This is a genomic window from Glaciecola sp. MF2-115 (genome assembly GCF_047250385.1).
Classification (GTDB): Bacteria; Pseudomonadota; Gammaproteobacteria; order Enterobacterales; family Alteromonadaceae; genus Glaciecola.
The window spans coordinates 57672-115342 of the sequence record NZ_JBLBVM010000045.1; the positions used below are offsets into that span (position 1 = coordinate 57672).

Annotated in this window: 46 protein-coding genes (2 of these 46 cut by a window edge); 21 read left to right on the forward strand and 25 right to left on the reverse strand. The window is 41.9% G+C overall.

Annotated elements, in window-relative coordinates:
* The 7 genes from ACKLNX_RS06255 to ACKLNX_RS06285 form a co-directional block, all read right to left on the reverse strand.
* Positions 1 to 2652: the 5' portion of an efflux RND transporter permease subunit gene (locus ACKLNX_RS06255; RefSeq protein WP_412971673.1), read on the reverse strand. The gene continues 477 nt to the left of window position 1, outside the view; only the first 2652 of its 3129 coding nucleotides appear in the window; it begins with the start codon at positions 2650 to 2652; the stop codon falls past the left edge of the window.
* Entirely contained in the window at positions 2649 to 5963 is a 3315-nt protein-coding gene (locus tag ACKLNX_RS06260) for an efflux RND transporter permease subunit (RefSeq protein ID WP_412971674.1), read from the reverse strand. The genes ACKLNX_RS06255 and ACKLNX_RS06260 overlap by 4 nt, the downstream gene beginning before the upstream one ends.
* A gap of 3 nt (positions 5964 to 5966) precedes the next feature.
* Positions 5967 to 7157, reverse strand: a complete 1191-nt coding sequence (locus ACKLNX_RS06265; RefSeq protein WP_412971675.1) for an efflux RND transporter periplasmic adaptor subunit — start codon at positions 7155 to 7157, stop codon at positions 5967 to 5969.
* 213 nt (positions 7158 to 7370) lie between these two features.
* A complete protein-coding gene (locus ACKLNX_RS06270) occupies positions 7371 to 7682 on the reverse strand; it encodes a DUF3240 family protein (RefSeq protein ID WP_412971676.1) in 312 nt (103 codons plus the stop codon).
* Positions 7663 to 10740, reverse strand: coding sequence for an efflux RND transporter permease subunit (locus ACKLNX_RS06275; RefSeq protein ID WP_412971677.1), 3078 nt, complete (start codon positions 10738 to 10740; stop codon positions 7663 to 7665). Before ACKLNX_RS06275 ends, ACKLNX_RS06270 begins: the two co-directional genes overlap by 20 nt.
* Positions 10741 to 10744: 4 nt before the next feature.
* On the reverse strand, positions 10745 to 11767 hold the full coding sequence (locus ACKLNX_RS06280; protein WP_412971678.1) for a hypothetical protein: 1023 nt from the start codon (positions 11765 to 11767) through the stop codon (positions 10745 to 10747).
* Complete coding sequence (locus tag ACKLNX_RS06285; RefSeq protein ID WP_412971679.1) at positions 11764 to 12954, reverse strand: hypothetical protein; 1191 nt, start codon at positions 12952 to 12954, stop codon at positions 11764 to 11766. Before ACKLNX_RS06285 ends, ACKLNX_RS06280 begins: the two co-directional genes overlap by 4 nt.
* Before the next feature lie 157 nt (positions 12955 to 13111).
* Between ACKLNX_RS06285 and ACKLNX_RS06290 the strand changes: the two genes are divergently transcribed.
* Positions 13112 to 13603, forward strand: a complete 492-nt coding sequence (locus ACKLNX_RS06290; RefSeq protein ID WP_412971680.1) for a helix-turn-helix transcriptional regulator — start codon at positions 13112 to 13114, stop codon at positions 13601 to 13603.
* A gap of 141 nt (positions 13604 to 13744) precedes the next feature.
* Here the strand turns inward: ACKLNX_RS06290 and ACKLNX_RS06295 are convergent, their stop codons facing one another.
* The 5 genes from ACKLNX_RS06295 to ACKLNX_RS06315 form a co-directional block, all read right to left on the reverse strand.
* Positions 13745 to 14869, reverse strand: coding sequence for a MalY/PatB family protein (locus ACKLNX_RS06295; RefSeq protein ID WP_412971681.1), 1125 nt, complete (start codon positions 14867 to 14869; stop codon positions 13745 to 13747).
* Between the two features lie 140 nt (positions 14870 to 15009).
* Positions 15010 to 18111, reverse strand: a complete 3102-nt coding sequence (locus tag ACKLNX_RS06300; RefSeq protein WP_412971682.1) for an efflux RND transporter permease subunit — start codon at positions 18109 to 18111, stop codon at positions 15010 to 15012.
* Complete coding sequence (locus tag ACKLNX_RS06305; RefSeq protein ID WP_412971683.1) at positions 18108 to 19160, reverse strand: efflux RND transporter periplasmic adaptor subunit; 1053 nt, start codon at positions 19158 to 19160, stop codon at positions 18108 to 18110. The genes ACKLNX_RS06300 and ACKLNX_RS06305 overlap by 4 nt, the downstream gene beginning before the upstream one ends.
* A 177-nt stretch (positions 19161 to 19337) precedes the next feature.
* Positions 19338 to 21167, reverse strand: a complete 1830-nt coding sequence (gene typA, locus ACKLNX_RS06310) for a translational GTPase TypA (protein WP_412971684.1) — start codon at positions 21165 to 21167, stop codon at positions 19338 to 19340.
* 263 nt (positions 21168 to 21430) lie between these two features.
* Entirely contained in the window at positions 21431 to 22063 is a 633-nt protein-coding gene (locus tag ACKLNX_RS06315; protein ID WP_412971685.1) for a YceI family protein, read from the reverse strand.
* Positions 22064 to 22557: 494 nt separating this feature from the next.
* Between ACKLNX_RS06315 and glnA the strand changes: the two genes are divergently transcribed.
* From glnA to ACKLNX_RS06340, 5 genes are all read left to right on the forward strand, one after another.
* Positions 22558 to 23967, forward strand: a complete 1410-nt coding sequence (gene glnA / locus ACKLNX_RS06320) for a glutamate--ammonia ligase (protein ID WP_412971686.1) — start codon at positions 22558 to 22560, stop codon at positions 23965 to 23967.
* Between the two features lie 152 nt (positions 23968 to 24119).
* On the forward strand, positions 24120 to 24671 hold the full coding sequence (locus tag ACKLNX_RS06325; RefSeq protein ID WP_412971687.1) for a DUF4124 domain-containing protein: 552 nt from the start codon (positions 24120 to 24122) through the stop codon (positions 24669 to 24671).
* A 144-nt stretch (positions 24672 to 24815) separates the two neighbouring features.
* On the forward strand, positions 24816 to 25904 hold the full coding sequence (gene glnL, locus ACKLNX_RS06330) for a nitrogen regulation protein NR(II) (protein ID WP_412971688.1): 1089 nt from the start codon (positions 24816 to 24818) through the stop codon (positions 25902 to 25904).
* Between the two features lie 2 nt (positions 25905 to 25906).
* Positions 25907 to 27322 (forward strand): nitrogen regulation protein NR(I), encoded by a 1416-nt coding sequence (glnG, locus tag ACKLNX_RS06335; protein ID WP_412971689.1) that lies wholly within the window; start codon positions 25907 to 25909, stop codon positions 27320 to 27322.
* 225 nt (positions 27323 to 27547) lie between these two features.
* The gene (locus ACKLNX_RS06340) at positions 27548 to 28429 is read left to right on the forward strand and encodes a hypothetical protein (protein WP_412971690.1); all 882 of its coding nucleotides are present in this window, start codon (positions 27548 to 27550) and stop codon (positions 28427 to 28429) included.
* 167 nt (positions 28430 to 28596) lie between these two features.
* Here ACKLNX_RS06340 and ACKLNX_RS06345 read toward each other — a convergent pair whose 3' ends face one another.
* Together ACKLNX_RS06345 and ACKLNX_RS06350 are read right to left on the reverse strand one after the other, a co-directional pair.
* On the reverse strand, positions 28597 to 29142 hold the full coding sequence (locus ACKLNX_RS06345; RefSeq protein WP_412971691.1) for a DUF6942 family protein: 546 nt from the start codon (positions 29140 to 29142) through the stop codon (positions 28597 to 28599).
* A 37-nt stretch (positions 29143 to 29179) separates the two neighbouring features.
* Positions 29180 to 29782: a LysE/ArgO family amino acid transporter gene (locus ACKLNX_RS06350; protein ID WP_412971692.1), complete on the reverse strand. Its 603-nt coding sequence runs from the start codon at positions 29780 to 29782 to the stop codon at positions 29180 to 29182.
* A gap of 154 nt (positions 29783 to 29936) precedes the next feature.
* On the opposite strand from ACKLNX_RS06350, the gene ACKLNX_RS06355 reads away from it, so the two are divergent.
* Positions 29937 to 31106: a XylR family transcriptional regulator gene (locus tag ACKLNX_RS06355; RefSeq protein ID WP_412971693.1), complete on the forward strand. Its 1170-nt coding sequence runs from the start codon at positions 29937 to 29939 to the stop codon at positions 31104 to 31106.
* Here ACKLNX_RS06355 and ACKLNX_RS06360 read toward each other — a convergent pair whose 3' ends face one another.
* The 3 genes from ACKLNX_RS06360 to ACKLNX_RS06370 all read right to left on the reverse strand — a co-directional run bounded on the left by ACKLNX_RS06360 (position 31107) and on the right by ACKLNX_RS06370 (position 34447).
* A complete protein-coding gene (locus ACKLNX_RS06360; protein ID WP_412971694.1) occupies positions 31107 to 32561 on the reverse strand; it encodes an RDD family protein in 1455 nt (484 codons plus the stop codon).
* A gap of 63 nt (positions 32562 to 32624) precedes the next feature.
* Complete coding sequence (gene rlmF, locus ACKLNX_RS06365; RefSeq protein ID WP_412971695.1) at positions 32625 to 33602, reverse strand: 23S rRNA (adenine(1618)-N(6))-methyltransferase RlmF; 978 nt, start codon at positions 33600 to 33602, stop codon at positions 32625 to 32627.
* Positions 33603 to 33739: 137 nt separating this feature from the next.
* Entirely contained in the window at positions 33740 to 34447 is a 708-nt protein-coding gene (locus ACKLNX_RS06370; RefSeq protein ID WP_412971696.1) for an SOS response-associated peptidase family protein, read from the reverse strand.
* A 140-nt stretch (positions 34448 to 34587) separates the two neighbouring features.
* Between ACKLNX_RS06370 and ACKLNX_RS06375 the strand changes: the two genes are divergently transcribed.
* The 4 genes from ACKLNX_RS06375 to ACKLNX_RS06390 all read left to right on the forward strand — a co-directional run bounded on the left by ACKLNX_RS06375 (position 34588) and on the right by ACKLNX_RS06390 (position 38207).
* Positions 34588 to 35220, forward strand: a complete 633-nt coding sequence (locus ACKLNX_RS06375; RefSeq protein WP_411692805.1) for a paraquat-inducible protein A — start codon at positions 34588 to 34590, stop codon at positions 35218 to 35220.
* Between the two features lie 130 nt (positions 35221 to 35350).
* A complete protein-coding gene (locus tag ACKLNX_RS06380; RefSeq protein WP_412971697.1) occupies positions 35351 to 35833 on the forward strand; it encodes a paraquat-inducible protein A in 483 nt (160 codons plus the stop codon).
* Positions 35830 to 37650, forward strand: coding sequence for an intermembrane transport protein PqiB (pqiB, locus tag ACKLNX_RS06385; RefSeq protein WP_412971698.1), 1821 nt, complete (start codon positions 35830 to 35832; stop codon positions 37648 to 37650). Before ACKLNX_RS06380 ends, pqiB begins: the two co-directional genes overlap by 4 nt.
* A gap of 2 nt (positions 37651 to 37652) precedes the next feature.
* Complete coding sequence (locus tag ACKLNX_RS06390) at positions 37653 to 38207, forward strand: membrane integrity-associated transporter subunit PqiC (protein ID WP_412971699.1); 555 nt, start codon at positions 37653 to 37655, stop codon at positions 38205 to 38207.
* A gap of 192 nt (positions 38208 to 38399) precedes the next feature.
* Here the strand turns inward: ACKLNX_RS06390 and ACKLNX_RS06395 are convergent, their stop codons facing one another.
* From ACKLNX_RS06395 to gorA, 5 genes are all read right to left on the reverse strand, one after another.
* Entirely contained in the window at positions 38400 to 38936 is a 537-nt protein-coding gene (locus ACKLNX_RS06395; RefSeq protein WP_412971700.1) for a PEP-CTERM sorting domain-containing protein, read from the reverse strand.
* Positions 38937 to 39317, reverse strand: coding sequence for a hypothetical protein (locus ACKLNX_RS06400; RefSeq protein WP_412971701.1), 381 nt, complete (start codon positions 39315 to 39317; stop codon positions 38937 to 38939).
* Between the two features lie 515 nt (positions 39318 to 39832).
* Complete coding sequence (locus ACKLNX_RS06405; protein ID WP_412971702.1) at positions 39833 to 41173, reverse strand: magnesium transporter; 1341 nt, start codon at positions 41171 to 41173, stop codon at positions 39833 to 39835.
* 151 nt (positions 41174 to 41324) lie between these two features.
* The gene (locus ACKLNX_RS06410; RefSeq protein ID WP_412971703.1) at positions 41325 to 42284 is read right to left on the reverse strand and encodes a D-2-hydroxyacid dehydrogenase; all 960 of its coding nucleotides are present in this window, start codon (positions 42282 to 42284) and stop codon (positions 41325 to 41327) included.
* Between the two features lie 141 nt (positions 42285 to 42425).
* Positions 42426 to 43805: a glutathione-disulfide reductase gene (gorA, locus tag ACKLNX_RS06415; protein ID WP_412971704.1), complete on the reverse strand. Its 1380-nt coding sequence runs from the start codon at positions 43803 to 43805 to the stop codon at positions 42426 to 42428.
* A gap of 186 nt (positions 43806 to 43991) precedes the next feature.
* Here gorA and prlC point away from each other — a divergent pair, with 186 nt between their 5' ends.
* The 9 genes from prlC to ACKLNX_RS06460 all read left to right on the forward strand — a co-directional run bounded on the left by prlC (position 43992) and on the right by ACKLNX_RS06460 (position 53639).
* On the forward strand, positions 43992 to 46034 hold the full coding sequence (gene prlC / locus ACKLNX_RS06420; protein WP_412971705.1) for an oligopeptidase A: 2043 nt from the start codon (positions 43992 to 43994) through the stop codon (positions 46032 to 46034).
* Complete coding sequence (locus ACKLNX_RS06425) at positions 46031 to 46759, forward strand: DNA-3-methyladenine glycosylase I (protein WP_412971706.1); 729 nt, start codon at positions 46031 to 46033, stop codon at positions 46757 to 46759. The genes prlC and ACKLNX_RS06425 overlap by 4 nt, the downstream gene beginning before the upstream one ends.
* A 171-nt stretch (positions 46760 to 46930) precedes the next feature.
* On the forward strand, positions 46931 to 47764 hold the full coding sequence (gene ubiE, locus ACKLNX_RS06430) for a bifunctional demethylmenaquinone methyltransferase/2-methoxy-6-polyprenyl-1,4-benzoquinol methylase UbiE (protein ID WP_411692816.1): 834 nt from the start codon (positions 46931 to 46933) through the stop codon (positions 47762 to 47764).
* Positions 47765 to 48448, forward strand: a complete 684-nt coding sequence (locus ACKLNX_RS06435) for an SCP2 domain-containing protein (protein ID WP_412971707.1) — start codon at positions 47765 to 47767, stop codon at positions 48446 to 48448. It abuts the gene before it with no gap.
* Positions 48449 to 48553: 105 nt separating this feature from the next.
* Complete coding sequence (gene ubiB / locus ACKLNX_RS06440) at positions 48554 to 50182, forward strand: ubiquinone biosynthesis regulatory protein kinase UbiB (RefSeq protein WP_412971708.1); 1629 nt, start codon at positions 48554 to 48556, stop codon at positions 50180 to 50182.
* 44 nt (positions 50183 to 50226) lie between these two features.
* On the forward strand, positions 50227 to 51222 hold the full coding sequence (locus ACKLNX_RS06445) for a catalase family peroxidase (protein ID WP_411692819.1): 996 nt from the start codon (positions 50227 to 50229) through the stop codon (positions 51220 to 51222).
* A 28-nt stretch (positions 51223 to 51250) separates the two neighbouring features.
* The gene (locus ACKLNX_RS06450) at positions 51251 to 51805 is read left to right on the forward strand and encodes a DUF1439 domain-containing protein (protein ID WP_411692820.1); all 555 of its coding nucleotides are present in this window, start codon (positions 51251 to 51253) and stop codon (positions 51803 to 51805) included.
* A gap of 136 nt (positions 51806 to 51941) precedes the next feature.
* A complete protein-coding gene (locus ACKLNX_RS06455; RefSeq protein WP_411692899.1) occupies positions 51942 to 52862 on the forward strand; it encodes a cation diffusion facilitator family transporter in 921 nt (306 codons plus the stop codon).
* Positions 52863 to 53042: 180 nt separating this feature from the next.
* A complete protein-coding gene (locus ACKLNX_RS06460; protein ID WP_412971709.1) occupies positions 53043 to 53639 on the forward strand; it encodes a PEP-CTERM sorting domain-containing protein in 597 nt (198 codons plus the stop codon).
* A 133-nt stretch (positions 53640 to 53772) separates the two neighbouring features.
* Here ACKLNX_RS06460 and ACKLNX_RS06465 read toward each other — a convergent pair whose 3' ends face one another.
* Genes ACKLNX_RS06465 through ACKLNX_RS06475 form a run of 3 tightly spaced genes read right to left on the reverse strand, consistent with a single transcriptional unit; the run spans position 53773 to position 56967 of the window.
* The gene (locus ACKLNX_RS06465; RefSeq protein ID WP_412971710.1) at positions 53773 to 54099 is read right to left on the reverse strand and encodes a YdbL family protein; all 327 of its coding nucleotides are present in this window, start codon (positions 54097 to 54099) and stop codon (positions 53773 to 53775) included.
* A 16-nt stretch (positions 54100 to 54115) separates the two neighbouring features.
* On the reverse strand, positions 54116 to 54295 hold the full coding sequence (locus tag ACKLNX_RS06470) for a YnbE family lipoprotein (RefSeq protein ID WP_411692823.1): 180 nt from the start codon (positions 54293 to 54295) through the stop codon (positions 54116 to 54118).
* Positions 54292 to 56967: a YdbH domain-containing protein gene (locus ACKLNX_RS06475; protein WP_412971711.1), complete on the reverse strand. Its 2676-nt coding sequence runs from the start codon at positions 56965 to 56967 to the stop codon at positions 54292 to 54294. The genes ACKLNX_RS06470 and ACKLNX_RS06475 overlap by 4 nt, the downstream gene beginning before the upstream one ends.
* Before the next feature lie 663 nt (positions 56968 to 57630).
* On the opposite strand from ACKLNX_RS06475, the gene ACKLNX_RS06480 reads away from it, so the two are divergent.
* Positions 57631 to 57671 carry the start of a lysophospholipase gene (locus ACKLNX_RS06480; RefSeq protein WP_411692825.1) on the forward strand. The gene runs 817 nt beyond the window's last position, so only the first 41 of its 858 coding nucleotides appear in the window; it begins with the start codon at positions 57631 to 57633; its stop codon lies beyond the right edge, outside the window.

Sequence of the window (57671 nt, forward strand, 5' to 3'; positions counted from 1 at the left end):
AAACAAGGCTGCCATGACAATAAATATCAGAGCAAGGGCAAGGAGCATATTAATCAGCATGTCTCTTTGCGCTTCTTGGTCTTGCACGAACTGTCGGCCATATTGCCAACCATATCCACTAGGTAATTGAATGTTATCCATTACCTGCTTAATTTTTTCGATCGCTTCGGCGCGGCTAATATCTTCTAAATTGATGGAAATTTCTAAACTTGTGCGACGTTGGGAGCGTTGAATTTGCTGCATAATGGGCTGGGTTTCAAAACTCACCAACTGCTGAAGGGTAATTATACGGCCATTGCCTTCGTATATCGGTAGACCTTTTATACGTTCCATCGGAATGGCTTGTTCAGGGTGATAAACAAGGCGGATATTAATTTCGCCCAACGTGGCATCACGAAACGACCTTAAATTGCTGCCGCGCAGTGCATTTGAAATGCGCATGGCAATATCTTGGGTATTCAGACCGAGTCTGGAAACTTTATCTCGGTCTATGCGCAGCAAAAGCTCCATATCTTGGTTGCTTTCGTCTACGCCTACTTGTGAAAAGCCTTCAACATTGCTCAGTTGCAAAATCACTGATTCGCTTAATTCAGTCAGGCGCTGAGTGGAATTACCAGTTAAGCTTATTTTTACTAATTTTTGTTTCTGTTCTGACCATTCAAAAGACGGTTTCGCAATAGCTGTTGCAGGGAAGCCTTCTTTAATTTGTGATTTCAGATCCTTATATTCTCTGCTAAAGCCTTCGTTAAGTTTAACTCTCGACATAGCAAAGCCGGGAAAGATACGGCTATTCACTTGTTCAAACTCAAGTGCTTCTTGATTCTCGTATAAATATGCTTCCATCTGGTCAACAAGGGCACTCACATCAGCAAGCTTTTGCTGACCTTGAATGTGATACACAATTATAATTTCGCTTTCGCCTTGTCCCTTTTCGCCATTAAGTGACACTTGGCTTTGGGTGAAAACGCCACTTATAATTAATAAGAGAATCATTACACCTGTGGTTTTTGGGCGGCTGAGGACTTTTCTCAGGCTTGGTCGGTACCAGGCATCTAAACGCCCTTGTGTGACCACTCTTGACATTGCCGCTGGGTCTATTCGGCTGAGCATTAGCGGAATGACTGTCTTGGAAATCAGTAGAGAGGCAAACAATGGTAGGCAGATAGCCACAGCAATTTGTTCAACCAATATCGTAATAAAGTTTTTCTCGCCCATTAATAAAGGCATGAACACGATTGTTGTAGTTAGTGTGCCGCTTATAATAGCGATACTAACGTTATCAACACCCTTGAGGACTTTTTCGACGGCATTCAAAGAGCTGTCTTTTTGTTGGAGTATACTTTCGCAAATGACCACCGAGTTATCGATGAGTAAGCCGACCGCAATAAACAACCCAGCTAAGGTAAGCATATTTAGGCTAAACCCCATAAAATACATACCGGCCAATGCAAAGCTTAAGGAAATGGGTACCGAAGCAACCACGACTAAGGTGATATGGATATTACGTAAGAAAATAAAAAGCACGACAAAGGACAGCACAATGCCAAGGGAACCGGCTTGAAGTAAGTCTCCTAATGAATCCTGGATCTCTTGACCGGAATTACCCTCAATAGCAATAATAATATCGGCAAAATCATCTTCATCACGCAAGGTTTCAACAAGTGCAACTATGTTATCAGTTACCTCAATCACGTTGGCATCTGATTCTTTAAATATCTCAACGCCGACGGACTTTTTACGGTCGGTACGAATTTCGCTGTTTCGTGGCGGTGTAACCAAACCCACAGAGGCTACGTCGCTAAGTTTCACACCGGCTTTCACCTGAAAGTCACGAATATCATCCAAACTTTGATACTCGCCACTTGGCGTTACTCTAAATTTCCGGCCACCACTTAAGATAGAGCCTGAACGCACCAAGAAGTTACTAACTTGTAAGTCGCGCACTAACTGGGCTTGGTCAACTCTATTCATAGCCAATTGTGTACTGTCGAGCTGAATTTCAATGTAAGGTTGAATGACACCGCGCATTTCGACTTGACCAACCCCCTCAATGCGCTCTAAAGGTTGCTTAAGCGCGCGGTTGAGAAAATCGTAAGCACCCGACAGGTTTTTATCACCCGACAGAACTAAGCTGAGAACAGGCAGATCTTGGGTAGAAAATTTTTGCACATACACACGTTGCACATCATCAGGCAAGAGGTTGCGTACCATATCCACCTTTTCACGCACAGCCATTATGCGGGAATCTAAATCTGCACCTAGCTCCATTACAACTTGAATTGAGGCGCCATTAGCGCGACTTCGAGAGCGCAGTTCGGTAATACCGCCTAATGTGGCAACCGCTTCTTCTATGGGACGTGTAATTAAGCGTTCGACTTCCTCAGGAGTGGCACCATTATAGGGGACATTGATAAAGGCCACGGGAATATTAAGCGCTGGCAAACTCTCTTGAGGCAGGAGTTTGCTAGAAATAAGGCCAGTTACAAACAACGATATAATTATCATACCTGTGGTTACTGGTCGTTTAATCGCAAGCACGCTTAACCAAACTGTCATTGGAAGATCGCTTAGCTTTTGGCTGATACGACTTGTGTTCGGACCCTGACTTTCGTCATCAACGTTCGCTTTATTGTCTTCAGTTGTGCCACTCACAGCGGCGTCTCACTTAAGTTTGCGCTGGTATTTCCGTCACCTTTTATGGCATTAACATCAAAATTATCTGCTTTAGCACCTTCAGCCGCATAACGTTTTCTGTCAAACATACTATATAAGACCGGAATTACTATTAAAGTGAGTAAGGTGGCAATCAGCAAACCACTCATGACAGTGATAGCTAATGGTGCTCTCAGTTCGGCGCCTTCACCCGCGCTGAAGGCGAGAGGTGTTAATCCCAAAATAGTAGTAAGTGAGGTCATAATAATGGGGCGAAAACGCGAGCTACTTGCTTCAAGAATTGCTTCGGTTTTTTGCCACCCAGAGTGACGAAGTTGATTAATGCGGTCGACCAATACAATGGCGTTATTAACCACGATCCCCGTTAACATGATCACGCCGATCAAGACGATCACGCTAATATTTGTGCCCGTTAGGTACAAGCCCAATACAGAGCCCAAGACCGCAAGCGGTATCGAAAATAAGATAATAAACGGGTTAAGCAAAGACTCAAACTGCGATGCCATCACCAAGTAAACTAAAAACACGGCTAGAGCCAAGGCCATCATCAAGGATGAAAAGGAGCTGTTCATTTCTTTATTCTGACCAGCAATGGTGGCTTTCATATTAAAGGGCAAATACAGCTCATCCACCAAGTCTTGTGCTTTTTGCGCAGCTTGTGCCAAATCACCATAAGCTAAGGACGCAGACACAATCGCTACGCGACTTTGATCAATTCGATTTATTTCATTTGGCCCGACACTTTCATTAATACTTGCCACTGCAGATAAGGGCAGAGACTTTGTTTGCGCCGAATTAACGGTCAGTTGACGTATTGCTTGTGCGGAATTTCGAGCGCCTTCTTCAGCGCGCACTAAAATATCGACTTGACGGTCTTGTAGATTGTATTTACTCGCCACAGAGCCTGCAATTTTGGTCACAAGCTGATTCGCAATGTCTGAACCGCGCAGATCTAAACTCGCTAGACGCTGGTTATCAAAAATAATTTCAAGCTCTGGTTGTCCAGCACGTAGGCTGTTATTTAAGTCAATAAACTGCTCATCGGCAGCCATTTTTTGAAGCAAGCGGTCGCTATATTCTTTCAATTCCACCAGGTCGAAACCCGACAACACAACTTGTAAAGGCCGCTCGGTAGTGAACATATCCGTTTGCACAATTTCAGCGCTGACATCAGCCATTTGAGTAACTTTTTTCCGGACTAAGTCCTTTATAGCTTCTACGTCCTGACTCTTGTGCATGGTGACTAGAAGTTGTCCCCAGTTTTCGCCGCCTTTACTTGCTGAACTCATCATTAAGCTACCGCTGCCAGCTAGAGAATATGAATGCTTAACACGGTCGTCATTCGCTAGTACGGCTGCAAGTTCGGTGAGTCTAGCATCAGTTACCGCAATGGGTGTGCCTTGTGCCAAGCTTAGCTCTATTGTGAATTCCGATTTTTCGACCTCTGGCACTAGCTCTACTGGGATTCTAGGTAGTAAACTCATTACAACAACTGCGAAGATTATGCTTGCGCCTATAACCACAAAACGCAGTTGCAAACTCTTTTGCAAGAGGACCGAATAAGCCGATGCGACTTTTTCAAAGAAACCGCTAAAGAGACGATGTGCAGGCGTGAAAATCAAGGCGCCCAATTTAACAAAAACATTCACAATCAGCATAAATAGCTTGCTAATCAACATTGGTAAATAGTTAAACAGCAAGGCGAAAGGAAATATGAGGATTTTGCCGAAAACCTTGAGTATCTTTTTAAATTTGCCAACAGGTTTTTGCGTATTTGTTGGCTCGTCAGCAGCGTCAATTTCAGATTCTTCTGGCTGATTAAATTCACGTGAAGCCAGCATGGGAATTAGAGTAAGTGCAACCACTAGTGAAGCCAATAAGGCAAAGGTCACGGTAATGGCTTGGTCACTAAATAGTTGACCAGCAAATCCTGTTACAAAGGCCAATGGAAAAAACACAGCGAGAGTTGTTAGGGTTGAAGCAGTTACTGCTCCAGAAACTTCTTCCGTTCCACGTACGGCAGCCTCAACGATGCCTAAACCTTTTTCGCGATAGCGGGCTATATTTTCAAGCACCACAATCGCATTATCTACCAACAAGCCTACTGCCAAGGCAATACCGCCCAGTGACATAATATTGAGGCTAATATCATTGGCGAACATCAAGTTAAAGGTCGCAATAATGGAAACCGGTATGGCTAAGGAAATAATGACGGTATTAAAGAAGTTGCCTAAAAAGAGATATAGGATCAGCATAGCTAACACGCCGCCCATGATCGCCGCGCTTTTGACTTCATCTACCGCATTAACAATAAACTCAGATTGATCGTAAATGATGGTAAAAGATAAGCCCTCAGGTAGTGTTTTCTTTAAGTCAGTGAGCTTAGCGTTGACTGCTTTAGCTACCGTAACAGTGTTTGCATCGCCTTCTTTATAAATGGCGAGTTCTATGGCCTCGTTGTTATTCACTCGAGTGATGTCTGTGCGCTCTTTTTCACCGTCAATTACGCGTGCAATGTCTTTTAGATAAATCGTTCGGCCTTCTTCCTGCTTAACAATCATGTTGCTAAGCTGCTCTAAAGACACAAACTGGTTAACGGTACGCACTAAGTATTCTTGTTGCCCATCGTAGACTCGACCGGCAGACATATTGATATTTTCGCTTTGAATTCTGGACACGATGTTTTGGGCCGTTATGGCTCTTTGCGCCGCTTTTTCTTGGTCAAACACCACTTGAATTTCTTGTTGTAAACCACCGCCTAACTGCGCCGCAGCAACGCCAGATATGGTTTCAATTTGCCGTTTAATTTCTTGCTCGGCAAAGGTGCGTACTTGTTTTAGTGCCCGTGGATTAGTGTTGTCGGTCGACAAACCTAAACGAACAATAGGATCTAGGGAAGGGTTGAAGCGCAAGATAACAGGCCTTTGCACATCTAACGGCAGCGCAATTATGTCAAGCTTTTCGCGCACATTTTGAGTGGCGAAATCCATTGCCGTGCCCCACTCAAACTCAATAACCACATCAGACTGACCTGCTTTTGATATTGAATGTACTTTGCGAATGCCTTTAACAACACCTACTGATTCTTCAATGGGTTTACTGATCAGTTGTTCTATTTCAGCGGGTGCAGCACCGGGGTTTTCGGTTCTTACGGTTAAAGTCGGATAAGATAAATCAGGCAGCAAGGACACCGATAGCCGAGAGAATCCCACCATTCCAAATAACATCACGGCAAGCGTGAACATGGCCACAGTAACTGGCCGTCTGACTACCGTCTTTATAATACTCATAAACTAGTTTGCCGCAGCAACAGAACTATCAGCGCCTGCATCGCTGCTATCTACATTGTTCTTATTCACTGGGCTTTGACCGGTGCTACTTTGCTCCGTGCTACTTTTTTCGAGACTAGTTGTTACCTCAACCGTACTTTCTTCTTGGCCAATTATCTTGACCTCGGAGTCTACTTTTAAGCCTAGTTGCCCAACAGTAATAATTGGGGCTTTTGCATCTAAAGGTGTTAACACTTCAACCATACCGTCTTCTTCAAATCCGGTTTCCACAATGACTTTTTTCGCTTTGTTGTTTTCGACAATAAACAGACTTGTTTCAGTATCGGTTACCAAGAGCGCTTTTAATGGCACCAATTGCGCGTTTTCACGTTCATCTAAGGTGAGTGACACTTTTGCAAACATACCTGGCTTCAGACGATAAGCTTCGTTATTAACATTCAGAGTTACCTTAAAAGTACCTGAGGTGGTATCGATGATGGGAGAAATCAAAGCGACTGTTGCGGGAATTGCTTGCGAAGTAGATGGAAACTCTAACTCAGCTTCTTGACCTATACTTACGTTATTAATTTCAGATTCAGGCAAATACACCACGCCTTGCAGCGTATCGAGGGCAACAATTGAAAACATCTCGCCGCCCGGATTAGCCGTCATATTACCTTCTTTAACCATGCGCTCGGCCACAACTCCCGAAATAGGTGCTCGAACCTTGGAATCGCGTACTTGAATTTGAGCAACTTTTTGTTGGTTGCGTCGGGTTTTTACCAAAAACTCAAGTTTTTCAAAGTCTTTAATCGACACCAACTGATTGCCTTGAACCGGTTTACTTCTATTAAACTCAGAGATAGCAGATTCTAAATCAATAGTGGTGCGCTCTAATTCAAGTTGGTAGTTTTCTGAATCGATTTCGGCAAGCACGTCGCCCTTATTCACAAACATGCCTTCTTCGACCAAAATCTTTTCAATCATGCCAGTAACCTTATTCGTCACCGTGCTTTCGGCCCGTGCTTCTAAGATCGCCGTTGTTTTGTAGGTATTCGAAATCTTGCCAAATTCAAGAAAAGTGGCTTCAACAGGCACTTGATAAACACTTTCTTCGGACTTTTCTTTTTGTTCTTTCCCACCACCAGAACAGGCAGACAGTGAGATTGTGGCAACAGCAATTAAGGCTAAACTATAGAATTTAGTGCGGGGCATGATAATCCATTCATTATAATTTCATTACATTTCAAACAAGTTTACGCTGAATATAAACAGAGTGACACAAACCAAATGTGTAAAATTGTAACGACTAATTAACGGAGTATATTGGAAATTGCTAGAAGCGAAGTAAAGACTGATAACTTATGCAAGCCCCATTCTCAATTCCTTTTGACTCGAGGGGCTTCTGGTATATCTAGGGACGTTTATCTACAAAACACCAACTTCAAGTAAAGGTGTAATCCAGTAGCGGATGATTTTGTCCGGATTTGTTGTGCTTAACAAGTGGCGAAGTTGCTCAGAATTTACTTCATTGTGAATGATTTCAAAGCGATAAAAGTCACGATACCCTTCTACTTGTTCACTTACGTTGTAATGACTATTTGCTTTGCTGAATCCTTGAATTTTTACTAGGCTAAAACCACTGATGCAGCTTTCATCCATTAAGGTATCAACAACTTTATCTTTCAATCCTTCTGGCACTATAGCAGTCAATATCAGGTTATTTTGAATTTGCGTCACGGCGGCTCTCCAACCAAATGTAAAATACAGGAATTAAGAACAAGGTAGTAAAGGTTGAAGTAAATAGTCCTCCAATTACTACAATCGCGAGGGGCTTTTGAATTTCAGCGCCTGGCCCGGTAGCAAAGGCTAGAGGAAATAGTCCAAACATGGCGGTACTGGCAGTCATTAAAACTGGACGTAGTCGTCTTTTTGCTCCCAGAACAATACGTTCAACTAAGTTACTAATCTCGTACCTAGATTGCTCAAAGTAGCTCACCATAACGACTCCGTTTAATACAGCAACTCCAAGAAGAGCAATGAAGCCAACCGATGCTGGGACGGATAAGAATTCGCCACTTATAAATAAGGCGATTACACCTCCCATAGTTGCAAATGGAATGTTAGCTAGTATTAAGCCAGCTTTGCTAAGAGTGCCAAATGTTGTGAACAAAATTATAAGAATGAGGCCTAAAGCAACGGGTACTACTAGCATTAGATTGGTAGCGGCACGTTGCTGATTTTCAAATTCACCACCAAAATTTAAAGTATAACCGACGGGAAGATCGAGAGACTGATTCAAAGCTAGCTTGAGTTCGTCAACAAAGCCGACAATGTCTCTATCCTTCACGTTTGTAGTAACAACTGCAAACCTATTGCTATTCTCTCGCTCAATAAGTATTGGTCCTTGTTTAAATGAGATGGAAGCAATACTTTCAAGTGGTATCAAACTCGCATCGGGCATTAAAATGGTCATCTTTTCTAGGTCATTTATTGTCTTGGGCTTTAGCTTGTTTGCATCGGCAAGGCTGAACACTATCGGTGTTTTTTTCTTCCCTTCTATCAGAGTTGATAGCTCACTAGATTCAATTTGAGATTTAACAAACATGGATAATTCCGCAATTGTCATGTTGTAAGCACTAGCAACCTCAGGCTTCAAGCTAATGTTTAGGAAGTCACCGCCCTCAATTACTGACGCGTTTACATCAACACTTCCTTGCAATGTGCGGGTACGTTCACTTATTCGCTCTGCTAATTTCGCTAATGTCCTTATGTCATTACCGAAGACTTTAATGGACACATCCCCAGTGCTACCCGTAAGCATTTCAGATACGCGCATTTGAATTGGTTGAGTGAATCCAACGTTGATACCTGGAAAGCCATCGAGGACTTCTCTTATTTCATCAATCAGTTCTTGTTTACTCTCAAAACGCCATGTATCAACAGGTGCAAGCTCCATGAAAACATCCGTCTCGTTCAAACTCATTGGGTCTAGTCCGATTTCGTCTGCACCAACACGAGCTACGATTTGCTTTATTTCTGGAATCTTAGCGAGTAGGGCGTTTTCAATTTGGATATCCAATTCAGTCGATGCTGTTAAGGAAATGTTTGGTGACTTTTCCAGTTGTACGATGATGTCGCCTTCATCCAAAACGGGCATAAAGGTTTTACCTAGTAGCCCGTACAATAAGATACTACCTATCAACACTACTAGCGTAACGATGATAACGGCGGTTGGTTTTAGGATGGTCTTTTTGAGTAGGTTCTCATATTTATCTTGGAGCCATACTACGAAGCGTGGTTCAGAAATGGTATCTGCTTTTAATAATAGTGAGGCTAAAGCGGGTATCACTGTTAACGACAGTATTAAAGACGAAATCATAGCAAATACGATAGTGATTGCTACGGGCTTGAATAGCTTGCCCTCAAGTCCTGTTAAAGTTAAAAGTGGGGAAAATACAATAATTACAATAATAGTGCCTGAAACAACCGGCACGGCAACTTCCTTGCAAGCACGAAAAATCAAATGTAACTTGGGAAGGGATGTATTTTGTTTGAGATTGTTAACCGTATTTTCAACGACAACAACTGAAGCATCTACTAGCATACCAATAGCAATCACTAGTCCACCTAAGCTCATTAAGTTAGCGGACATATTAAAGTGATTCATCAATAAAAAAGTACAAACGGCTGATAATGGCAATACAAGAGATACAACAACAGCTGCGCGTATATTTCCAAGAAATAATGAAAGCAACAGTATTACTAGAGCAACGGCGATTAGCAAAGCTTCTTCAATTGTACCAATCGCGGTATCAATTAAGTTTTTACGATTATAAAAGACGTTAATTTCAGTGCCTTTAGGCAGCGTCTTCTCGATTAAAGCCAGTTTTGCGGTGACATTTTCTATAACATCTGCAGTATTGGCTCCCTTTAGCGCAATTACAATCGCTTCGGTAGTTTCAACACCATTTCGAGTTACTGAGCCGTACCGAGTTAAGTGTCCTATCGTGACATTCGCAACATCTTGTAGATGGATAGCTGTGTCATTTTTATTGGCGATAACAATATTTTTTAATTCATATAAGCTTTGCACGCGACCTTCCGTGCGAACTATGAGTGTATCGTTACCAATATTTAAGCGACCAATGCTGCCATTTTGGTTGATATCTTGAATGGTTTGGCTTAACTGACTAAATGACATGCCAATACTTGCTAGCTTTACAGGATCAGGGCTAATTTGAAAAGTTTTTGCGAAACCGCCAAGAATATTAACATCGGCGACCCCATTTATGCTTCTTAGTAGGGGACGTATTTCCCATTCTAATAACTGTCTACGCTCAATTAGCGTCATTCCAGGGTTCTCAATAGAGAACATGAACATTTCACTCAGTGCAGTACTCATCGGTGCTACACCACCTTCTAACCCTTCGGGCAGTGAAGGTAAAACATTTGATAGGCGTTCCGCGACTTGCTGGCGAGCCCAATAGATGTCAGTACCTTCTTTAAAGTCAATGGTTATATCAGTGATCGCATACTTCGTAGTGGAGCGCAGTATCTCTTGATCGGGTATCCCCAATAGCTCGGTTTCAATGGGAAGTGTAACCTGCGCTTCGATCTCTTCCGCCGTCATGCCAGGCGCTTTAAGTATTACTTTCACCTGCGTTGGTGATATTTCAGGAAAGGCATCTATAGGCAATGCAAACCAAGCAGAAATGCCCGCAATGAATAAAAACAAAGAAACGATTATTACAAATATACGCTGAATAAGCGAAAAACGAATTACATTGGAAAGCATCTAATTATAACCCCATACCTAGCAGAATTCCTTGTACAGCACTGACTGAAGTTACCAATACTTTTTTATCTGCTAATGACTCAGTTGATTTCACCACATAACTGTCATCATCAGATGTCATTAGGATTACCTTGACTGCTGAAAAGTTTTGCTCATTTTTTACGAAAACATAATTGAGCCCTTCCCAATTGAACACGCTGGATTGTTTTATTTTGTAGGCTTGGGTTTGATACTCTGGCCTTACACTGATCATTTGACCAATAACTAAGTTACAGACACTCGCTATAGGTTTACTCCAAGCTGTTTGATAGAAAGGAGAGTTTGCGTTCTCAGTGAAGTCGATTTCAAGCTGACAATATTCACTTCTGACAAATAACGGTTTCTGAGTGACATCAATGGGTAAGTTAATTTGCAACCTAATTGCTTGCATAGGTGTGAACAATGCTATCGTGTTTCCACTATTTACGATGTTTGTCGCATTGTATTGAATAATTCCGGCCACGGGTGAAGCTAAAGTCAGTGCTTCTTTTTCGTCGTCGACACTGAGAACTAAATCGAAGAAGTGTGTAAGCTCGTCATATTCCATTTTTGTTTCATGAAATTGAACACTGATATCTAACCAAACTTGTTCACTAATAGCTTTGCGCTCGTATAGCTTTCGATTGTTATCAAATAAAGCCTTAGATTGCATGTACAGGGTTTTCTTTAATTCATAAAGGCGGTGAAAATGATGAACTTCGGGGCCTTGAATAATAGCGAAAGCTTCATTCTTATCGACAGGATCTCCAGAGCCCTTCAAGTACTCTAGTTGTTGTACATCGATTGGTGATTTAAATACATAAGACTGGCCCGGTAAAGCAAAGACTTTAGCCATGGCATCCTTGCCAGAGTATGAAGAAACGGGTTCGATTGTGTCTGTTTTTAAAGATAGTGCGCCTAAGTTTTTTACGTCAACACTCAAGTCTTTAGCAAAAGCTGACATGCAAATAAATGCTGTTGATAAAATAAATAGGGATAACGTTTTCATAAGGTAAGTCCTGCTGCTTGTCTCATTAAGGCAATTTGACGATTTACTTGGATTAGGTTCAATTCAATATCTTTTTCTGAATCAACAGTGTTGAGTAATGTTCGAATATAAAACTCTTGATCAGGAGCGTTGGCTCCCCTTAATTCCTGCATTGCTCGGGCTAAATCGAGCACATTGCTTTTGCCGGAATCTAGGAGGTTTTGTTTTTGTTTCAGAAACTCAAACTCTTGTAACAAAGCCGCTTGTGCGTCAGCGAGTTGGTTAATCAGCTTGCTTCTAGCAATATTATATTCAGTCGTAGCGTTTAAATATTGGCTTTGCTGAATAGTCGATAATTTATTGCCGATGGTTAAAGGGACTTCGATACCAAGCCCAATTTGATTTTCTGAATAGCTCGGTGTTTCAACTCGCTTCCCGGTAACTTGAACATTCCAAGCAGCTGTTTTCTTACTTCCACTTAATAAGCTTTGCTCTGTGCTTTGATATGCTGCATCTAATGCTAATACATCCGGGTGAGCGCTTACATTCAAAAGATTTAGCTCCGGCGCCTTTTCAATAATGTCACTAGGCAACTCTCTCAAGCCCGTTAGCCTTTGATACTTTGCTGTCAAACGGTTGATGTTTTGATGATGTTGAAGAAGTAGGATCTTTTGGTCGTTGTATTCTTTTTGGACGATCAATGACAGATATCGAGGGATAGCTTGAACCGCAGCCAAGTCACTGTACTGTTCAGACAAAGCTAACAATATTTCTTGTTTTTTAGTGACAATTGCGGCTGAAACTTGTTCGGCTCGAATATCCCATAGAATGTTTCGAATTAGACCTGACAAATAAAGAGCATATTGTTTTTGGGCATTGACACGAAGTGCTTCTATATTGCTACTTAAGCTCTTTTCAACTTTTCTTAAGAAAGGAGACTTTATGGGAAGATTTAGACTGATTTCAGTTTCAGTAGTTCCCAAGCTATCTTGACTATCTAAGTACATTAAAGAAGCTGATGGGCTACCATCTAACCAATCCAAATTGTCTGCGTTGAATGCTAATTTTTGTTTCTTTTTTGAGATACCATTAGACTGCTTCTCTATTGCAGCCGTTAAGCTATCATGTAAGGTTATGCTAGTTTGTGCACCAACTAACGAGTAGATGCTTAGCAATAAAACTAAAATAACAAATTGTTTCAAACTCATAACGTTAATACCCAAGCTCACTCGCAACCCACATTTATTTAATGTTGTATTATGCTTTAAAGTTGACGAATAGTTATTAAACATATGTACTATAAGGCATCGAACATATGTATAACGATGGCGCTAGAAGGACTAGTTTCATGACGCAGAGGTCTAAATGAGGAATGCAGTAATAACATTAATTTTGATCACCATTATGGTGCTCAATGCTTTGGATGTAGTCGTTGATATTGGTTTGGGGGTTCCATTTTGGCATATCGTACAGGAAAGTATGCTGGTGGTTCTTTCCGCGATAGGTGCGGCATTACTTATTTTTCACATGCATAAAAAGAACAAGAGCTTAAAATATTTAGCGCTGGATTTGGCTGATGCAAATAAACAAATAAGCCTGTTGAATGGTAAGATCCAAGAAGAACGCAAGCGCTACAGTTTAGTGATCAAGGAGCAATTTGAGCATTGGGGTTTAACTACTGGAGAGCAACAGGTTGCGATTCTATTATTGAAAGGTCTTAGTTTCAAAGAGATATCGACAGTTCGGGAAACTAAAGAAATGACTGTCCGTCAACAAGCCTCAAGTATTTATTCTAAAAGTGGTTTGGTGGGCCGACATGAGTTTTCGGCTTGGTTTCTTGAGGACTTTTTAAGTTAATTTGTGATGAAAGTATATAATTTATAGTTCGTCGAACTATATATAAACGCTGTTAAGTTACCACCGCGAAAGCGGCGGTGACGGGGGCAAAAACGCAGTAGACCTTGGGATCTTCGTGTTAGTCTTTTAACGTCAATACACTTAAGACGACAACTTCGACACAGCCTCTATTAAGTAATCTCGTGAACAACCAAAGTTAAGGCGGAAAAAATCCTTCTCTCCAAAGTCTCGACCTGGAGATGGGCCAATGCCTTTTTCTTCGCACCATTTCTGAGTATCACTTACACTAAGCCCACTAGCATCTACCCATAGCAGAAAGGTTGCTTCTGGAGAGATGGCTTTCAAGCCGGGTATTTTATTAATTTCTTTTACTAAGTAGTCGCGGTTTTCTTGCAAATACGCAAGTTCTGCTTGATGCCAATCATCGCAGTGTCTGAAGGCTGCGTTAGTCGCGGTTAAACCTGTAACCGTTACCCATGGCACAATTCCTCTTGCCGATTTGTTAAATGCAGCGCGTACTTTTGTGTTTGGTATGATGGCAAAAGATGTGCCTAAGCCTGCCACATTAAACGTTTTGCTTGCAGCCATAAGCGTTACCGAATGATCTGCTAATTCCTTGTGTGCGCTAGCGGGTAAATGCTGTAGTGCATCGAGTATTAGATCGCAGTGAATTTCATCCGAACACAGCATCACATTATGTTTTCTACAAATCTCGGCTACCTTGTCGAGCTCACTTTGCCTGAGTACTGAACCTACCGGATTCATTGGGTTACATAAGATAAACAAGGTCGCTTTTGGATCTGCTGCGGCTTTTTCCAATGCATCGAAATCGAGTGTCCATCGACCATCGACTTCAATGGTGGGCACACAGGCTCTGTCTAAGCCATTGATGCTAGGTGCTGCCAACAGTGGAGGGTAATTGGGAGATTGCACGATAACAGTGTCACCCGCTTCGCAATAAGCTTGAATTGCCACATTGAAGGCGGGAACCACACCAGGCGTCCATACGATCCATTCGGGCTCAATTTTCCACTTGTATTGTTTTTCACACCAAGCAACGACTGCTTCAATCGCGTCTTTATCATGTGAAGGAAGAGTGTAACCAAGTAAGCCATCGTCAATGCGTTTGTGTAAGGCTTCTAAAATCGGCTCGGCGCAACGAAACTCAGTATCAGCTATCCACATTGGTAAAATATCGGTGCCTTTGTATTTTTCCCACTTATAGGCTTTTGATGCTGTACGGTCTGGTTTATCACTGAAGCTCATTGCTGATCCTTTGGTTTTCGAATGCGTGGCCTAAGAGTCTAATTCACAAACAATGATAACCAAAGAACTAGTCGATATATTTCATAACCTTGAGCTTGGGGCACAACGTTTTATATCGACTAGCTTGCAAGTAAAGCGGCTTAAGACTCAGCCGCTTCAAGTTCAGATTCTAAGCGTTTACTTTCATCTGCTCTTGGTTTCGAGAACCTAGCGATTAATTTGTAAAGCACAGGTGTTAGGAACAGAGTGAAGACTACTGCGATACCTAAGCCTCCAAACACAACCCAACCGATTGAATTTCTTGATTCAGCGCCTGCGCCGGTGGAGAGGATGAGTGGTAGCCCGCCTAATATCGTCGACATTAGGGTCATCATTATTGGGCGAAGACGCACCGAAGCTGCCTCTACAATCGCGTCGTTTACAGCAAGTCCTTGGTCGCGTAATTGATCTGCAAACTCTACGAGTAAGATAGAATTTTTTGCGATCAAGCCTATGAGCATCACCAAACCAATTTGTGAATATATGTTGATGGATGTTCCCGTGAGATAAAGTGCGTAAATTGCCGCTGCAATACCAAATGGAACGGTCAGCATCACAATTATTGCGCTATTGATACTTTCGAATTGTGCTGCTAGTACTAACAGAACAATAATGAAGGCAAACAAATAGGTCATTGTGACTTGATTCGAAGTTTCTTCAAATGTGAGAGCTTCGCCTAAGAAGACAAGGCCAATACCACTCGGCAGGTTTTCATTGGCAATTTCACGCAACTGGTTAACAGCATCGGCCATCGACATTGTTTCCGGAAGTTCAAGCTCAATCTCAATAGCTCTGCGCTGTGCATGACGTTCCAACTCAGCGGCAACACCTTCTTCGCTTATATATGCAAGGCTGGATAAGGGCACTAAATTACCGTTTCTGGATTTCACGTAAAGGTTCGTGAGATCAGATGGATTGGTAGATGCTCGGTTGCTCGACTGCAAAATTAGAGGAACAGCTTGGTCGCCAATATTCAAATCGGTGACATCATCGCCATTAATCGCAGCGCGCAAAGTCGTTGATATATCAGTAAAGGGAACGCCTAACTCTTCAGCCCTGCGGCGATCGATGTTAACTCTTAACTGAGGTTGTGTTGGTTGATAACCAATATCAGGGCGGCCAAGTTCTGGCAGACGCTCTTCGATTAACTTACTAAACGCCACAGCAGACTCATAAATACGAGCATAAGTATCACCCGTTAAAGCAAACTCCAATCCGCCACCTTGCCCACGCAAATTCAAACTATTGCTGCCGAATGCTCGAGCGGGAGCACCTGGAATGCCACTTAATTTGGGGCGCATTTCATCTATGATTTCTTGTTGAGATTTTACCCGTGTATCCCAGTGAGTGAGTGGCACAGTAATGAACAAGATATTTGGATCCCATCTTCCCACTACCGTGTAGATTGAATCGACATCGGCATCCTCAACATAGGGGAGTAATAGCTCTTCAATCTTTTCAGCTTGTCTGTTCATATAGTTTAGTCCAACTCCATCCGGACCACGCGCGAAGACTCTTATTGTGCCTCTGTCTTCTGAAGGGAGAAGTTGATTTTCTATTTGCTCATATAACAGTGCTGCGCCACCTGCGGTGATAACGGACAACAAAACAGTTAACCATGACAGCCTCAGTGCTTTGTGAAGAACAAACATATAAGCATTCAATATGCGAGTACCAAACGCTCCAAGCGTGCGTTCAAACAGCCCACTGCTTTTTGTTTTGATGGGTAGTTTAGCGGTTAGGGCTGGCACTAAGCTCAATGCAACGAAAGACGAAATAATAACAGAGCCTGCTAGCACGCCACCAAATTCTCTAAACAACCTTCCGGCAGTAGAAGGCAAAAATGCAATTGGAATGAAAACAGCTGCAAGTACAGCCGTGGTCGCAACTACCGCAAAAAATACTTCTCTAGTTCCCAATACCGCTGCAGCTCTTGAGCCCAAGCCTTGGGAACGACGCCTTTGAATGTTTTCTGAAACTACTATGGCATCGTCGACTATTAATCCTGTACCAAGTACCAATGCAAGTAGTGTTAAAATATTTATTGAGAAGCCGAGAGCCCACATGATGACCAAAGCGCCGACAAGAGATACTGGAATTGAGAGTGCTGGAACGAGTGTTGCTCTGAAATTACCCAAGAATAGCCAGAGCGTTGCAATGACCAATAATATGGTGAGGAAAAGTGACACTATCACTTCGTCAACTGAGCTACGAATAAACTCAGCGTCATCTGAAGTGACAACAATATTTAGGTCGTCAAAGCGTTTGTCGAGGTTTTTCACCATCGCTAATACTTCATCAGATATTTCGATAGTGTTTGAACGAGCTTGGCGAATAATACCCAAACCGACAACCGGCTTTCCATCCAACCTTACTAAGCTTCTGGCATCAGCGGGGCCAAAATACACGCTTGCAATATCACCAATGCGAGTATCACCAGAAACAACAATCTGTTCGATATCTTGTGTGCTGATTGAGGTTGCATCCGCTCTTACTATTAGCTCTTGGTCTTCTGATTTTACACTTCCCGCAGGTACATCAAATGGAGCTAATCTTAAAGCTGAAGATACGTCTGTCATAGACAAGTTAAAGCTGGTTAATCGAAGGGGGTCAACCGATACTCGCATAACGCGTTGACGTTCACCATTCAAAGAAACATCGGCAACACCGGGAATACTTAAAAACAGGGGAGCTAAGTCAACTTCAACTCTCTCTGTTAATGTTTCCATGTCGAGCGAATCACTGCTAATGGCCAAGCTAACAACTGCTTGAGCATCGTTGTCGGCTTTAATGATAGATAAGCTTTCAACTTCAGCAGGAAGACGACGTTGAACACGGCTGACAGATTCTCGCAGTTCGTTAGCAGCATCTTCTAAATTTGTACCAGGGCGAAACTCAACTCGAATGCGTGAGGAGCCCTCTTCACTTGAAGCTCTTATGGAGTCTACGCCACTGACCCTAGCCACAGCACCTTCTAAGCGACTGGTAACCTCGCTATCGACAGTTTCTGGTGAGCCGCCTGGATAGCTCGCAGACACCGTTACTATGGGGCGATCGACGTCAGGGAGCTCTCTGATTTCGAGATCGTTAACGGCTGCAAAGCCCGCCAAAATAATTAGCAAGTTAAGTACCATCACCAACACGGGACGGCGTATGGAAAGAGAGGGTAAGTCGTTTATTTGTGAAGCATTACCTTTACTCATGAGATTGACTCTTTTTGATTAATGGCCTCAAGTGCTTGCCCTTGGCGCAAACTTTGAACCCCTTCGACCACAAGCATAGCGCTGCGGTTAAAGTCACCATTAACTAAAATTGTCCCACGCAAACGTTGTTGAATTTGCACATCAACTCGATTTGCAGCGCCATCAACCATTTGCCATACATATGCACCTGTAGCTCCCCACAATAGTGCGGCTTCCGGAATAGCAACATATTCTTGGCCTTTCACCGTCAGCTTCACTCTGAAGCTCATTCCTGGGCGGTATTTGTCTTCAGAGTTGTTTAAAAGAGCTCTAACGCGTATCGTTCTGTCCTGCTCATTAATTCGCGAATCGATTTGCGCGATACTGGCATCGATATTTATGTCGCGATTTTGCCATGGAGTAAGAGTCACTTCGGGATCATTTCCGAGAACAGCGACTGCGACCTCAGGTGCTGAAAAGTTGATATAGAGTGAGTCCCTATCATCTATCGTTGTGATAATTGTTTGTTGGTTAATGCGATCACCGACTTGTACGTCCGTAAAACCAACAATTCCACTGAAGGGAGCCTTTACTATTCTTTCATTTAACGCGACTTCAGCTTCTTTTACTGCAACCTCGGCTAACGCTAACTGTGTGCTTGCCGCATCAACCTGATTCTCTGCCGCGGCTCCTTTTTTTTGACTCTCCAATATGCGTTTATATTCTCGACTAGCGTCTTTCAATTGAATTTTGCTGCGCTCAAAAGCCACTAATTCCCGAGCGTTGTAAAGTGTAAGTAGTGCTTGGTCTTTCTCTACTTGCTGACCGGGCTTAAAATTAACCGCGGTGACACGCTCGCTGACTGCTGGGAAAATAATGACTGACTTCACTGCCTCAGCAGTACCGACTGCTTCTAAATTTATTTCTTGTGCTTGAAAGGCTAGGGGTTCGGCCAATACCTCTGTTTTTCGTTGACCTCGTTCACCACGTGATTGCCCATGCGCTGTGCTCGCAACCATAAAAAATAGTGCTAAAACGAAAATGGGAAGCAGGCGGCTAGAAGTCGGCATAAACAATTAATCTCTTTGAGTTATGTAAAGACAGTTTTACGCTTTCTGGCTAGCGAAAGATCATACTTTGAGTAAGCGAAAAAACTGAAGTTCTATGAATGGACTGCATTTTAGAGTACAAAAATGAAAAAACCCAGCGATTGCTGGGTTTCTTTATATAAAAATTACAACTAAAGTCTAATCTTTCTTTGGACGACCAGCGCGCTTACGCTCGTTTTCAGTCAGTAGCTTTTTACGAATACGAATGCTAACTGGCGTTACTTCTACCAATTCATCGTCATCAATAAATTCTAATGCTTGTTCAAGTGTGTAAACAATTGGTGGTACTAGCGTTTGTGCTTCATCAGTACCCGATGCGCGAACGTTAGTTAACTGCTTACCTTTAAGTGCGTTTACAGTTAGGTCGTTTTCACGGCTATGAATACCGATTACCATTCCTTCGTATACTTCCACACCATGACCAATGAACATGCGGCCACGTTCTTGAAGGTTAAATAATGCGTTAGTTAGTGCTTTACCTGTTGCGTTAGCAATCAAAACACCATTCTTACGTGAGCCGATATTACCGCCTTTGTGTGGACCGTAGTGATCGAATGTATGATAAATAAGACCAGAACCTGAAGTAAGCGTCATAAAGTCAGTCTGGAAACCAATCAAACCACGACTTGGAATAACGAAGTCGACACGAGTACGGCCTTTACCATCCGGGGTCATGTTAGTCATTTCTGCTTTACGCAAACCAAGTTGCTCAATCATCGAACCTTGATGTTGTTCTTCAACGTCAATGGTTAATGTTTCGAATGGTTCCATCAACTGACCGTTTTCTTCTCTCAAGATAACTTCAGGACGAGATACTGCTAATTCGTAACCTTCACGACGCATGTTCTCAATTAGGATGCCCAAATGAAGTTCACCACGACCAGAAACGCGGAATTTGTCTGGGTCACTCATCTCTTCAACACGTAATGCTACGTTGTGAATTAATTCATTTTGTAAACGCTCAAGGATGTTACGTGAAGTTACGTATTTACCTTCTTTACCAGCAAATGGTGAGGTGTTTACTTGGAAAGTCATGGTTACTGTTGGTTCGTCAACAGAAAGCGGAGGAAGCGCTTCAACAGCCGTTACGTCACAAATAGTGTCTGAAATTTTCAGTTCACCAAGACCCGTTACAGCAATAATGTCACCAGCTTGTGCAGAATCGATGTCGTGACGATCTAGGCCTAAGTAACCTAATACTTTACCTACTTTGCCGTTACGCTTTTCACCAGCTGCATTAACGATAGTCACTTGTTGGTTCAATTTAACAGTACCGCGAGTGATTCGGCCAACACCGATTACACCTACATAAGAGTTGTAATCTAGTTGAGAAATTTGCATTTGCAATGGACCATCTGGATCTGCATCTGGCGCAGAAACTTGGTCAACGATAGTTTGGAATAATGGAGTCATGTCTTCGCTAGGAACGTCATAATCCATTGTTGCCCAGCCATTGATTGCTGAAGCATAAACGACTTGGAAATCTAGTTGATCATCAGAAGCACCTAAGTTATCAAACAAATCGAAAACTTGATCAATAACCCAATCTGGACGAGCGCCTGGCTTATCGATTTTGTTAATAACAACAATTGGCTTTAAGCCTTGTGCGAATGCTTTTTGCGTAACGAAACGCGTTTGTGGCATTGGGCCTTCTTGTGCATCAACTAATAGAAGTACAGAGTCAGCCATTGACATAACACGCTCTACTTCACCACCGAAATCGGCGTGTCCTGGAGTATCTACGATGTTGATGCGGTATTCATTCCAGTTAATTGCTGTGTTTTTAGCAAGGATAGTAATACCACGTTCTTTTTCAATGTCGTTTGAATCCATTACGCGCTCTTCAGCTGCGCCACGGCTCTCTAGAGTGCCGGATTGTTGAAGAAGTTTGTCAACTAGTGTTGTTTTACCGTGGTCGACGTGAGCGATAATCGCGATATTGCGCAAATTTGCAATGGATGAAGGCATGTTTTACTCTCAAAAATGTATACGAAGGGAAAAAGCCCCTAGGATTGTTGGGCGCGGATTGTACAGATTTATTCTACAATTAGCGACAAACTTCTACATTTTGCGCCCAAAAATAATCAAAACCTTAATAAACTCTTGATTATTGGTCAATGATTTTACAAAAATGCTGTAAATGTTGCGGTTCCAAGTCGACTTCTTAGTATCCATATCATTCTTACAGGCTGACTTACCCATTCCATGAGGCGTCGGAGTCCAAAGAAATGCTACTCATCGGTTTTTGTAAACTCACCTTCAATCATCACAGAGACTTCATCACCGATATTGGGTGCGTAAATCGTCATTCCCCAGTCGGTTCGTTTAATAATAGTCGTGGCAGAAAAGCCCAAAGTGGCCTTTCCGGTTAAAGGCTGTCGTTGCATTGCGCCATTAAATTTGACGTCCAGAGTGACGGGTTTTGTTACTCCCAGAAATGTTAGGTTTCCGAGCATTTTCGCAGTTGTGTCACCTGTCATTTCTACCGATGTTGATACAAAGTTGATACTGGCAAACTGCTTCGCATTGAACCAGCTCTCGCTAGTGGCGAGCGTGTTATCAAAATCTTCTTTTTCTGGATTTGGGTAAGCGGTCTGAATCGACATCGGGTTGATGCTTGCACTGATTTTGCTTTTTGAAATATCAGAAGGAGAATAATCAATTGTAGCCTCAAAGTCGGTAAAGCGGCCGACATAGTTTGAAAGGCCAAAGTGGGACACCCTCCAGACCACAGAAGCGTGACTCAAATCTAAAGTATAATTTCCTTCAGGCATATCGCTAAAAGGGCTTTTAGCAAATACCCAAGAAATACAACCGGCGACGCTTAAAGCAAAAGTGAAGAGAGCAATTTTCAGGTAATTCATTATGTCGTTCCTTAATGTGTGTTCATGAGTCAAGCTTAGCGCTTTTTAAAGCTTAGTTAGTCATTTGTTTTGTTTCTTATTGTTCTTACTGCACTAAAAGCTAAAAATAGCTAAATTAATTAGAAAATTTATATATAACTTGAACGCGAAGCTCACCGCTTAGTTGACCCAGAATCGCATAACTTACTTCACGGACTACATATCGAAAACCACGTTGCACAGAAAAAAACAATTGGATTATTTAATAGACTAGAGTTTTGCACTATTTTGGTGCGCAATGGGATCTTGTTGGTGCAGAAATAAGCGGGGAGTTGAGGCGTACTTTAAGTCAGGGCCGCGCTACGCCAGTATTTTCAAGTATATTTATTTCATTGCTATCTGGCACGAATATCGCTTATAGTTTTCCATAGCTATTTTCAAATGCTTAATAAAGCACTTTTTAGTATTTGTATGGACCAAAACCTGTACAAGGACACTTTCAATCGGAGGACAGTATGTCAATTGAGTCGGTATTAGAACTAATTAAAGAAAGCGAAGCGAAATTTATCGATTTACGTTTCACAGATACAAAAGGTAAAGAGCAGCACGTTAGTATTCCTTCTCATCAAGTAGACGAAGACTTCTTCGAAGAAGGTAAAATGTTCGACGGTTCATCAATTGCTGGCTGGAAAGGCATTAATGAGTCTGACATGGTACTTATGCCGGACCCGTCTACTGCCGTATTAGACCCGTTTGCCGAAGAATCGCAGATTAACATTACATGCGATATCCTCGAACCTTCAACGATGCAAGGCTATGATCGCGATCCTCGCTCCATTGCTAAGCGTGCTGAAGATTATTTGAAATCAACTGGCATCGGCGACACCGTGTTGTTTGGTCCAGAACCAGAGTTCTTCTTGTTCGATGATGTTCGCTACCATACAGATATGTCGGGTTCTTTCTTCAAAATAGATGCTGAAGAAGCTGCATGGAATTCTGGTGCAGAATTCGAAGGCGGCAACAAAGGTCATCGTCCAGGTGTTAAAGGCGGTTACTTCCCAGTAGCGCCAGTAGATTCAGCGCATGACACGCGTGCTGCAATGTGCTTAGTAATGGAAGAAATGGGCTTAGTTGTTGAAGCTCATCACCACGAAGTTGCAACGGCTGGCCAAAACGAGATCGCTTGTAAATTTAACACGATGGTTAAGAAAGCAGACGAAATTCAAATCTATAAGTATGTTGTGCACAACGTTGCCGACGCTTACGGACAAACAGCTACCTTTATGCCTAAGCCAATAGTTGGCGACAACGGTTCTGGTATGCACTGCCACATGTCTATCAGCAAAGGTGGTAAGAATACGTTTGCTGGTGATAGCTATGCGGGTCTTTCTGAAGAAGCGCTTTACTACATTGGCGGCATCATCAAGCATGCTAAAGCAATCAATGCTTTTGCCAATGCTTCTACAAACTCTTATAAGCGTTTGGTTCCACATTTTGAAGCACCAGTTATGTTGGCATATTCTGCTCGTAACCGTTCAGCTTCAATTCGTATTCCATACGTTACTACAGAAAGAGCACGTCGTATCGAAGTTCGATTCCCGGACCCAACTGCTAACCCATACCTAGCATTTACTGCTTTGTTAATGGCTGGTCTTGACGGAATTAAGAACAAGATCCATCCAGGTGAGTCAATGGACAAAGACTTGTACGACTTACCTGCTGAAGAAGCGGCGCAAATTCCACAAGTAGCGAAATCTCTCGATGACGCATTAGAAGCATTGGATGCAGACCGTGAATTCTTAACAGCTGGTGGTGTAATGAGTGACGATATGATCGATGCATACATTGCTCTTAAAACTGCGGATTGTGAAAAACTTAACACATCAACTCATCCAGTTGAGTTCGAAATGTACTACAGCGTATAAACGCTCAATATTCAGTATCAGGAGTCGATAACTAAGTTATACATCGGCTTCAAGCTAACTGAATATAAAAAACTATACTAAAGCCTGTGTTTACAGGCTTTTTTTTTAACTTAAAACAGCTACACTGTAAATTCGCAACTTAGGTTATTGAAATGAATATTGTGAAGTTCTCAAAATCGACACGTTTTATGCTGCTAGTCATCGTGGGCTTAGCGCTTTCGGCTTCCGTCAACGCTGGCAAGATTTATAAAACGGTAAACGAAGACGGGACGATAACGTATTCAGATCAGCCAACACCTGGTTCGGTTGAAGTCGACTTTGCATCTAATACAACAACAGTCGTTCAAAACCCCACAAGCAGAACCAAACAACTCATAACCATCAAGAAAAAACAGGCCGTTGAGCATACGCTAACCGTTAACTCACCTGCTGTTGAAGAAACTATCCGCAACAATACAGGGACCGTAAGCATTAGTGCATCCGTAACACCAAATGCTCCAGGCCACTACGAACTCTCTTTGCATGAGAAGAAACTTCGCTCAACTTCCGGTACTTTCTTAATTAAAGATCTGCCCCGAGGAGAATATTCCTACCAAATAAATTTCGTCAGCACTTCAGGCAAGGTAATTGCATCTTCTGAAGTAAGACGCTTTTTTATGCACAAACCTTCAGCGCTAATTAAGCCTCAAAATAACAGCAATTAAAATTATCGTTGCACAGCTCATATAGAGCTTAAAAATAGTCCAACTAATGCTTAGAGGGGCTATCTGTCGTTAGTTATTTAATTGCTTGCATAAATCGCTTAATATGGTGCATTGCACAAATTTGGTGCAAATGAAAAGGGCATTATGGACGACCGTTTAGCTGCAATCAATTTATCGCCGTTTCAACTTAGAAATATGTTGAAGACAGTTGTGATCATCATTACCGAACATTTTGACATTGTCTTTGTCAACGATGCGGCTCTAGCCATGTTGGAGACTGGTGTAAAACAAATTTATGATCGTAAATTTTACGAGTTCTTTTTGGAAAATGGCATTGAGCGTTCAACCTTTGAAGAGGCCTTAAGCAACCGCGAAGATTTCAATGAAACTGAAGTACAACTTTGTTTTAAAGACGGTCGTTGCGTGCTAACAGACATTACAGCCACATGCTTCGAAGCTGAAAATGAGCGCATGATGTTGTTAGAAATTAAGCAAATAGATAAGCAGAAAAAGATCACTCAAGAAACCATTCAGCACGCGCAACAAAAAGCAGCACGCGAACTTGTACGAGGTCTGGCTCATGAAATTAAGAACCCATTGGGCGGTATTCGTGGCGCGGCGCAACTGCTTGAAAAAGAATTAACGAACCCAGAACAAAAAGAGTTCACGCAAATGATTGTCGATCAATCTGACCGCTTGCGTTCGTTGGTTGATAGGCTGCTTGGACCTAATTCCTTGCCTCAACTGCGCTGGACTAATATTCATGAAGTGATCGAGAAGGTCCGCTCCGTTGTGTTTGCAGATACGATGCACGATATTCAAATAGATCGTGATTACGATGTGTCGATTCCGGATGTCTACATTGATCCTGATATGCTGCAACAAGCTCTGTTAAATATTGCTCGCAATAGTATGCAAGCGCTCAAAACTGCGAATACCGAAAATGCGAGGATCCTATTTAGAACGCGAATAGAACGTCAAACCGTTATAAAAGGCAAGCGCCATGCGCTAAGTGCACTCATCAGTATTACCGATAATGGGCCCGGTATTCCAACCGAGTTAAAAGATACGGTGTTCTATCCCATGGTGACAAGTAAACCTAACGGTAGTGGTTTGGGCTTATCCATAGCGCAAAATTTGACGAATCACCACGATGGCAAAATTGATGTTGAAAGTTTCCCCGGGCATACAGAATTTACTCTGTATTTACCAATTAAGAAAAGGCGCGAATAGTTATGAACGAACCAGTATGGATTGTCGATGACGACAGCTCTATTCGTTGGGTTTTGCAAAAAGCATTGCAGGCCGCAAATATTGCATGTGTTAGCTTTGAAAACCCAGAGGATTTATTGCTACAACTCCAATCGGGTCAAGCACCGCAAATCATAATTTCTGATGTGAGAATGCCGCAAATGGATGGCATGACACTACTTCAAGAAATTCATCAGCATTATCCCGAAATGCCCGTTATCATTATGACTGCACATTCCGATTTAGATAGCGCGGTAAATGCCTATCAAGGAGGGGCATTTGAGTACCTACCAAAACCGTTTGATATTGATGAGGCTGTTACCTTAACCAAGCGCGCCATTGAACATGCTAACGAACAAAGTAAGTTAAAGCAGGTTCAACTTGTTAATCCTAGTGCTGAAATTATTGGTGAAGCACCAGCGATGCAGGAAGTTTTCCGTGCGGTAGGGCGTTTGTCTCGATCTTCGATTAGTGTTTTGATTAATGGACAGTCAGGCACGGGCAAAGAGCTTGTTGCACATGCTTTACACAAGCATAGTCCACGATCATCAAATACCTTTGTTGCTCTAAACATGGCAGCGATTCCTGCCGACCTTGTTGAATCAGAGTTGTTTGGTCATGAAAAGGGAGCGTTTACCGGGGCACAAGCTGCTCGCCAAGGCCGCTTCGAACAAGCCAATGGCGGTACTTTATTTTTAGATGAAATTGGTGATATGCCAATTGATGTGCAAACTCGCTTGTTAAGGGTCTTGGCCGACGGGCAATTTTATCGCGTTGGTGGGCATAACCCGGTAAGTGTGGATGTTCGCATTATTGCAGCGACTCACCAGAACCTTGAAAAACGGGTTGCCGAAGGTAAGTTTCGTGAAGATTTGTACCATCGTTTGAACGTAATTAGAATTCATATCCCATCGTTGAATGAACGCCGCGAAGATATTCCTATTCTGGCGAATCATTTTCTTGCAAAAGCAGGCAAAGAGTTAGGCGTTGAAGTTAAAACCTTGACCCCAGCGGCGGCGAAAGTCATTTCTCAAATCGCCTGGCCTGGTAATGTCCGCCAACTCGAAAATACCTGTCGTTGGCTCACTGTTATGGCAAGTGGGCAAGAGATCCATCCAGCAGATTTGCCGCCTGAATTAATGGCAGCTCCTGAGGGCTTGAAAGTGGAAGCGTCTAGCCAGGATTGGACTAGTCTACTTGCCCAATGGGCTGATGCACAACTTGCAGAAGGACGCGATAATATTCTGGGCGACGCAATGCATACTTTTGAGAAAATATTATTGGAACGCGCGTTAAAATATACCCACGGGCATAAACAAGATGCAGCTAAAAAGCTTGGGTGGGGGAGGAATACTTTGACGAGGAAATTGAAGGAGTTGGATGGTGAGCAGCAATCATAGTAGAAGCTCGTAGTGTCAACTTTCTTTACAGAAAAATAAAAAAACAGAAGAAATTTTCTTAACTATATGATTTAAATGAACTATTTTTTTTGGCTCAGTTATTGCTTTCAACATTAAGAGTGAAGTAATTCATTCCTAACTCTTACCTTCATTCTTTTTGAAGGATGCCCAGCTAAAAATAATAAAAAGCTCAAAGTAAATAAATGTTCTCGAGGTATGAAAACAATGATAAAGCTAATTAAAATTAAAACGATTCTAATGACTAGTGTTGCATTATTATCTTTAAGTGGCGCTGCAAACGCGGCTTTAATAAATTTAGATAACACTTATACATTGGCTCCGAACTTTAGTTCGCCGAGAGGCAATTTTCACCCTCAAGGTTTAGGGTATGACACAGCTTCGGGTGAATTACTTTATATGCAGCAAAACGTGAGACGCATAGATCGTTCCGATATATTTGGTGTTTTTACAGGTTCTACATCGATAGATTTTTCTCATGGAACATCTGTGGCTGCGGATTCTACAAACTATTATTATAGTAACTATACAAGCAACGCAAACGGTCCTGACTTGTATTCCAAGAATAAAATTACAGGTGTTCGCACTCAAATATCAAGTGATGTGCTCGCGTATGGAGGCTATCCAATAGATGTTAGAGACGGAAAAATGTACCGCTCTGAATATTCAACCACCTACTCATGGGCTAATTTATCTTCGATACGTATTTCTAATTTAAGTACTATTGATTCAATTGATCAAACGGTTACGTTAGATACTTTATTTGGAATCGCTGATTTTGGTATAGACTCTGTTAACAATGAAGCGTGGGTTTTGGATTACAATGCAAATGCAGCGATTCGACGTTTTGACCTAACCACGGGTGCTTTACTGGATGTTTTCGCGGTTGGAGTTGATGGATTGGATGCCGGCCTTACTTACGCCAATGGCAAGCTTTACGTATATGATTGGGTGGAAAATGGTCCAAGCACTTTGCGTTCTTACTCTGTATCAGGCGTGAATGTAGTGTCCGCTCCTGCCAGTTTACCAATGATTCTTGCCGGTATCATTGGTGTGTTCTTTATACGTAAATCAAGTATAGCGTCATAAATAGTCACATTAATTAGTAGTGACATAGACGACAGAGACGACAGAGAGCCCCCGCGTATCAGCAGGGGCTTTTTTATTAGGAGTTCCTGCGAGCAAGAGATAATCGTATATGGGAAATAATGGTTTAGTTAATGAGCAAGATACAATATGTATTTATCATCCCACGACTAAATTTGGCTTATCAACTCTTGCAAATATGAAATCTTCACATTAGACAATTGCCTGTAATCGAAGTAAGGGCATACAATAAGTTTATGCTTCATGTCGATGGCAAAAGCTTCATTCTCCCATTTAAGGCTTTTTGGCAACGCCAGCGATTTGGCATACGTTTTACCCATTATAATAATCGCTTTTGCGTAATCATGTTTTTCAAGCGCCTGCGCTTCAAAAATTAAAGCAGTGTTACTATGCGCTCTCAATAATTCTCCATCGCGATATTGCTGCCAAGTAGTGTAGTCCTTAGCAAAGGGAAAATGCGCTTGCGGCAGGGCGTACATTAATTTTGCATACACATTGAATACTTTTCGCCAGCCATTCCCACATGCATTACCTACCGCAGAAATTTCGCCATCGACAACGGAGCATATGTGAGCTACTTCGTGACGCTCATTGTGCTCAAGGGCGAAATCAAACTTGGGCCTGTTTGCCATATAGACCACTACTGAGGCTTTTTCGTTACCAAGGCCTTTACATTGCAGGCTCAAATCTATCATTTTCTACCTAATTGTTGAATGTAATTACACTGCTTCTTCAAAAGAGCAAACTGAGGCCTAAACCTAGCATGACAAATCCAATAACGAACTCTAGCACCTTCCACGCTCTGGGATTCTTGAAGATCGGGATTAGCAATTTCGCGCCATAACCAAGAGAGAAGAAAAACACGAATGAGGCAGCCACTGCGCCCACGTTGAATGCAAGTTGTTGCCCTTCGTACTGAGTTGAAATTGAACCGAGCAATACGAATGTATCTAAGTAAACATGTGGGTTTAGCCAGGTAAATGCCAAGCAGGTTAACACTGCGGTGAGTAGGCTGCCCACGTCTTTCCCCTGCGCTTTTAGGGCATGATCAGTCGTAATAGCTGATTTGAAACTGATTGCTGCATAGAAGAATAAAAATGCAGCGCCAGCGTATCTTGCGACTTGTTCTAGAAGTGGAAATTTTTGAACGACATAGCCAAATCCTGCAATACCCGCCGTGATCAGAATTGCATCCGACAACGCACAGATTAAACAAACCACGAAAACATGTTCCTGTTTTAATCCCTGTTTCAAAATAAACGCATTCTGAGCGCCGATGGCGAAGATGAGTGAAAGCCCAAGTGAAAAGCCTGCAAGTAAGACGGAAGCGCTCATGAATAGGACCTTGTGGAAAAATGCAGTGAAATAAAATTATAGGAGCCAATATAGCAAGGATACTATTTTTTTGACACTGGCTTTAAGTAGGCTAAAGTTTGTACAGAAGAATTTAGCAAGCAATCACCAAGGGTCAACTAATCTGGACGTTGATATGTTTTCTACGCGATACAGTATCACACTTCTTTTTAATGCCAATAATGGCTTTAACCGCGATGTCATTGTTGGGATTGGCGACTATTTACGATCTTCAAAGGTAGATTGGGATGTTTATCTTGAAGAAAACCCCACAAACTCAATCGATAGAATTAAGCATTGTCACTGTGACGGTATTATTGCGGATTGCAATGAGGGTGAGATTAAAAAGGCAGTAGAAAATCTCAAATTTCCTGTTGTGGGCGTGGGTGGTTCCTTTGGAGAAAAGTCAAACTATCCCGACATTCCCTATGTCGCCACCGATAATATAGAAATTGTGAGAATAGCCTATGAACATCTCAAATCAAAAGGCTTACAGAGTTTTGCATTCTATGGTTTTCCACTCGATGAGAGTTGCCTTTGGGCGGTTGAACGGGAGCGAGCGCTTTTAAATTTTTGCAAAAAAGACGGTTATGACTGCGCTATTTATCGCGGTTACTCAATGCGAGCAGATACTTGGCAACATAGTTTGGATAGCCTAGGCGCTTGGTTACTGAATTTACCGAATCCAGTGGGTGTTATATGTGCAAATGATGTTCGCGCTCGGCAATTACTTCAGGAATGCGTTCATGTACAAAAAGCGGTGCCTGAAAATATTGCAATTATTGGTATAGATGACGACGAGGCATTACAAAACTTAAATAGAGTAAGTTGCAGCTCGGTGGCGCATAACTGCTCTGATATTGGATTCAATGCGGCGAAATTGCTGCACCGGCGGATCGAAAATCCGGCCTTAAGGAGAAAGGTTGTAACAATAGCGCCCCGCGCTGTTATCCCTCGACAAAGCACGGATTTCAAAGCTCTGTGTGACCCTCATGTGATACAAGCCATGCATTATATCCGTCAAAACGCATGCAGAGGCGCAAAAGTAGGGCAAGTATTAGATTTTGTGGGCGTTTCTCGAACTAATTTGGAGCATCGCTTTAAGTTGGAATGCGGTCATAGCATTCATACAGAGCTGCACAGGCAAAAACTAAATCGAGCATGTGAGTTATTGACAAAATCTAACATGAGCTCACAGAAAATTTCTATCGCTGCAGGGTATCCCTCTTTGCAGTACATGTATGCAGTATTTAGGAAGCACTTTGGTGGAACACCCAAAGATTACCGCGAGAGAAATATCCAATGACTATTTCATTTTTTTGACATTCAATCGGAGAACAAGCGTTTCTGATATTTTATCTTGAATAGCTTGTCTATTCGGGTCCCAATAGATTTGTAGGAAACCTAGTAGACCCGTCGCAAAGCCAGCACCATAGCCGCCGTATCGACCAAAGCTTTCCCACAAAGAAGGGTAGTTTCCATCTAGTTTCACTACTTCAATACCGAGTAGTTTTTTACCTATGGTTTGCCCGCGCCACCATGCTGTGAATACACTAAAGTAGAGCGCCGCCCAACCCAATCCAAGGCCGAGATCCGACATAATTCCTTTAAGCCATTCAATAACACTATAAACGGGACTTTCTGCCTGCGTTGGCTTGCTCGGTTGTGTGACTTCTAGTACGTCGGCATTATAGGCGTTGCGTTCTTCATTGAATGTACTTACAAATTTATTCATGAATAACGATTTGTTCTCATCGCTCCATTCTTTTTGGGAAATAATATCACTGGCGGTTGCGTTAATATCTTCTACCGGAATTTCCAAAGCGGCGGCCCCAATTGCAGCGCCTTCAGAAAATTCTAGCAAGCACTCACTATCGCCACTGCATTTTATCTCTATTAGTTCCGATGCTAGATCAAGCAGACTTCTCATCGTTTCTTCGTTTTCTTGTATTTGAGCGGATTCGCTCAACGGAGTGTTATCGATACTCGCAGAATCCGAGATAATGGCATACACAATAACGAAGATTAAGACGGCGGCGCTGCCTCTTAGTGAAAGTCGAATTAGGTTGAAGTTTTTTTGCTGCTTTAAACGGTTTCCCGCTTTGAAAAATGTAAGGGCAACAAAGCCAGCCAGAATCAAGCTGCTAATTCCGGTGAGAACTGTAATTAGGAGCATATCTATCAGGATCGCGAATCCTCGACGAGTTGGGGTTGCGAGAGCTTGCCCTAGCAAATCTGGCGAGACAGTAAAGGCATAGGGCGTCACTACTTCACGAGTTTCTTTGCTGTTTAAGCTCTCCGTTTTTTGTGGAGTATCTATCGGCTCTGATGAATCAACATATTCTGCTATTTCGATTTCTGTACTGGCTTCAGCGTTAGGTTCAACAGCTGAGTGCGTTTCAATTTCAAGTGCAGCTTTTTCTACCTCGGGTTCAGCTCCCAAGCCAACTTCAGCCCCCAATCCAAGATCTGCTCTCATCCCAACTTTAGGTTTAGCATTCATTTTAGGGTCTTCTGAAACCTCAACATCTGTTTTGGGTTGAGTAGTTATTTGGGGTTTAACCTTTATTTCAGGTTCAACGTCAAATTCGGATTCAGCAGCTGCTCTATGGTCCACAATTTTATCAACTTGCAACTCTGTTTTAGAAACAGTACGAGGCTCATGAGAGAGCTTCTCTTTCCTTTTCTCTTTATCAGATCCCTGTTGCTGATCTATATCAGGATCCCCTAGGTCAAAAGATTGTTGTGTTGGTTTATCCATAGAGGTCATATCGAGTCCGTTTATTACTTATTTGTTTATTGTTTATATAACTTTTTGTACATTTTAATTGAAGCGCCATGCGATAAAACGACTTGCTTTTGCACCTTGTGCCATGTCGATGGTTTTGCATTCAATGGCACCCAGTTTTTCAGCTAATTTAACTAGTGGGGCGACATTGTCTTTCTTTGACAGCAAGGATGTAAACCACTTAATTTGATCTTTAAACTCAACACTTTCATTCATCATGTTTTTCACAAACACAAATTCGCCACCTTCACACCAAAGCTCACTATTCTGCCCACCGAAGTTGAGTGATGACTGATTTTTTGCTGTTGAATCTTTGCCGCGACGCTTCTCGCTGTGCCTAGCCAAATTCTTGTTTTTCTTTCGGCTGCCAGCCATAGCAGCTTCTGCAGACTCATGAAATGGTGGATTACATAAACTAAATTCATACTGTTCACCTTTTCCCACTATGCCAGAAAAAATGGATTGGCTTTGTTTTTGAAAGCGTACTTTAACTAATTTGCGTAGATTTGGGTTTGATTCAGCTATAAGTTTAGCGCTGTTGTATGACGCTGGGTTGATATCACTTCCTACCATGCTCCATCCGTAACTCTGACTCGCGACTATCGGATATATCAAGTTAGCGCCGGTCCCAATATCTAAACCTTTATTGGCTTTTCCGTTCGGGATCGTGCCTTTATTATCATTTGCTAGTAAATCAGCAATATAGTGAATGTAGTCAGCGCGACCGGGAACTGCAGGGCATAGAAAACCGTCTGGAATGTCCCAATGTTCAACTTGATAGTACTGCTTCAGCAAAGCTGCATTTAATGCTTTCACAGCAGAAGGTTGTGAAAAGTCGATGGTTAGCTTACCAACAGGGTTTGGCGCTAAGAAATTTTTCAGTGAAGAATGTAGGCTTGCCAACTTAACAAAATCATAGCCGCCATTGTGCAGATTTCTTGGATGCATTTCGGCTTTTTTACTAGTGCCTTTTGCATGTTTTAAGCGTGCAGGTTTCGTTGCTGTATTTTTCATAGTAGCCCTTTTTTAGCAGAGGCAACTCGCTGCGCTGAGACTTTGTTAGCGGAAGTTCGTTTTTTGTCTGAACTGGCATGTGCTGATGTCATTTTTCAATCACTTAAATACGCTTATAAGCGGATAATCCTCGCATTCTATAACAAACTGGCCTGTAAATCAGATACTAATGTTGCAGGCGGGGGGCTGTTCATCGGCACTTTGTCTTTGTATGTTTTAACGCGCTGTACATGCAAGGTCGGGTAAAGCGTTGGATTTTCCAGAACGAAATCGATGCGTGGGTGTTGCTGAATTGTCTCATCTAGCCATATATCGAGGAAATTCGGCTCCATTGGCAGAAAGCATGGAAACGCTTTGTCGTGATAAGGTTCCATTTTGGGGTGTGAATCACGAGTTATAACCGCGCAGCTATATTTATTATTTGAATGTTTGCGATAAAGCACGCCCAGTGCAAAAACGTCATCGCTTTGCATGTAATATTGATGTTTGGTTTTTCCGACAAATTTTGATTCTCCAATAGCCGTTGCGAAAGTAATTGCTCGGTATTTGTGTAGTGCGTGCTTCCAAAAAGGGCTACTTAAGTTTCGGGCATTGAAGGTTGTTCTTTTGCCGACAAGCAATCCATTTTCGCTGTCAACACAATCAAACCACCAAGTCGCGGACACTTTCTTCAAAGCTCCGTCTTCACGAATGAGGATGTCAATTGTTCTATCTGGATTTTGACCAAACGCAGGGTAAAACACCTTTTTCTCTCCCTTTGGGAAAAAGGGTAAATAGTCTGAAAAATCCGGCTGCTGCATCACTGGACTGGGATGCTCACCATTGACTTCAATGTATCCACACATACTATTCTCCCAAGATGAACTATTTGAAATGTTCGCATTCTATCTTATGACTATTGAGCTTGAGATCCAATCGTATCTTTACTGTTCACTGCCATTGTTTATACTTAGCCATCTTAGACCTTCACATTGAAATATTGTAAATGAACAAAGACCACAAGCATCAGCATGCCTGTTTAGAATGCGATCTGCTTATTACAATGCCAGATGTGATTTCGCATCGGACCAATGTTCATTGCCCTCGATGTGATCACAGCATCGCGTTTGGCCACAACAACGCCAGACAGTATATTTTAGCAATGACCATAACAGCCTTAATCTTAATGTTTGTCGCCTGTTCTTTTTCATTTATTTCGTTTTCTTCAAGCGGCCAGGTCCGCAGTATTAACTTGCTTCAAACATTCACTGAATTGTATGCTCAAGAGTATTACTTCGTCGCTATTCTCGTGTTTGCCTTTATCATATTGCTCCCAACGCTTTATTTAGTCGCTATCATGCTTATTATTTTCTCAAGTTACCGGAGAGTCGAGTACCTGCCGACGGCGTGGCTTGGTGTCATGATGAGCTATATCTTGCCATGGTCGATGGCTGAAGTATTTTTGATAGGTGTGTTGGTGGCGTTAATTAAAATGATATCGATGGCAGATATAGCACTTGAATCGTCGTTTTGGGCTTATGTCCTTTTTGCTCCCTTATTTACACATATAGTCTCTGTTATAGATAATCATCGTTTGTGGAGATGGATTGAACAGGGAAAGGTATCAATTAATGATTAACAAAGCTCAAGCAAAAACAGCTAGAAGCCGAGGCCTTACTAATTGCTTAGTCTGCCATCAATTATCGCCAATATCGTCAACTCATTGCCGTAGATGTCATAGCCCTATCTCTTCGCGGATAAATAACAGTGTGCAAATATCATTTAGCCTGTTGCTGACTGCCGCGCTACTTTATATCCCAGCGAATATCTATCCTATTATGAGCACAGAGCTATTAGGTGATAAAACTGAAAGCACTATTATTGGAGGCGTGATCTTGTTCATAGAGCATGAATCGTATTTTATCGCTGCGGTTATCTTCATTGCTAGTATCATTGTCCCCATAGCTAAAATGTTCGCCTTGGCTTTGCTGTGCTACTCTGCGAGTCGAGCGGATCGAATCAAGCAATATGAGCTTACGAATCTATATCGCATCACAGAATTTATTGGTAAATGGTCTATGGTTGATGTATTCGTGGTTGCTATTTTAGTCGCGTTAATACAATTAGGTGGGGTAATGTCTATAGAGGCTGGTATAGCCGCCACCGCATTTGCAGCCGTGGTCATACTCACCATGATCAGTGCGCATCAATTTGATACAAGGCTCCTTTGGGATAGAGTGGATGAAGAATGACTAGCGATAAGAATCAAGGAATAGAAGAGTCTAACAATGTGACAAGCGATACAGATCATGAAGTGCTAAGTAGTGCCAAAAATAATGCTTTGAATGAGAGTGACGACATCGAGAATGAGAAAACCGAGCATGAGACTAAAAACGTTGACGATAACGAAAAAGCTGACGATATGCTTAGTCAAACGAAAAAAGGCGACAACGATGGAGCAAGTCCCGTAATTGTGCCCAAATCTCGCTTCTCAGCAATTTGGATCCTTCCGATACTTGCCGTGCTTATTGGCATAGGAATGATATACAACGATTGGCGTAACAGAGGTGTTCAAATTCAAGTTGCATTCCAAACAGCTGAAGGTTTGGTGGCGAAGAAGACCTTATTAAAAAACCGCAATGTTGATATTGGCTTAGTTAAAAAAATTAAATTCAGTGAAGATAAATCTCATATCTTAGTCGATATTGAAGTTGATAAGTCAATGGATTCATTCCTTGTTGAAGATAGCGAGTTTTGGGTTGTTAAGCCTCGTTTTGGTGCGACAGGTATTACTGGTTTTGGTACATTGCTGTCCGGTGCTTATATTGAAGTGTCACCGGGTCAGTCAAACATAGAGAGTTTAGAGTTTACGGGGCTTGAAACACCACCTGTGACATCCTTGAACGCCGATGGTATTCACCTCAAACTGATTTCTAGCGGAACTAAACCTTTAAAAGTTGGAAACCCGGTCTTACACAAAGGCTTCGAAGTAGGTGCCGTTGAAGCAAAATACTATGACGATCTTGAGCAGGAAGCGCATTATGATATTTTTATTCAAGCGCCATTCCACAATTTAGTGACAGAAAACACCTCATTTTGGAACGTAAATGGGCTTTCTATTACAACTTCTTCTCAAGGCGTCAGTTTAAATATGGCCTCTTTAGACGCATTGGTCGCAGGTGGCGTAGAGTTTGGTTTGCTTGATGACGCGCAACCGGGCGATGGGGTCGCCCAGAATCATCAATTTCAAGTTTACGATTCATTAGCGAGTATTGATGAACAGCGTGACTATAAATATATCGAATACGTGATTCTGGTAGAAGACAGCGTAGGCGGCTTGCATAAAGGTGCGAGTGTCGAGTATCGAGGTATTCGAATTGGCACTGTTAGCGAGCCTTATATGGAGTTTTGGGGGTTTGTTGATGTTGCTGGTGTGGTGAAAGATGATCGCATTCCTGTCGTCATCAAGCTTGAACCAGAAAGACTGATGAAAAAAGGTTATGTATCCATCGATTTATTCCGAGGAATGGTTAATGACTGGATAAAAGATGGACTGACGGCATCAATTGAGAGTGCTAATTTTATAACCGGTAGTTTGAAAGTCACGCTAGAGCCAAATGGCGAACCCGTAGCTTCAGTTCAGAAATTTGAGGAATATACTGTTATCCCGTCTGCGCAAGGTGGCTTTGCTAGCTTAACGAAGAAATTAGAAAATATTCTTGGTGAACTTGAGAAGTTGCCATTGAATGAGTCCTTGGCAAATCTCAATGGTTTAATGACTGCGGCAGAGAAAACACTGCAAACCACAGATGGCGCAATTCAAAAAGCGAGCACAACATTCACAATGCTTGAAAATACATTAGTGGAGCTACAGGGCACATTGAAAGGGCTACAACCCAATTCTGAAATATACCGCTCGGTTGAACAAATGATCAAGAAAATTGAAGTCACTTTAGATGAAATTAAACCTTTCGTTAAAGAAGTCACTAACCAACCCAATTCACTTGTGTTTGGCCAGCCAGCAAGGGTTGATAAGCAGCCTAAATCAGCTAAAAAAGAAGGCAAATAGTTATGCAAATAAAGAGTCTGTTAATAGTGTTTTGCCTTTTCCTTTCGGCCTGCAGTACTACAAAACAAGCACCTGATACCACTTATTATCTCTTTGATGCTGAGCCTGTTGCGCAAAAGCAAAAAATCGCGAAGCCCAGAGTTTTAGTTAACAAAGTAAAGGTGCCTGATTACTTGAGTACGAATCAATTGGTTATGCGCGATAGTGGGCACATACTTATTAAAGCTAATTATCATAGTTGGGCAGATAGTTTGGACGAAGCTATACAGCGGGCATTGCTTAACGATCTTAATCACCTTAACTCTGAGAAGGAGTTTGTGATTGCATGTAATGATTGCGTCAGTGTGAATGTGACAGTCGATCATTTCTACCCATCATCGGATGGTAAATTGTTATTGTCGGGCTCTTTTGAAGTAGCAACAAAGAATGATCAAAACACAATTTCACGCTTTCAGCTACTGGACGAACTGCACGGAAATGGCTACGCCAATGCGGTAAAGCAGATGAGGCAGCAAGTGGCGCAATTAGCGATTCAAATTAATGAGAGTATTGAATAAGTTGTTGAGGAAAACTTTAAGATAGCGCTATTTTATCAATTGGTTGCATATTACTGTGCAGAGTTGACTGCCATTTTTACTACGTAAAATAAGCATTTACCTAAATGTATTAAGCTTGAGTTCAATGAGCTTTTGCCAAGTGACCATATAAGTGGGGTTCAAGTCAAACCCCCATATCACTTCTTTTTAATTTCAATTTTTAAAACGAAGACGAACAATGAGCAATAGCCCAAATGCTATGATGGCGATAGTAGAGGGCTCAGGAACTTGGGTTGTTCTCGCTGCAAGGCCAAATCCACGTACATTATTCAATTGCACTCTATTAGCTCCATCGAAGTCCATCCGCTCTAAGCCACCATTAGCCTCTTGTACAAATAGATAGCCATTTTCAGTATCTACTGCTACACCTAATGGATTCGAAAAGGTGTTTGCAATTATTTCTAAGTTTGACCCATCTAAGTTACTTTTATAAATAGGGCCACTACCGTTAGATACTGTAAAAAGTTTGTCTATTTCTTGGTTTACTTCCATTTGATGTAGGTTTCCTGACAAGCCTGAGACTAATGTTGTTTGTGAACCACCAGAATAGTCCATCGTTTTTATTGATTGGTTGGCTCCGAAATCGCCCACATAAAGAGTTTGGGTGCGGTGATCAGTTGTAATCGCTCCGATAGACATAGTTATAAAAGAATTGTCAATTTGTGTCACATTTGAACCGTCCAAATTCATTCAAACAAGTCCTTCTGAACCATCAAAATCACTAAAAACGAAACCATTAACGTAGTCAATCGTAAGCGAACGGTTAATCGATGACGCATTAAAAATTCTTGTCAGGTTACTGCCATCGCCATCCATAGACCAAATACCTCGCAAAGCAGATGGTCCACTGTAAAATCCGAAAAATAAGGTATCATTCAATGGATTATAATCCATTGTTCCGGCGTTAAAACCAACATTATGGCTATTGAGTAAATTTCCGTCCACATCAAACTCATTGATCGCGCTATCGAAACCGGCTGAGAAAATAGTTGTAGCGAAAGAAGGGATTGTAACTAAGATTGACCCTATTAAAACAAGCAATCGTACCATCGTTTTGGTTTTTAAAATCATTATATTATCCTAAGTTATTTTGGTGACAGCTATTAACTATTTACTTGTTACACTAAATATGTGAACCAATGAGCCATTTTTATCGAATGTTTATTTGCGCTCAAAAAACTGACAAGTCATTGACTTCGTACTCGTAATGCAAGTTAGCAATAAGTGCGCCAGACTTTAAGTTGCTGTTCTATTTGGTAATATAAATTTCACAATCCTGATGTGTAAATTATTCTGACATATAGCATAGGATGTCTAAAATATTGTACACCACTAAATCAATGCCAACTTTGCAATAAGTAATGTGTAAATATACTGTATGTGTCAAACCACCAAATATTGCAGTGGATATCCTAAAACTAATAGGGCCATTGTATGGGACAGCATCACTCATTCGGCTCGCCAATTTATTTCCTATTGATACCAATTTAGAGTGCTTAGGCTAGATTAATTTGCCCTTGAAAAAGGTGTATCGACAAGAAGTTGTTAACTTTTTCTATTGGACTGTGTTGCCCAAGAACTCACCACTACAACAAAAATAATGTCCCCAAGCCCAAGAACGCAACAAAGCCAACAATATCAGTAACCGTGGTCAGAATAACCGAACCAGATAGTGCGGGATCAATCTTCAACTTATCCAATATTACAGGTACGAACACACCCGCAAATGCAGCGGCGACGATATTCAAAAAGATAGCTATGGCGATAACAGCTCCTAACAACGGATCACTAAACCAAGCATAGGCTACGGCACCAATAACAAGCGCCCAAATGACGCCGTTCAAGCCGCCCACTTTCAATTCTTTTACGAGTAAAACCATCATGTTGGCAGGTGTGACTTGCTTCAAAGCCAGACCTCGAATTATCAAGGTTAGCGTTTGACTACCTGCGATACCGCCCATACTTGCTACGACTGGCATCAAAACAGCCAAGGCTACCACTTGCTGCAGGGTAGCCTCGAACATGCCAATAAAAGCACTCGCTAAGAAGGCTGTGAGTAAATTAATGCCTAACCAAATAGCGCGTGCTTTTGCACTGCGACGCACAGGCGAGAACAAATCCTCGTTCTCATCCATACCTGCGCCAGCCATTAATTGACGTTCGTAATACTCTTCGCTTAATTCAGAAGCGGTCGTCACATCAATTCGCCCCAGCAGTTTTTTGTTTTCATCCACTACCGGTAAAGCAGCATAGGTAGAAAACTGTACGTCCTTCGCCGCCTTTTGCCCCTCGTCGGTGGCATTGATAACAGGGAAGTCATCTAAAGCAACGTCAACTAATGGAACATGCTCAGGCAAGGAATATAGCTTGGCAATGGGCACTGCTTCTGAGAATTGCCCAGAACGGTTAACTAGAAATATCGTATCTGTGTGGCGAGGCATCTCTCTGCGAATTAAGCGAATGCCTTCACGCACTCTTGCGTTCAGAGGTAAGACTAAAAAATCATGGGTGATCCAGTGACCTACTTGGTCTTCGGGATATTGATTCGCCTCGGTAAAGTATTGGCGTTGAACTCTATCCATCGCTGTATAGGCACGTTCGACTAACTCTTCAGGAAGTGAATCGGCGAGTTCCAGGAGATCTTCGGCATCGATATCTATGAAAAGTTTGTCCCACTGCTCTGGCTCAGTCGCCTGCACTAGAACTTCACGAGGGTCGCCCCTCATGGCAATTAGGATATCGAGTTTTTTGTGATCAGGAACCGTCTGCCAAAGACTTAAACGTTCGCCAATCGGCAAAGATTCAAGCAATAATGCCATTTCATCTTCATCGGCCTGTGCAATGATGGATGTGAGCCCGATTCCGCTATCACTTAATTCGGAATGGCTAATGACCTCTTCGATCAAATCAGGTAATTGTTCAGACACAGAGGTTCTCCGTTAATGCTTGTGGCAATGCGCGTAGATTCCCATCTAAACATATAAACTGCAACGGAAATCTGTGCTTTTTTAAAGAAAATAATAAGGGAAGGAGGCTTGAATGTTCCCTCTCTGATTGGCTGAATTGTTTCGTAATGAACTAGTTTACGATGTTAAGCGCTTCGCCGCTAACAAAGGCTTCTATATTCTTCACAACTTGATTAACTAAACCTTGCATAGACTGCTGGCTAGCCCAAGCTGAATGAGGAGTGACAATACAATTCGCTAGCTTATTGAGTTGCATGATTGTTGAATCATCAGCAGGTGGTTCTTCTGGCGCAACATCAAGCCCTGCACCAGCTATCTTACTATTCGACAAAGCACTTTGCAGTGCGCTTAGGTCAACGATTGAGCCTCGTGCTGTATTGATCAGCAAGGCATTACTGCGCATTTGTTTTAAAGTTTGTGCATTAATTAAATTCTCAGTTTCAGATGTAAGCGGGCAGTGGAGGCTTACTATATCTGAGGTTTCGAGTAAGTCGGACAATGCAACGAGGGTTTCGCCATCCATATTTTCACGACCACTTACACTGTGAAAAATAACTCGCATGCCAAAGGTTTTTGCAAGTCGCGCTACTTCTTGTGCTATTGCACCCGTGCCAATTAAACCGATTGTACTGCCATGTAAATCGAAAATAGGAGTGTTATGAAAACAAAACTGCTCAGAGGCTTGCCATTTTCCTGCACTGATATCTTCGCGATAGGCAATTAAATTACGTCGTAAAGCTAAAATCATCGATAACACATGCTCACTTACAGAGCGAGAGGCATAAGCGGGTACATTGCTCACGCTAATGCCATGTTCGCGAGCCGCATCTAAGTCAACAGTGTTGGTACCGGTGGCAGTAATCGCAATGTGTTTAAGCTGTGGTAGTTGTGAAAGCACTTGCTTATCAAGCATTACTTTATTCGTAATAACAATATCTGCGTCACGGACTCGTTCAAGCGTTTGATGAGCACTGGTTTTACCGAAGTGAATCCATTTGTGCGGAAATTGAGGTGAAGGAACAAGCACGTTGTCGGCAATCGTGGCACTGTCTAAAAATACGATCCTATGCATCTTGTTTCCCTCTATTATTCGCCTCTATTATTGGCCTCAATTATTGCCTTCAAGTGCTATTCTCATACTTTCACTCTTAGAAAACTTGACGCATAGGTAATCCGAAATTTACATCTCTAAGCGCCAAGTTTCTCTTATCTCTTATGTGAGAGTAACGAACTCTTCGCCACTAGTCGGGTGAATTGCCACACAAGCATCAAAGTCAGCCTTTGTCGCGCCCATTTTAATTGCAACACCAAAACCTTGAAGAATTTCATCCATGCCAAAACCAATACCATGTAATCCAACTACTTTTTCATCAACTCCTGCGCATACCAATTTCATTTTAGTTGCTTGGCGATGCGAAGTAACTGCTGTATACATGGCAGCAAAACTAGAGTTGTAGACTTTAACATTCGACAAACCGTATTTTTCTATCGCTTCTTTTTCGGTTAAGCCCATGGTGCCAATGGCTGGGTGACTGAACACAACTGTCGGGATCAGGTTGTAATCCATGTGTGCGTCAGTTTTGAAATTGAAAAGTCGCTCACTCAGCAATCTACCGGCTTTTACTGCAACTGGGGTTAAATCGACCTTGCCAATATTGTCACCCACTGCGTATACGCCTTCTGCCGTCGTATTTTGGAACTTATCTACTTTAATATAGCCACGTTCATCTAGTTCAACATCCGTATTTTCAAGGTTGATTTTATCATTAGCTGGCTCGCGGCCGATGGCCCAAATTAAGGCATCACAATCAATATGCCATCCGGTATTGAGATTGACTTTCAGTGAACCATCTTGCTGCTTTTCAATGGAAGTCACTTCAGTGTGTGGATGAAGTTTGGGTCCATCTTCAGCCATAATCTCGACCAAAGTATCTGACAACATGTCGTCGAAGTTACGCAAAGGTTTCTCCCGACGCACTAAAATATGTGTTTCCGAACCCAGCGAATGCATAACACCAGCAAGTTCAACAGCTATATATCCAGCACCCACTACAACTACTCGCTTTGGTTGTTCCGCCACATCAAAAAATTCATCAGAATTGATACCAAGCTCAGCACCAGTTATCTGTGGTTTGATTGGTCGACCACCAGTGGCTATCGTAATGTGATCAGCCGTGTATATTTCACCGTCTACATCAATAGTATGGTTATCGATAAATTTAGCGAAGCCTTTGATGAGCTCTACGCCATTGTTACCCAGCACGCGATCGTAGGATTGATGGATACGGTCAATGTACGCAGAACGGCTTTCTACTAATTTCGCCCAGCTAAAATTATTAACAGTAACATCGAATCCATAGTCTGGACTGTATTTGTGGATAGCTTCAGCAACTTGTGCGCCAAACCACATTGCCTTCTTTGGTACACAACCTACGTTGACGCAAGTACCACCGATATCCTTCGCTTCAATAATGGCGGCTTTTTTACCATATCGTGATGCACGGTTTGCGGATGCGATACCACCGCTACCGCCGCCAATGCAGATATAATCGAAATGTTTTTTCACTTGCGCGTTTTGAGTACTTGTATTCATTCTGTTCCTAATAAGGGTGACTGCCGTGAAGCTAATGTGTTAAATATGCCTACTAGACCGTAATTATCAAGCTTTCCTTCAAAAAAAGTTTTATAAAGCATTGTGATCCCATTCAGAATGCCCAATTATAAATGTACGAATGTGCCTTTCTGTGAACTGGCCAAACAAACAACTAAGAGAACATTTATGAATGCAATTGAAAATGTGAGCGGCCTTCCTCTTTTCTCACAAATCAAAACTGAAGATATTGTCCCAGCTATTAAAAAAGCAATTGAAAATAGCAAGGCTGTGATTGAAGAAGTGGTTGCCAACGGGGACGCAAGTTACGCCCAAGTTGTTGAGCGCATCGAAGACACTGACGATATTCTAGCGAAGATATGGTCACCAGTAGGGCACATGAACTCAGTTGTTAGTAGTGATGAATTACGTGAAGCCCATGATGCGTGTTTGCCAATGCTTTCTGAATTTGGCACGTGGGTTGGGCAGCACCAAGGTCTGTTTTCCCTTTACCAAAAGCTACATGCAAGTGACGAGTTTGCAACCTTAAATGAAGCACAACAAAAGGTAGTGACTAATGCTATCCGTGACTTTACACTTTCTGGTGTTGGCTTAGAAGACAGCAAAAAGAAGCGTTATGCTCAAATTCAAAGTCGTTTATCCGACTTATCCTCAAGCTTCAGTAACAATGTTATGGATGCAACGATGGCTTGGACCAAGCATGTTACCGATGAATCGCAACTTGCGGGACTCCCCGAATCTGCGAAAGCGGCAGCAGCTCAAGCGGCTCGAAACAAAGAGCTTGAAGGCTGGTTGTTCACACTCGACATTCCAAGTTATCTGCCAATCATGCTCTATGCTAACAATGCCGACTTACGAGAAGAAATGTATCGCGCTTATAGCACGAAAGCTTCTGACCAAGGGCCAAATGCAGGAGAGTTTGATAATGCCGCACTCATCGACGAAATATTAGCTTTAAAACAAGAAGCTGCAGCACTACTGGGCTTTAGTTCTTATGCTGAACGATCACTCGCGACTAAAATGGCACAATCAACAGAACAAGTGACTCTATTTTTGCGTGACTTAGCAAAACGCTCCAAACCCCAGGCGCAGGCTGAACTTCAAGAAGTTATCGACTATGCGACTCAATTACATGGTAAGGACGGCAATACTAAAGATCTGCAACCTTGGGACTACACCTATTATGGTGAAAAGCTCAAGCAACAAAAATACGCAATCTCTGACGAAGAGCTACGTCCTTATTTCCCTGAGCACAAAGTGGTAAACGGTTTGTTCGAAGTCGTCTCACGCTTGTATGGCTTGCGTGTTGAGCAACAAAGCGATGTTGATGTATGGCACGAAGACGTGAGTTTCTACAAAATATTTGATGCCGACAATCAACACCGAGGTTCATTCTACTTTGATTTGTACGCACGCGAGAAGAAACGTGGCGGAGCATGGATGGATGATTGCAGAGGCCGCAGACGACTTCCCAATGGCGAATTGCAGCTACCTGTTGCGTATATGGTCTGTAACTTCAACGGACCAGTTGATGGCAAGCCAGCACTATTTACTCATGACGAAGTGGTTACTTTATTCCACGAGTTTGGACATGGTATTCACCATATGCTCACTAAGATTGAAACGGGTGGCGTATCCGGTATTAACGGTGTCGCTTGGGATGCTGTTGAGCTGCCTAGCCAGTTCCTTGAAAATTGGTGTTGGCAACCGGAAGCGCTTAGTTTCATTTCAGGCCATTTCGAAACGGGCGAAGCATTACCAAATGAGTTATTGGAAAAAATGCTCGCGGCGAAGAATTATCAATCTGCTATGCAAATGCTTAGACAGCTTGAGTTTAGTTTGTTTGATTTCACCCTTCATCAGCAAAGTGCTGCTGAAAAATCAGTACAGCAAGTGCTAGATGAAATTCGCCAAGAGGTCGCAGTAGTGATCCCGCCAGCATTCAACAAATTTCAAAATAGCTTTGGCCACATATTTGCTGGTGGTTATGCAGCTGGTTACTACAGTTATAAATGGGCGGAAGTGCTATCTTCAGATGCATTTGGTCGGTTTGAAGAGGAAGGGATCTTTAACCAGCAAACAGGGAAAGACTTCCTTAACAACATCCTTGAAGTTGGTGGCAGCAAGGAGCCGATGGACATGTTCGTGGCGTTTAGAGGGCGTGAACCTAAGGTCGATGCCCTGTTAAGACACTCAGGCATTGCTGCATGAGTTCAGGAAAGTCTATTGATAGCAATGTGAAAGCTGAAGTATTTGCAAGCCTTTACGATCGAGTCTGTAAGCGCAAGGGCAGTGAGGCAATGGTTAAAGAATTGCTTTCACAACCTGCGAGTAAACAAGAGGTTCTGGCGATAACGGATGATCGCTTCTTATCCGAGTTTACTAAAAAAGTATTCCAATCAGGTTTCGTTTGGCGTGTAGTACGCCAAAAATGGCCTAATTTTGAAGAGCAGTTTTTTGGTTTTGATATAGACAAAGTATTGTTAATGCCAGATGAAATGCTGGAACAGAAAGCAGCTAACCCTGCGATCATTCGCAATTTCAATAAAGTCAAAACGATCCGCGAAAACGCTTTGATGATTGATGAGATTCGCCGAAAGCACGGAAGTTTTGCTAAATTTGTTAGCGAATGGCCCAAGGATGACCTGATTGGCTTATGGGACTTTCTGAAGAAGAATGGTGCAAGACTAGGTGGCAACACAGGCCCATACTCCTTGCGCGCTTTGGGCGTGGATACTTTTATACTGAGTCGCGATGTTGAGGCCTATTTTACTGAGCATGGCTTAATTAGCGGTTCAGCTCGATCTAAACGAAGTTTAACGACTATTCAGCGGACTTTCTTCACTTGGCAAAAGGAAAGCGGTTTATCCCTTCAAGAGTTGAGTCAAATTGTGTCTTACAGTTGTGGGGACAATTATGTAGGCATGATTACCTGAGTAGAGTAACGCTTACTTGATGTATTTATTCCATTTTTTAGCTACAATTGAGTGATTCGTTCGAAAGTGGTTTTATAGCAACATTAAGCAAGGCAAGTTTGTAGCAAACACCCTTGGCAAAACCTTTATCAACACCTTTATCAACGCAAGCGCCCAGAAGAAGCCATTACAATGAATAGTACAAACGAAACATCAGCGGAACGCAAAACTGAAGAGCATGGCGATAATCTACTAGATCACCTGAATTCTGAAGAAGGTTCTGATACAGAGCAAACTCACTTTGGCTTTAAACAAGTAGCTAAAGAACAGAAAGAGGCGATGGTGGCTGATGTTTTTCATTCTGTCGCGGCAAAATATGACGTGATGAACGATTTAATGTCTTTTGGTATTCACCGCATATGGAAACGCTATACGATTGATTGCAGTGGCATTCGTCCCGGTCAAAAGGTATTAGACCTTGCCGGTGGTACTGGCGATCTTGCTGCCAAGTTCAGTCGTATCGTCGGTGAAACAGGTCAAGTCACATTAGCGGACATTAATCACTCCATGCTTATGGTAGGCAAAGAGAAGCTAACCAACATGGGCATAATGTCTAACTTGAACTATGTGCAAGCGAACGCTGAAGCACTGCCATTTCCAGACAACCATTTCGACTTAGTTACAATGGCTTTTGGTTTACGTAACGTAACAGAAAAGTCGAATGCCTTGGCATCGATCTTTCGTGTACTGAAGCCTGGTGGTCGCTTACTTGTTTTGGAATTTTCAAAGCCTAGCAGTGAGCTACTTAGCAAAATTTATGACACCTATTCATTCCACCTTTTGCCAAAAATGGGACAACTAGTTGCTAACGATGCTGAAAGTTACCAATATTTAGCTGAATCAATTCGCATGCATCCTGATCAGGAAACACTAGAAGACATGATGAAAGAAGTCGGGTTTGAGCAAACTAGCTTTACAAACTTAACCGGCGGCATTGTGGCCTTGCATAGAGGGTTTAAATTCTAAATGCACCAAGCTCAAATCCTGACTGCAGCTGTTGAATTTGCGATTAACAAAGTCTTGTCCTTTGATGAAGACAGCCATTTATTGTTAAAACCATTGATTGGTAAACAATGCGAAATAAAGCTGCATGAGTTGCCTTTTCCTCTCGTTTTCAATTTTCATGAAAAAGGTGTCGAGTTAAGCTCAATTGTTGAAGCTGATAGTGCGCACGCTGAGACTACAGGCAAACAAGCTGGGTCAAAAAGCAAGCAATCCAAGAATCAAAATCAATGCTCTATTAGTCTTTCAGTGTTTATTATAAATGAACTAAAAGATACGAGTAATATCACGCAGTTGATACGTGATAACAAACTCGACTTCGATGGCAATTTGCAAATAGCACAAAACATGAGTGCTTTGTTTGACGGTTTACATATTGATATCGAAGAACTACTTTCTAAGCACATTGGTGACGTTGCGGCGCATACAGCTGTGCAAAAGGCCGAGTCGTTTGGGCAATTAGTAAAGCGTAATCACAAACTAGCCATGCAAGCATTAAGCGATGTTTTGCTCGATGAAAAACCGATTGGAGTTCGCCCTATCATGGTCGAGAACTTTATACAGGAAGTGTCTGAAGTAAGAGATGCAGCAGCTAGGTTAGAGGCACGTTTAGCAATCCTAGAATCGAAATTTAGGAAAAAGAAGTAATGAGCGAAGTTACTAAACAAGCTCCTGTTGAATCATTATCTGCAGGCAATTCATTGAAGTTTGTTAATGCGATAAGTAGCGTTAATGTTAAACAGGGTAAGCCAAGTGCAAATTAAACGCTTTTATCTTATTGGCAAGGTGCTACTTCAACATGGCCTTGACGAGATTATCCCGGCCAGATTTAAACCTTGGTACGTGCGAGTGGCGCGCCGGTGCGTGTTTTGGCTACCTAATAAACATAAAAGTGAATCAGAAGGGCGACGTTTACGTTTGGCCCTTGAAGCACTAGGGCCTGTTTATATAAAGTTTGGCCAGATGCTGTCAACGCGTCGTGATTTACTCACTGATGATATTGCGACAGAGCTCAGCAAATTGCAGGATAACGTTCCCCCTTTTGATAGTGATGTGGCGGAAACCCTAATTAAAGAATCTTTGGGACTGTCTGATATATCTGAGTTGTTTTCTGACTTTGCTGCTAAACCCTTGGCTTCAGCATCCATCGCGCAAGTGCATACCGCCACCCTGAAGCGCGACAACAAAAAAGTCGTCATCAAAGTTCTTCGCCCAAATATTCGCGAAACAATTGAGGCCGACGTAGACCTACTAACCAGTATTGCTGGCGTATTGCAGAACTGGTTACCTGATGGCAAGCGACTTCGTCCTGTTGAAGTAGTTAAAGAGTACAAACGTACTATCCTTGATGAACTAGATCTGTTGCGAGAAGCCGCAAATGGGATCCAAATTAAACGTAGCTTTCAAGATTCCGAAGCCCTTTACGTACCGCATTTTTACAGTGATTATTGTCGTAAAGATGTGATAGTGATGGAACGAGTGTTTGGTATTCCTGTCTCTGATGTCGTGGCATTGCGCGCACAAAATACCAATATGAAGCTACTTGCTGAACGCGGTGTAGAAGTATTCTTCACGCAAGTTTTTAGAGACAGTTTCTTTCATGCCGACATGCATCCTGGCAATATCTTTGTAAGTAGAGAACATCCTGAGAATCCACTTTATATCGGCATTGATTACGGCATTGTGGGTACGCTGAATAAAGAAGATAAACGTTACTTAGCTGAAAACTTCCTTGCCTTCTTTAACAGAGATTATCGTAAAGTAGCTGAGTTACATGCTGATTCGGGTTGGGTGCCAGCTGACACAAATATTGCTGATTTTGAAATGGCTATCCGCACGGTTTGTGAGCCTATATTTCAGAAGCCACTAGAAGATATTAGTTTTGGGAACGTGCTGCTTCAGCTTTTTAATACAGCTCGACGTTTCAATATGGTAGTGCAACCACAGTTAGTTTTGCTGCAAAAAACACTGCTTTATGTTGAAGGCCTAGGCCGTCAACTATATCCACAACTCGACCTATGGCAAACGGCAAAGCCATTCCTAGAGAATTGGATGAAAGAACAAATAGGGCCTAAGGCAATGTTTAAAAAGGTATATGAAAACTTGCCATTCTGGTCTGAGAAGTTACCAGAAATGCCCGACTTATTGTACGACGGAATGAAGCAGCTAAAACGCATTCCAATTGAGCAACAAAAGCATCATGAGCTACAAATTGAAGCGATTAAAAGCACTCAAAAAGCACGGTTTTATAGTCATTTAGCCGCCGCTTTTTCGGTAATTGCGGTACTGATGTATTTGTTTGATAAGCCAGTATGGTGGAGTTCAGGGCTCGGTTTCTTTGGCGTCCTTTGTTGGTTAATGTCATGGCGCAAGCTCTCCTAATTTCAGTATAAAAGCGAATTTACGAAGATTCACAAGGATAATTTATGAAGAATATTTTAAAGCCATCTAGCGTTGCAATCGGTTTGGTTTTGGCTGTTGCCGTTTCATCACCAGCTATTCAAGCAAGCGATAAGAAAGTACAAGCAACAGATTTAGTCGATATTTTTGAAAAGTTGGGTGGAAAACATCCTGGCTTCAGAAAAGCTCATGCCAAAGGCCTTTGTGCCACGGGCACATTTGAACCTTCGGCAAGCGAGCACTTTAAAGGCGCTGCTTTATTAGAAAACGGCAACTTACCCGTTTCAATGCGTTTCTCATTAGGTGGTGCAAACCCAAATAGCGACGAGAGAGCGCCGGGGACACGCGGTCTTGGTATGCAAATTAAGTTGCCTAACGGTTCTTTTCATACATTCACAGGAAACAACTTCCCAGTGTTCGCAGGCAAAGATCCTGAAACCTTCTTCGGATTCTTGTCGACTTTACTGCCAGATGAAAACGGCAAATCTGATCCAGCTAAAACGATGGCGTTTATCAAGGCGAACCCTTCAGTACAAGCAAATGCAATGTGGAATCAACAAGCAAAAACACCAGCTTCTTTCGCAAACACTGAGTTTTTCGGACTTCACACTTTCTTCTTCAATAAGGCGAGTGGTGATAAAACTAAATTCCGTTGGAACATAGTGCCAAGTTTAGGCGTTAAAACTCTAGAGAAAGATGAGGCATCCAACATGCCTGCAGAATTCTTAGCGGATACATTTGCAAAGCAGTTAAAAGAAGGAAAAGTGAGTTTCACGATAATGGCAAGTATTGGTGAGCCAGAAGATAGTGAGATTGATCCTTCACAGCAGTGGCCTGATCAAAGACCGCAGGTTGCAATAGGTGAGGTGACAGTGCTAACAAGTGGGGGCGAAGCTTGTAACAACACTAACTTCGATCCTAATATGATGTCAGCTGGCTTTTCTCCTAGTGCTGATCCAATATTACGAATGCGCTCGCCGGCCTATGCCATTTCATTTGGTAAGCGTTTGAGCAATCAATAGCGGCATATAAATTCACAAAAGGCTCCTTATGAAAATTCTATTCATTATCAGCGTATTGTTCTTAAGCGCTTGTAGCAGCATGCAGGGGCTGTCAGTTTACTCCCTTAATAATTCAGATCTTGAGTCTGTGTTGAAGCAACAATTGCCAAAACTAAGCGAGAAAATGAGTGTTCTGGGCCTGCCAGTGGAGTTTGATGTCAAAGACTTAAGCGTCAAGATTGGTCCAGACCAGCGGGACGTCATAGCTTTGAGTTTTGATTCGAGTGCCAGTGTGAAAATGTTTCCCCTGAATTTTCCTGTGCGCTTAATGTTACAAATTGAAGGTAGCCCTTTCTATGATGGTGAAAAGAAAGCAATCTTTCTGCGCAATATCAAACTTCTTGATTCAAGTATTGACGCCGGTGCTTTCAGTGGGAATTTAGACTTACTCAGCGATGAAGCAATGGATGTGATTAATGGCTTTTTAGAAAAAAATCCAGTTTACAATTTGGATATGGATGATCCTAGGATGGCATTGTTATCTAATTTACCCTTGAATATCAAAGTCGTTGAAGGTTCGGTTAAGCTTACCCCAATGATGTAAAACTGTTCGAAGAATTGACTAACTCTTTATGAAGAAACTTGGCATTTTAAAGTAATAAAAATTATTTTCTAAAACACTATCTAATTTTAAAAAGCGGTGTAGAATCCGCGAAATTACCCCTTTCAATTGATTAATGATGGCTGTTGGTTATCACGAACAAAAAGAAAAGAGTCTACTAAGACTCTCTTTTTACATTGCTGGCTTGTTTGTATTCGTAGCATTCGGTTTTGCTATTGTCACAAATTCAGGCGCTATTTTATTTGATGGCGTTTACTCGCTTATTGCTTTCTTCATGGCACTATTAACCCTAAAAGTCGCAAACCTCGTGCAGTTACCTGATGATGATAGATTTCATTTCGGCTACACGGCCATAGAACCTACTCTGAATCTATTCAAATCGCTCATTATCATCGCGTCCTGTTTATATGCCGTGGTCGACTCTGTTAATAGCTTAATGTCAGGTGGCAATACCGCTGAATATGGCATCGCAATGCTTTACGGTATATTTGCTACCGTGGGATGTTTCGCCGTTTCTGCGTATATGAAACTACGAGGAAAGTCACTGCGCTCTGACTTAGTCAGCGTGGATGCCCATACTTGGTTTGTTGATGGTGCATTAAGTGCTTCTATCTTACTGGGCTTTGCAATTGCCTACGCGATGCAGTCTTATGGTTTTGAAGCTTATGCTTCGTATGTTGACCCGATTCTATTAATAACCTTAGGGCTCACGATCCTACCGATTCCAGGGAAAATCATGTTGGATAGCCTCAATGAGGTAATCAATAAAGCGCCGCCTGAAGCGGTGACAGCCGTGATTGAAAAAAGGCTAAAGCAAACCTTATCGGCAGTGCCCTACGAGCATGTTGAAGTGCGTATCAGCAAATGTGGTAGAGACATCTATTTGTTAGTGCATATTATTGTAGATAAGTCTTTTGGTGCGGTTACTGTTAGCGAATTAGATACTATCCGCAAAGAGTCTGAAGCTACAATGCGTGAGTGGAATCCATCCATCATAATGGATATTTTGTTTATCTGTGATCCTGATTTGGCTGATTGAAAAAAACAAAAAAACATTGCTTATTTATTGAACACTAGTGTCAGTATTCTTTACAGTATAAGTTTAATTGAGTTTAACTATTTGTTTTTACTTAATTAATTTTTGAGGCGCGATTTTTGCATGTTCAAATAGTAATGTGAAAAATTACTCATGCGTTTTAACAAAAGGAATAACAATAAAATGAAAAGAATTTTAAAAACAGCACTTGCTGGAATAGTATTGGCGGTTAGCAGTTTAAGCCATGCTAGTTTAATTAATGTCTCCTACGTAGAAATTACAAGTTCAGTGCCTGTGCCGGGCAATAGCCATTTACAAGTTTCAGAGCTTGTACTTTGGGGAACGCAGTCTCAATCAGACTTAGCGTTAACAAGTGCAGGTGCAGTTGCCTCTGCTAGCGATTTTTATCAGGGTAATCGCTCATGTGATTCTAGCACTAGCGATGCTAGTTGCGTACTCGATGGCATTGGACCCGTAGCATGGGACTCAATTTACCATGGTAATTTTAATGATGGCACATCAATGTTGACTGTTAGCCTTCCTACTCCAAGTGCAATTAGTTGGTTTGAAATATTCGGAAGAACAAACAGCTGTTGTACACAAAGAGACGTTTACAACATAACGTTTTTCAACCAAGCGGGTGAAGCACTTCAATCTTTCACTAACGTGAGCGCTGTGCAAGGTAGCAGAACTGGACAAATCAATGTTTCTGAACCATCAGCTATCGCATTGTTAGGTTTAGGTCTTCTAGGTTTTGCATCAAGACGCTTTAAAAAGTAAGTTAATTCTTACTGCTTTTAAGTCATTTTGAGAAAGGCGGGTAATTAGCTAAATGCTAGTACCTGCCTTTTTATTTTAAGCTCACGTTGAACAGAAACCGTATAACTCTTAGTTCATCGTTTTTCCAATAGAACTATTTCTTCCGCCAAACGCCATTTACCCACAAGTAGTGACCTGCAGCCGTCTTGCTATATGCTTTTTGTGCAGCTAACTTCTCAACTTGAGTTAGCGTGATATTGTTTTTAGCTGCTAATTCTAAATAGATTTCACGTCGCTTAGCGTTGATTTCAGCAATTAATTTTTGAGCTTCGGCTTGATTAACTACCAATCCCAAATAACCATTATCTTTTTCACCAACTAAGCCTCTATCTTTTGCTTCATCAAGATCCATAGCAAAGCTTAAGCTACTAAAAAATAAACTGCTGATAATTAAAAATCGACCAATAATGTTAAGTTTCATAGTTTATTCCTTAAATTTAAAATAACGCGCTGTCTTCGCTGAATACATCATCTAGTTCTTTGTCAACTTTGACTCGAATTTCATGATCTATTTTCACGTTGATATTGATAGTTATGGGCTCTTTAGTTTCCACTTGCACAGTGTGTGTGCAAGCGACGCTCATGAGCCCGAGTAATACGATTGAATAGCCTTTCATTGCTTTGCTCCTTGAGTAATGCTTCTTTCTATTTTGTCTTGTATGCCGTTAGCAATTCGCTTTGCCTTAAGCAGATCGAAAATATTTTCTTGATGATTGTAGTTAAAGTTTACCGCCTGTTTCTTAGCTTCATTCTTGCCGGTGAATGCCAAGTCTAAAACAAGCTTACCGTCCGTTTGTAGGCTTAGTTTGCTTGAGAGTTGAGTAAACTGATAGTCCTCCAAATAAGCAAGCTCGGGCTGTTGTTGCTTGATAGTATCAAAGGCTGGGTTCTGTTTTATCGTTAATTTACCGCCGTCTTGACTTAACATTCTCCCTTGGTCTATCGAAATGCCCGAGGTGCTTTTTATTAAAGGTAGTTTCCCCATCATTTTGCCGCGAACTTGTATGCCGGGTTGATCCTGTAATGCCGCGACTTTCTGGAGGTCAAGGTCTTGCAGTATTAAGTCAAATGTTTGCTCCCGATTGTCCAACCAAAGTTCTCTCAAACTAAGCTGTCCGCCGAGTATGCTTCCTTTTAGTTGGCTCAGTTTCAAGCCGTTATTCTCAGATCGCAAACTTGCATGAATATTTTCAACCGGTATTCCTGCGTTTATCGATGCAATCGCGACTTCGCCTTGCGCAACACTTAAACCCTGCTCGTTATAGATAAATGGGATATCTACTTTAACTCCAGTAAATAGACTATTGGAAAAACTACCACTAGTGTCACTTAAGTGTAACTCGCCTTCAAAACTAAGCGCGTCGTCGATATTTATGAAGCTAGTATCAATTTGCGCATTCACAATGCCCTGGCTCAGTGACAGAGAGGGGAGAATCTGTGATGTGATCTTTGATAAATCAGTGATCTTCTGGTCGTTCAGACTGAGATTAACCTCGTAACCCTTTTGCGAAAACAAAACTTTGAACCCTTTACTCAAGGTCAAGTCATGCCGTGATTCCGTGCCAACTAGGCTTAAATTACTGGTAATCTTATGTTCGATATTTAACTTGTCGAGCTTCAAGCGGTAGTCGTCAAATTGAACTCGATTTGGCGTCATACTTGTGTGGCCTGTGACTAATATATTGTCAATATAAGGGCCAGTTGCGATGAACTGACTGTTAATATTCGAGACTTGTATTTGTGCAGTGTTTAGCTTTTTAGCTTCAATATTTCCTGAGGCTATAACGTCATTAAAGCGAGCTAAAACTTCTAAGCCGGGACCTTGATTGAGTTTAGCTGCAAACTTCATCATACCATTACTATCTGTTACGTTTGCTTTCGCAGCGACGAGCAAGGTCGATTGCCATTCCAATAAGCTTTCTATTTGCATTTTAGCTGACAAAGTCGCACCGAATTTTGCACTTACAACGTTCACTTCTAAACTTGAAAAGTGCGCTTTGCTAAGATCTAACTGACCGTCAATGTACAAACCTTTATCTTGGTCCCCGGAAGCAGTAAATTCGCTATCTACTCGAGCAAGCTCAATTTGTTCGTTTTTCAGCGCGTTGATATTGAGTACATTCACGCTATTGAATTGCCATCGTGAGTCTTCGAGCGAACCTGAGTCTGACAATTCAGCGTTTGCACTACCTGTGCTTAATAGGCTAATTCGCCCTTGTGAAAACTTTTGCGAGGGCAGGCTTTGCTCAATATTTAACTCAAATTGCGTACTCGCTTGTTCTGTTTCGACATCAAAATTAAGATCTTGAAGGGCCAAAATCAATGCGTCTTGCTTTTGTGGCGCCATGTTTAATGGTTCGACTTTCAATTTAGGAATAACTAATTTTTGCTCATAAAAGGAGATGATTTCGGGTACCTGAATAGATACTTGGGCAAAATTCCAGTCATTCAATGCCTCTGGTATATGCACACATTTTGGAAACTTAGCTTGCATTAGCAAGTCACTGAAGTCGGCAAAAATAGCCTCTGTTGTCGCGATATTAGGAATATTAAGAGCGATATCGCCTTCGAGTTCAAGGTCGATATTGCAGCCTTCGAGATTGACTGGAAAGGCAAAAGCGACTTTATGTAGGCTCTCAACACTTAGACCATCAAAAGTAATATCACTTGAAACGGCATGCCCGAACATGTCATTCGAAATGAGTACATCATATTGTGAGTGCATGTTTTTGACAGCAGGAATTAACACCAAGTCAGCGATGTGCCAGTCAAGCTTAGCGCGAAGTTTACTGTTCTCAATCTTTAAGTTTGCTTGAATATCTCCTGCAACCTTAAGTGTGTCTGAGCTAGTAAAATCTATCTCTATATTTAGCGGGGAAACAAGGAGCGGGGAGTCTAACTTAAGCTGTTTAATTAAGACCTTGGGCATATTGTTCGGAAAATCGTCGATTGTTGCATATGGGTTTTCACTGGGATCGCTCTGCTCATTGCTATTCGACGCTTCAACTAATACGTGCTCAATATCCATCTGCTCAACAGTCAGCGTGTTTTCTAAATGTAGCCAAATTGCATTCTGCACTCGTAACTTGAAGTTTGGAGATGATAAACACAAATCATCAACTTCTAATGTGAGTGGCAACCTTAGATGAGTTTCTAAACAATTTACTTGAATGCTTTGTTCAGCAAAATAATTTGATATGACTCTTTTCAACAAAGCATCGCGCAAGAACACTCCAATGACTGCCAAGATAAGTACAAACAAAATCAAACCAAAGATCGCGCGAATCATGTTTCGCCGACGCTTTTGTATATGAGATTGTTTAAGCACCTTAACTTTCATTCCTTGGGCCTTGTTGTTTTAAGCCGAGTTACAAATTTGCTTATACTATCAGGTTTATTTCAAATTGAATGCTGACATACCAACTATTAATGTGCACTGAACAAGAAGGAGGATCAGTAGCGTCTTGTTCAGAGTAATGATTTTTGATTTGGACTATTGATTCAGCTAGTATCTGGAAGACAACAATGATGAATAGCAAGGAAAGCTTAGCAATGTTAGATACGTTCTGCTCATTCAGATCCCATTTATTTTTATCCTTTTATTGCTATCAACAACTCATGAATTTAACTCTTTCATAGATTTGCTCGGGGGGGCTTACAGATATGAAAAAATATAGATATGAAAAGTCGTAAAGCACTGAATCATTGTATCGCGCGTGGTAAACAGCAAAGATAAGGCCTTAAATAGTTTCCCTCAGAGAATGACGTTTGTTACGGGAAAATTAAGTCATGCTCAAATACTCAATAAAACTTAAGCAAATATGTTGGAGGAAGACCTATCAATACTGGCAATGAGTTAAACCCTGATAAGCCTGTAAGTTTCAAATTTAATGGTCTAGATAGCTTACAATTGCACTGTCATCAATGGCTACCTGTAGGTGAAGTCAAGGGTGTGATACAGATCGCCCATGGCATGGCAGAGCATGGTGCTAG

Bases quoted from the DNA above. Each gene is read 5' to 3' on its own strand.
- ACKLNX_RS06260 (WP_412971674.1), bottom strand. From the start codon at position 5,963: ATGAGTATTATAAAGACGGTAGTCAGACGGCCAGTTACTGTGGCCATG.
- ACKLNX_RS06265 (WP_412971675.1), bottom strand. From the start codon at position 7,157: ATGCCCCGCACTAAATTCTATAGTTTAGCCTTAATTGCTGTTGCCACA.
- ACKLNX_RS06275 (WP_412971677.1), bottom strand. From the start codon at position 10,740: ATGCTTTCCAATGTAATTCGTTTTTCGCTTATTCAGCGTATATTTGTA.
- ACKLNX_RS06280 (WP_412971678.1), bottom strand. From the start codon at position 11,767: ATGAAAACGTTATCCCTATTTATTTTATCAACAGCATTTATTTGCATG.
- ACKLNX_RS06285 (WP_412971679.1), bottom strand. From the start codon at position 12,954: ATGAGTTTGAAACAATTTGTTATTTTAGTTTTATTGCTAAGCATCTAC.
- ACKLNX_RS06290 (WP_412971680.1), top strand. From the start codon at position 13,112: ATGAGGAATGCAGTAATAACATTAATTTTGATCACCATTATGGTGCTC.
- ACKLNX_RS06295 (WP_412971681.1), bottom strand. From the start codon at position 14,869: ATGAGCTTCAGTGATAAACCAGACCGTACAGCATCAAAAGCCTATAAG.
- ACKLNX_RS06300 (WP_412971682.1), bottom strand. From the start codon at position 18,111: ATGAGTAAAGGTAATGCTTCACAAATAAACGACTTACCCTCTCTTTCC.
- ACKLNX_RS06305 (WP_412971683.1), bottom strand. From the start codon at position 19,160: ATGCCGACTTCTAGCCGCCTGCTTCCCATTTTCGTTTTAGCACTATTT.
- typA (WP_412971684.1), bottom strand. From the start codon at position 21,167: ATGCCTTCATCCATTGCAAATTTGCGCAATATCGCGATTATCGCTCAC.
- ACKLNX_RS06315 (WP_412971685.1), bottom strand. From the start codon at position 22,063: ATGAATTACCTGAAAATTGCTCTCTTCACTTTTGCTTTAAGCGTCGCC.
- glnA (WP_412971686.1), top strand. From the start codon at position 22,558: ATGTCAATTGAGTCGGTATTAGAACTAATTAAAGAAAGCGAAGCGAAA.
- ACKLNX_RS06325 (WP_412971687.1), top strand. From the start codon at position 24,120: ATGAATATTGTGAAGTTCTCAAAATCGACACGTTTTATGCTGCTAGTC.
- glnL (WP_412971688.1), top strand. From the start codon at position 24,816: ATGGACGACCGTTTAGCTGCAATCAATTTATCGCCGTTTCAACTTAGA.
- glnG (WP_412971689.1), top strand. From the start codon at position 25,907: ATGAACGAACCAGTATGGATTGTCGATGACGACAGCTCTATTCGTTGG.
- ACKLNX_RS06340 (WP_412971690.1), top strand. From the start codon at position 27,548: ATGATAAAGCTAATTAAAATTAAAACGATTCTAATGACTAGTGTTGCA.
- ACKLNX_RS06345 (WP_412971691.1), bottom strand. From the start codon at position 29,142: ATGATAGATTTGAGCCTGCAATGTAAAGGCCTTGGTAACGAAAAAGCC.
- ACKLNX_RS06350 (WP_412971692.1), bottom strand. From the start codon at position 29,782: ATGAGCGCTTCCGTCTTACTTGCAGGCTTTTCACTTGGGCTTTCACTC.
- ACKLNX_RS06355 (WP_412971693.1), top strand. From the start codon at position 29,937: ATGTTTTCTACGCGATACAGTATCACACTTCTTTTTAATGCCAATAAT.
- ACKLNX_RS06360 (WP_412971694.1), bottom strand. From the start codon at position 32,561: ATGGATAAACCAACACAACAATCTTTTGACCTAGGGGATCCTGATATA.
- rlmF (WP_412971695.1), bottom strand. From the start codon at position 33,602: ATGAAAAATACAGCAACGAAACCTGCACGCTTAAAACATGCAAAAGGC.
- ACKLNX_RS06370 (WP_412971696.1), bottom strand. From the start codon at position 34,447: ATGTGTGGATACATTGAAGTCAATGGTGAGCATCCCAGTCCAGTGATG.
- ACKLNX_RS06375 (WP_411692805.1), top strand. From the start codon at position 34,588: ATGAACAAAGACCACAAGCATCAGCATGCCTGTTTAGAATGCGATCTG.
- pqiB (WP_412971698.1), top strand. From the start codon at position 35,830: ATGACTAGCGATAAGAATCAAGGAATAGAAGAGTCTAACAATGTGACA.
- ACKLNX_RS06390 (WP_412971699.1), top strand. From the start codon at position 37,653: ATGCAAATAAAGAGTCTGTTAATAGTGTTTTGCCTTTTCCTTTCGGCC.
- ACKLNX_RS06395 (WP_412971700.1), bottom strand. From the start codon at position 38,936: ATGAATTTGGACGGTTCAAATGTGACACAAATTGACAATTCTTTTATA.
- ACKLNX_RS06400 (WP_412971701.1), bottom strand. From the start codon at position 39,317: ATGATTTTAAAAACCAAAACGATGGTACGATTGCTTGTTTTAATAGGG.
- ACKLNX_RS06410 (WP_412971703.1), bottom strand. From the start codon at position 42,284: ATGCATAGGATCGTATTTTTAGACAGTGCCACGATTGCCGACAACGTG.
- gorA (WP_412971704.1), bottom strand. From the start codon at position 43,805: ATGAATACAAGTACTCAAAACGCGCAAGTGAAAAAACATTTCGATTAT.
- prlC (WP_412971705.1), top strand. From the start codon at position 43,992: ATGAATGCAATTGAAAATGTGAGCGGCCTTCCTCTTTTCTCACAAATC.
- ACKLNX_RS06425 (WP_412971706.1), top strand. From the start codon at position 46,031: ATGAGTTCAGGAAAGTCTATTGATAGCAATGTGAAAGCTGAAGTATTT.
- ubiE (WP_411692816.1), top strand. From the start codon at position 46,931: ATGAATAGTACAAACGAAACATCAGCGGAACGCAAAACTGAAGAGCAT.
- ACKLNX_RS06435 (WP_412971707.1), top strand. From the start codon at position 47,765: ATGCACCAAGCTCAAATCCTGACTGCAGCTGTTGAATTTGCGATTAAC.
- ACKLNX_RS06445 (WP_411692819.1), top strand. From the start codon at position 50,227: ATGAAGAATATTTTAAAGCCATCTAGCGTTGCAATCGGTTTGGTTTTG.
- ACKLNX_RS06450 (WP_411692820.1), top strand. From the start codon at position 51,251: ATGAAAATTCTATTCATTATCAGCGTATTGTTCTTAAGCGCTTGTAGC.
- ACKLNX_RS06455 (WP_411692899.1), top strand. From the start codon at position 51,942: ATGGCTGTTGGTTATCACGAACAAAAAGAAAAGAGTCTACTAAGACTC.
- ACKLNX_RS06460 (WP_412971709.1), top strand. From the start codon at position 53,043: ATGAAAAGAATTTTAAAAACAGCACTTGCTGGAATAGTATTGGCGGTT.
- ACKLNX_RS06465 (WP_412971710.1), bottom strand. From the start codon at position 54,099: ATGAAACTTAACATTATTGGTCGATTTTTAATTATCAGCAGTTTATTT.
- ACKLNX_RS06470 (WP_411692823.1), bottom strand. From the start codon at position 54,295: ATGAAAGGCTATTCAATCGTATTACTCGGGCTCATGAGCGTCGCTTGC.
- ACKLNX_RS06475 (WP_412971711.1), bottom strand. From the start codon at position 56,967: ATGATTCGCGCGATCTTTGGTTTGATTTTGTTTGTACTTATCTTGGCA.